Source organism: Bacillus pfraonensis (genome assembly GCF_050768835.1).
GTDB classification, from domain to species: Bacteria; Bacillota; Bacilli; order Bacillales; family Bacillaceae_G; genus Bacillus_A; species Bacillus_A pfraonensis.
Window position 1 is genome coordinate 57,672 of the sequence record NZ_JAHCDO010000007.1, and the last position, 57,671, is coordinate 115,342.

The following is a 57,671-nucleotide window of genomic DNA, read 5'->3' on the forward strand; positions in this document are numbered from 1 at the left end:
ATTACGAAGAGAAGATAGAGAAAAGCCCAAGGAGCAGAGTAGATGCTTCTTGGGCTTTTTTTATGCTACTATAAAGTTATAGAGGAGGGATGATTCATGACTACTTATAAAAGATTTAGTTTCGTGTTATTCCTCGTATTGTTCATGAGTCTGTTTACAAGTACAACAGTAGCTTCAAATGTTGGAACCGGATTTTTAGTGTTAGTAATTATGTATATACCGCTATATCTTCTTTTCTTATATGTTCCTTTTCAATTTCGAGAACAAGTACCTATGTTTCATAAGTATGTGGAGTGGGTGAAGTGTGGTGGGAAATGGGGAAGGGCGTAAGAAAAAGTCCTTATCTTAGAAGATAGGGACTTTTATTTTTGAATCATAATTTAGTGAAGTTCACGTGCTTTTACAATTTCCTTACCTATAAAAAAAATTTGGCCTCCTATAGCAAAAAGCAATACACCAGCTATTATATAGGGTAAAGTAATAGGAGCTATTCCTTTTTCTAAAAACATTCCGTTTGTCACCGTCCCGATAGAACCAGAAAAATAATTAATAGAGCTAAGCAAAGCGATTGAAATGGTAGCGTGATCTGGGCTAATTTCTAAGAGTGTCTTTTGCTGAGTAGCGAGTGCCGCCCACCCCGTACTTCCCCAAAGAATGAAGCAGATAGCTAACAATAATGCAGTTTCATGGAAAATCCCCATACATATAAACGAGAAAAACATGATTCCCATTAAGTACAGTAATATGATTTTTGGCTTCTTATAGAAATCCATTATAAACCCAATTATAAAACTTCCGGCAATACCACCAATTCCCCACATCCAAATAAACATGATAGATTTTTGAAAGCCATATGCAGTAATGATAGTATCTAAGTATGTGTATAAACCTAAACTGCAAAAGCTTAATACCATTGTGATAAGCATGACGAGTGAAATCTTTTTATTTTTAAACATATTTAGCCGCTCTTTTAGCGTTGGTAAAGGTTTAGATTCTATCATAGGAAATTTAGCAAAGAGAGCAAATATCCCGATTGTCCCAATCACAACAATAAACCACATCGCTATACGCCATTCATAAATGGAAGCGATATATATGCCAAATGGAACGCCAATTACGGTGCCAGCACTCATTCCAAGTAAAACAGTACTTAAAGCTCTACCCCTTCTTTTTTCAGAAACTAATGTAACAGCAGCTGACGACGCTAATGGTGAGTAGAGGCCAGCACCTATGCCAGCTAGGCCTCTAGAAATTAAGAGAATCATAAAATGATGAGTTACAGCGGTCAGAAAGTTAGAAAATGTGAAAAGGAATAATGCTGCTAATAATGTATGTTTTGTGTTTGTCTTTTTCATACATGCAGCAAATAAAGGTGCCGCAATCGCATAACAAATTGTAAAGATGCTTACTGTTTGTCCAGCAGTCCCAATTGAAACATGAAAGTCATCGGCGATTTGAGGCAAGATTCCTGCCATTATATAAGCATCTACTCCTAGTGCAAACATCCCAAATGTTAATAAAAAAATTTTATTCAATGTGAGTCCCCCTTTTGATGATTTGTTCTAATCTCATCGTAACGAGTATAATGAAATTAGTGAAATTCATATTTTACATGAAAGGTATGAGTAAGATTCATGACGATAGCTAGATATGAAGTGTTTCAAAAGGTAGTAGAGTTAGGTAATTTTACTAGAGCAGCAGAACAATTGAATATGACGCAATCAGCTGTGAGTCATGCGATTGCTAGTTTAGAAAAAGAATTAGGATATCCTTTGTTGCACCGGAATAAGCAATCTGAGATTAGAATGACTGAGTTTGCAAATCGTATTTTTCCTCATATTCAAAATGTATTGAAGAACGAAGCGGCTATTAAACAAGAAGTATCTATGCAAAATAACCGGTTGGAAGGCACATTGAAAATCGGAGCATTTACAAGTGCAGCAGCTCAAATATTACCTGCCATGTTATTGCATCTTAAACAGAGTTACTCAGGTGTGAAAGTTTTATTATTCGAAGGGACATACGAAGAAGTAGCGGAATGGATTGATAATGGTACAGTTGATATAGGGTTTATATTAGAAACGAATACAAAGAAACAAATAAAATCAATCCTGGTTAGCAAAGATGAAATCGTATTAGGGTTACCGAAAAATCATTCATTGATGAATCAAAAAGTAGCGGATGTTCAGCAAATTGATGGAATGGATTTTATTATGCCAAAAGGTCCGTATCAGTCATTAGTGATAAAAAATTTAGCTGATTATCAAGTACGTCCAAATATTATATTAGAAGTACTAAATTGCGAAACGATTGTGAACATGGTCTCGCAAAATATTGGAATTACAATGGGGCCTGAGCTATTTTTTAAATCACATAAAAATATTGACATGAAAAAATTAAAGCAGAAACAATATCGTCATATTCATTTAGCATTTAAAGAAAGATCACCTATCATTGATGCTTTTCTTGTATGTAATCAATTATCGATTTCTTCGTAGGAGTACATAAGGAGATGAACAAGAATGCGCAGAAGAACATATGGGAGAAAGAATGAAAAAGAAATGCCTCAGCAAAAATTCACATGTAATCATTTGCAATCAGAATTACCAATGTGCTATGGAAGTGATACACCTTTTTACTATGACGTTACTCCTGAGGAAGAAAGAAAAAAGCGTTTTGAATTAAATGATGATCTTTGTATTATGGATGGAGAACATTATTTCATTCGAGGGTGCATTGAAATACCGGTGTTAGATGATAATGAAGTATTCATGTGGGATGTTTGGGTTTCTTTAAGTGAAGCGAATTTTGATAGAACAATGGAGTTATGGGAAACGGAAGGAAGAGAGGGAGAAGAGCCTTATTTTGGTTGGCTTTCTACGTCACTTCCAGGTTATCCAGAAACATTAAACTTGAAGACGAACGTTCATACAAGAGCCGTTGGAGTTAGGCCTTTAATTGAATTAGAACCAACGAACCATCCTTTAGCAGTTGAACAAAGAGAAGGGATTACGTTAGAGAGAGTTAAGGAAATAAAAGAAATTGTGCTTAAGCATAGTTAGAAAGAAAAGTATCCTTACGAAAGGAAAGCTTTTCTAGGCTGTGGAGAAAGTCTTCTCCACAGCTTGTTTTGCGTCTGAAGCTCTTCTATCAACATGGATAAAAATAAGAGAATGAAAATTCACTTTCTAAAGTAAGAAAAAGGGGAATATGAAATAGGGAGAGAATTAATTTCACAATATATTTGATTAACCACGAGTGAATTGGGGGAAAATTCTAAAAAAGCCTTTAAACGGTGGTGTGTAAATCATGTATAATAATCCTAAGTATAATAAAGATTTTCTAAACGGGGAGGAGAAAAATCTGATGACTCCTACAACAATTGAAAAATTACAGGAAACTCAGCTCAATTCTAATGCTGTTTCAGTTAAGGATTTGGTTGATTTGTTAAGTGTTAATTCTTGCATTCCTATTATTAAATGGATTAAAGAGGGAAAAATCCAAACTACAGAAAAATTAAATGGAACTACTGCAATTTTAGAAGAGCCTATTGTCCTAATAGAGTCTGTTAAAAACTTTATAGAACAAGAAGATGTTTCATTTGTAAGTGCAAGAAAAAGAAGAATGGAATTAGAGACAACTGCTTGGTTAAACATTGAAGAAGATGAGATTGAAGGATAATTTCGTATAGAAAAGGGAATCAGGGGATGAAACAAATAATTTCAGCGTTATTTGATACAAATGTCCTATTCGGACATGAATGTCGTAAATTTATCTATGATGCAGCTTATGAAGAGTTATGTGAATGTTATTGGTCACCCCATATTATTGGTGAGTTGTATAGAACGGTGACAATGACAAAGCTGAAGAAATTAGGGTTCGAACATGCTAAAAAACTCTCAGAGAGTAGTAAGAAAATGATGGATATTATGGAACCCTGTTTTTATTGTATAAGTTCATATTCAAATATCGATTTAGAGTTAAGACGTTTTCTCAAGGATAAAGATGATTTTCACCTTTATCAGGCTGCTATTTTTAAGAAAGTTGATTATATGGTAACGAATAATAGCGATGATTTAGAAACTGTTAAGTTTCAGCTAGAAGCAGAAGGTATAAGAATTATAAGTTTTAAGGAATTTGAAGATATCATGAATATTAGAGCGCAAGAAATATAAAAAACATCTAATTTGTAATTAGATGTTTTTTTTGCTGTACAAAAGGATTTGCTTACTTTGAATTAACTAACTAAAAAGCTAATGACAGATAAGAAGACACAGAACCCTAAAATAACGCCTACCACTTTCATATGAAACTTTCGGCTCATTACAACAATTGCAATATATTCCCGAATCATCGCATTTGGCCAGTAATAGAAAGCGGTTTTTGAACCGATTCCTTGGCTGTTGAGCCCAGCTTGTCTTGCGTATAATCCAGCACGGAATAGATGGAAATTATTCGTTGTAAAGATACTTCGGTACTTGTCTTTTAGCGAATCCATAATTTGTTTTGAGAAGAGCATATTTTGATACGTATTGACAGAACGATTTTCTTGCACTGTATGTTCGATAGGAATGCCCTTTTCAACAGCATAATTTTGCATCGCTTCAGCCTCGGGAAGATTTTCATCGGGCCCTTGTCCACCAGAGAAAATGATTGTAGGCGGAGTCGTGACAGCAGCTTGTTTATGGTAAAATTCGATTGCTTTATTAATTCGACTTGCTAAAAGCGGTGGTACTTTATCATTAATTAATCCACTGCCAAGAACGATAATGAAATCTTGATTGCGTCGTGGTCTGTTAAATTGATATAAAAAATAAGCTGTTAAGAAAGTTGATATATGGAAAAAGAAATATACCATGATTAAAGATACTCCTGCAAAAATCGGCTGGAAATGAGGAGAGAAAAATCGAGTTGGATCAACTACTAAGGATATCATAGCAAGTAACATACCCATTCCAGCAATTAGGGTTAAGCAGTTCGATAAACGACGTCCTTCTTTTCTCATTAAGATTCTTGCGTTAAGAAATAGTCCAATCATTAATGCGAATACACCAAAAGTTAGCATTAAGAAGATGATAATAAACGGTATAATTGCAATAATTCTTAATATCTCAGAATTTGAGCTGAAACCTAAATAAAGGAAAAGAATAAGCGATGAGCAAAAAAACAGGTTAAATAAAAATCCGATTATTAAACTTCTAGGATCCCTAAAATAAAAGAATAGAAAAATAAGGAATAAAATAAGCGTAATACTTCCAAAAAACATCAATTTTGTAAACACCTCAATTTTTTTATGAATAATTGCCTCATTTATTATATATTACATTTTGTAAATAACGTAATTGAAAAAAAATTCATGATAAACATTGTTGGAGAATGTATTTTTCTTTTTTGCTGCAAACATGCTATTTTTCTAGGCTCTCTTCATAAAATGAAAATAACATAAGGAAAGTGAGTGATACGATGCCAGCTGTTATTGATGGTGTAATCATACAAAATTGCAATGGAACAATTAATCTAGGGGATAAATACAATGTGCGCCCGATATTTGAAGAAAAATCATATAATGGTTCTGGATCGTCTAATTCAGGTTTTTCTGTGAGAGCCTTTAATGGAATTAGTGCTACAGATGTGTATGATAAAGATGTGAATGACCAAGGAATACAGTTTACACTATGAGCTTGAAGTGAAAAAAGACACTCGTTTTGAGTGCCTTTTTTATTCTAGTGATACCCTTTCGCAGAGTCTTTATGAATTTTTTCTTTAAAGATTGTGTAGCTCCATAATTGATATCCGATAACAATCGGTACCATTACCATTGCGACGAAGAACATAATTTTTAAGTTTAATTCACTGCCTGCTGCTTGGTATAACGTTGTACTATATGCATCGTTAATGCGTGATGGTAACATTCTTGGGAACATACCTGCAAAGCCAGTTGTCATAAACATTGCGATTGTTAGACAAATAAATGTGAATGCAAGACCAATTTTATGTTTGTAGACCATAATAATTGCTAGGACACTCATTAGCATCGCAAGCGCCGGAAGAATGAATAATGCAGGATATTCCGTAAAGTTTTGGAATAAGTTTGTACGGTTTGCAGTTGCCACATAGAAGATGGCTAAAAGACTCGCCGCTGCCATTGAAAATGGTTTTGCGATTTTATAAGCACGTTCTGATACTTCACCAGATGTTTTAATCATCACCCAAAGTGCGCCGGATACGATAAAGATTGCGGTGAAGAAGAGACCACCTAAAATACCGTAATGATTTAATAGGCTGAATAATGTTCCTTCGTAACCATCTTTTCCGATTTGCAGTCCGTAGTATAGGTTTGCAAATGTCACACCGAATAAGAAGGCGATAAGGAAGCTGCCAATTGCAAACGCCCATTTACAAGTACTTTGCCAAACTGGTGAATCGTCTTTGTGCATAAATTCAAGCCCTGCTGCACGAGCAAAAAGAGCAAGTAATACTAAAAATAACGGTGTATATAAGTAGCTAAACATATTTGCATATGTGATTGGGAAGGCAGCGAATGTTGCACCGCCTGCTGTAATTAACCATACTTCGTTACCGCCCCAGAACGGTCCGATTGCTTCTTGCATTTGATTTCGTTCTTTTCGATCTTTCGTAACGAATGGGAAAATCATTCCGTTACCAAGTGCATAGCCATCGAGAATAAAGTAAACTGTCCAAATCACGCCCCATAAACCAAACCAAATGACTGCAAGCATATCATGAGACATGAGCTGCACCTCCCTTAGTAGGTTCTTCTAATGCTGCAGGTCCTTTTTTCGCGAACTTCAGCATTAAATATACATCGGCAATTAAGAGCAATGTGTAGAACAATACTAAACTAATTAATGAGAACCAAATTTGTGGAACGGAAATTGGTGAGACAGCCTCAGCTGTGCGCATCAATTTGTATACCGTCCACGGCTGACGACCTGCTTCAGCAACAATCCATCCAGCGTTAATCGCAACATATGGAAGTAAGACAGACCACATTGTAATTTTTAAGAAACGTTTTGAGTTTTCTAGTTTTCCTTTACGGTTTAAATAGAAACCAAACCAAGTTAATGCCATGAAGAATACGCCAAGTGCAACCATTAAACGGAAGCTATAGTAAACAAGGTTTACATTCGGACGATCTTCTTTCGGAATATCTTTCAAACCGACAATTTCTCCGTCAAATGAGTTTGTATAGAAGAAGCTGCCGAGTTTTGGAATTGTTAATAATTCAAAGTTCTCCTCATTCTTCACATCGGGAATTTGGATGATTGAGAAGCCTTGACCTTTACCAGTTTCCCAAACTGCTTCCATTGCAGCGCCTTTTGCAGGTTGCATTTTCGCAGCGAAAGCACCGGATTGGTGACCGATGAAAGGTATTGCAGTTGCTGCTAATAATCCTAAAACTAACCCAAATTTAAATGACTTTTTAAAGAACTCCACATCGTTTTTACGTAATAGATGGTACGCACTGATTGCCATAACGAAGAAAGCACCAACGATATAACAACCAACAACTGTATGGAAGAAGATGTGCCATGCGTAAGGATTGGTAACAAGTGCCCAGAAATCATTTAATTCAGCGCGGCCGTTACGCACCACGTAGCCAACAGGGTTTTGCATAAATCCATTTGCTGTAATAATCCAAAGCGCAGAAATATTTGTTCCAAGTGCAACCATCCACATACAAAAAGCACGGAACTTTGGTGAGATTTTATCTTTACCGAATAACCAAATTCCCATGAAAGTAGATTCTAAGAAGAAAGCAACAAGTGCTTCGATTGCGAGTGGTGAACCGAAGATATCCCCATGTATTTTGAGTACTCTGACCAGTTTGTCCCAAATTGGAACTCCATCGTAATACCGGTTATAATCCCCATTACGAAGTTGATCGTAAATAGCTTACCCCAGAAATTCGCCATTTTTCGATAAGTGGGATTTAATGTACGTGCATATTGTGTTTCCATACACGCTACTAAAATAACAAGTCCGATTGTCAAAGGTACAAACAAAAAGTGATGAAAAATAGTAATTGCAAATTGAAAACGACTCAGTAACAGAACGTCGGACATAATAAAGATTCACTCCTTTTTAACATTATCTACATTTAGTTTATAGTGGAAATATGAGCAAAGTAGAGAAGAGTTGTTACAGAGGTGTGTGGATATTATGAAAGAATTATGTCGATTATCTGGAAAATTGTATATTTGCAATAAAGTAATATCCTTTTGGGATTTTTTAGATTTTGGTAAACTAAGTATGTAGTGGAAATGAAAGAAAAGAGGTTTTTTACTATGAAGTCATTAGAAGAGATTTTGCAGTACAATGAAAAATTTGTTGCAGAGAAAAAATATGAAGAGTATGAGGCGGGGAAATTTCCAAACAAAAAGATGGTAATCATTTCTTGCATGGATACACGTCTTGTTGAACTATTACCAAAAGCGATGAATATGCGTAACGGTGATGTGAAAATTATTAAAGTAGCGGGCGCTGTTATTTCGCATCCATTTGGAAGTATTGTGCGCAGTGTATTAGTTGCTGTATATGAACTTGGCGCAGATGAAATATGCGTTGTTGGCCATCATGACTGTGGTATGGCAAAAATACAGGCAAGCAGTACAATTGAAAAAATGAAAGAGCGCGGTGTGACAGAAGCCAACTTAGATACACTTCAATATTCTGGAATTGATTTAGATAAATTTTTACAAGGATTCTCTAGTGTGGAAGAAAGTGTAGAGCATAGCGTTTCTGTACTTCGTAACCATCCATTACTTCCAGAAGAAGTACCGGTTCATGGGCTTGTCATTCACCCTGATACAGGAAAATTAGATTTAGTTGTGAACGGCTACGAAGCTTAAGGTTTTACTTTGTCATCCTTTTTATCTGGGACTGGATCAAATCCTCCTGGATGAAAAGGATGACATTTTAATATACGTATTAGTGTGAGCCAGAATCCTTTGAAAGCACCGTGTTTTTGAAACGCCTCTAATCCATAATGAGAGCATGATGGATAAAAGCGACATGTAGGTGGTGTCATCGGAGAAATAAATTTTTGATAAAAGCGTATGATTCCGATAAAAATCTGTTTCATAATGGTCTCCCTTCCAGCATATTCTTCTAGTATTATAGCATGAGGGCTCTATATATAAATCCATTTTGATTTTTCGACATATGAGCTGCGGCTATGAAAGTAAAAATAATTCTCCACTTATTTCCTCTTTTTGTTTTCACACGGCATGGGGCGAAAAAAGGCACTGACCGCTTCTATGCATGACCGGATGCTCTCTCTCATCTGAAAAGAATGGTTTGATGTTCTTCGTTTTTTAACTTGGATTTATATATTACTTTACTAATTCGGATTTCCGTTATATCATATTGGATATAACGGAATTAAAATTAAAGCGGGAGAGATGTTGTATGCCATCAGTAGAAAGCTTTGAATTAGACCATACGATTGTAAAAGCACCTTATGTAAGACATTGTGGTGTTCATAAAGTAGGTAGCGACGGTATTGTGAATAAATTCGATATTCGTTTTTGCCAACCAAATAAACAAGCAATGAAACCAGATGTCATTCATACGTTAGAACATTTATTAGCATTTAATTTACGTAAATATATTGATCGTTATCCGCATTTTGATATTATCGATATTTCACCAATGGGTTGTCAAACAGGATATTATCTTGTGGTAAGCGGGACACCAACTGTTCGTGAAATCATTGATTTATTAGAACTTACATTACAAGATGCGGTTCAAATTACAGAAATTCCAGCTGCAAACGAAACGCAGTGTGGTCAAGCGAAGCTTCATGATTTAGAAGGGGCAAAACGCTTAATGAATTTCTGGTTAAGCCAAGATAAAGAGGATCTTGAAAAAGTATTCGGATAAAAAATGAGGAAGCTGCCTGTGAAAAGGCAGCTTTTTTAGTTCTTGGGTATGTCATATCGAATGGTCGATATATGTGACGAAAAAGTTATTTCTGAAAGAACATCGGAGGTGAGCTTACAAATAAAAACTTAGCCAGCTTTTCTGTATGATTAAACCAATTATGTGGTGTAGCAGATTCCATATGAATGCTGTCGCCAGGATGTAGATCATGCTCCTCGTTTTCTAATAGAATGGTGAGTACACCTTCTAATACAAACACGAATTCTTGCCCGTTGTGAGAATACGGATTCCCTTTTTTTTCACCAGGATGAAGTGTCACTAAAATTGGCTCAAAATGTGGATTTGAAACACTTCCAGAAAGGTTCGTGTAAATAAAATGAGAGTAATTTACATGTTCTTCATTTTGCTGCCTGCGGCGTATGATACTTGTATTTGTTTTTTGCTCAGCTGTAAAAAAATAACTTGGGCTGACATGAAGTGCTTCTGATATTTTTTTCAATGATTCTAGTGTAATAGAAGATTTCGAACGCTCTACTTGAGAGATAAAACTGATAGATAGATCTGTTTTTTCAGAGACTTGTTTTAATGTCATTCTTTTTTCTAAGCGTAGCGCTTTAATTTTGTTTCCGATATTTTCGTCCATATGATAATCCCTCGACTAATATATTAGATAGAATTTTTCTTATGAAAAAAGTGTAAAGGAAAGTTTTGAGTTTTGCAAATTGTCATTAAATAAAAATTCAGAAAATTATATTAATATGTTGTAAATCTATTTCCTCTGCATTATAATGACCGTAAGTGTATAGATGATATGAAATTCGTTTTTTTTACGAAATAAATTGAAGTGCCACTTCAATTTATTTCACGTTTAGTTAAATTTAGTGATGGGAGGAAGAAACATGTATCAAACATTTAAAGGGGCATATCCAGTTATTATTACACCGATGAACCAGAATGAAGAGGTTAATTGGGAAGGCTTAAAGAAAAATATTGAGCATTTTATCAGTGAAGGAGTAGCTGGTTTAGTTGTGAATGGAAGTACAGGAGAGTTCGTTAGTTTAACAAAGGAAGAACGTTTCAAAGTTGTGGAAACAGCGGTGGAACAAATTAACGGACGTATTCCGCTTCTTGTTGGAACGGCGGCTGAAACGACAAAAGAAGCGATTGAATATACAAAGCAAGCAGAAAGAGCTGGAGCAAGCGGTGCATTACTCATTAATTCATACTACGCCCATCCGAAAGAAGAAGAGATTTACGAACACTTTAAAGCAGTAGCGGAATCTGTTCAGTTTCCAATCATGATTTATAATAATCCATTTACATCGGGCGTGGATATTAGTACAGAAACGATTCTACGCGTCGGTCGTGATGTAGAAAATATTACGCATGTAAAAGAATCGAGCGGTGATATTCGTAAAGTGCGTGATATTACGAGAAAAGGAAAAGGGGATATTGAAACATTCTGCGGTGCGGATGATTTAGTATTAGAATCCTTTTTAGTTGGGGCAACAGGCTGGATTTCAGTTGCGGGTAATGCGGTGCCAAAACTTGTAACGGAATTATTTGATGCAGTGCAAAATAAGGAACTAGAGCAAGCGTGGGAGTTATACGATAAAATTTTACCGCTCTGTAGCTTTATTGAAGAGTCTGGGAAATATGTTCAAATCATTAAGAGGGTCATGGATTTAAAAGGGCAAGCTGGTGGTCCATCTCGTAAACCACGCCTGCCATTAACAGAGGAAGAAGATCAAAAGTTACAAGGGATTTTAGAAAGTCTATTAACATTGCAAAAATAAAAAGAAGGGAGAGAGGAGTATGCTAACGGCAAATCAAGATTTAAAATCGAAAGTTCAAGCGTTTCTAGATGAAAAAAAGGAACTATTCATCGATGGAAAGTTTGTTCCGGCAGTGAGTGGAAAAACATTTGACGTTTGGAATCCAGCGACAGAGGAAGTGCTTGCTGTCGTAAGTGAGGCAGGAGAAGAAGATGTAAATCTCGCAGTGAAAGCTGCACGCAAAGCGTTTGAAGAAGGAGATTGGTCAAAAATAAGTGCAGCAGAAAGGGCCCATTTCATTTACAAACTTGCAGATTTAATTGATGAAAATAAAGAAGAGTTAGCGCAACTTGAGGCATTAGACAATGGAAAGCCGTATAAACAGGCGCTTGAAGATGATATTGCAGGTACGGTTGATCATTTCCGTTATTATGCAGGATGGGCGACAAAGATTCTTGGGCAAACAATCCCCATTTCACCGGAATATTTGAACTATACACGCCATGAACCGATTGGCGTTGTTGGGCAAATTATTCCGTGGAACTTTCCATTATTAATGGCTGCATGGAAGTTAGGGGCGGCACTTGCGACAGGGTGCACAATTGTTCTAAAGCCAGCAGAGCAAACACCGCTCTCTCTTCTATATACAGCGCAGTTATTTAAAGAAGCTGGATTCCCAGATGGCGTAGTCAATTTCGTTCCAGGATTTGGCGAAGGTGCTGGTGAAGCAATTGTGAATCATCCGGATATCGATAAAGTTGCTTTCACAGGATCAACTGTGATTGGAAAAGGGATTATGCGTAAAGCGGCTGAAACGACAAAGCACGTCACATTAGAGCTTGGCGGGAAATCACCGAACATTATTTTAGAAGATGCCGATCTTTCTAAAGCAATCCCTGGGGCATTCAACGGCATTATGTATAACCATGGGCAAAACTGTAGTGCAGGTTCGCGTGTATTTGTTCATCGTAAGCATTATGAACAAGTTGTTCAAGAATTAGGGGAAATGGCGAATGAAGTGAAGTTAGGGCACGGATTAGACCCTGAAGTAGAAATGGGACCGCTCGTATCGAAGAAGCAACAAGAACGCGTACTGGCTTACATTAAGAGCGGCATAGAAGAAGGTGCAAAACTGGTAGCGGGCGGCGTGAAGGAATTTGAAAAAGGGTATTTTGTAGCGCCAACTGTATTTGCAGATGTAACCGATAATATGAAAATTGCGCAAGAAGAAATCTTTGGACCAGTTGTTTCTATTTTCCCTTTTGATGAGATAGAAGAAGTCATTGAACGAGCAAATCATACACCGTACGGACTAGCAGCTGGCGTATGGACGGAAAATGTAAAAACAGCACATCAAGTTGCAAACCAATTAAAAGCAGGTACAGTGTGGATTAATAGTTATAACTTAGAAAATGCTGCATCGCCATTTGGAGGATATAAACAATCTGGTATTGGCCGTAAAATGGGTTCGTATGGGCTTGATAATTATACAGAAGTGAAGAGTATTTGGGTGAGTTTGGAGTAGTTTGAGAGAAGGATATGGATACCATATCCTTTTTCTATACAAAAATATATGTCTGTTTTTTGTTCAAAAAGGGAGGCTGAATGATGGAGAGGGGAATAAATCCAAAACTAGATGTGCATCCAGCTGACACAACAAAAAAGTTTAGATGGACTGTTGTTTTTTGGCTTTTGGCAGGTGGGATTATTAATTATTTAGATCGCACGAATTTATCAATTGCTACTCCCGAAATTATGAAAGATTTAGATTTCACAAAAACACAGATTGGCCTATTAGGTACGATATTTGCTTGGGTATATGCAACGATACAACTGCCAGCTGGTTGGCTTATTGATAAATACGGAGCAAAAAGAATTTATTTTATTGCTATTATGTTATGGAGTGTAGCCACTGCTTTAACAGGTATTCTCAATAGTTTTTTCATGTTTATTATCGCGCGTATTTTACTCGGGATAGGAGAAGCACCCTGTTGGCCAACGGGAGCAAAAATTACTTCTGAATGGTTTCCGAAGAAGGAAAGGGGACTGGCGACCGGAATTTGGGATTCAGCTTCAAAATGGGGACCAGCTATCTCACCGCCGATTCTTATTTTTTTCATGGTGACATTTGGCTGGCGCGGCCTCTTTTTTGTAACAGGATTAATTGGGATTATTTTCGGTATTATATTTCTTATGTTTTATCACGAACCGAAGAAAAGTCGTAAACTTTCAAAAGAAGAATTAGATTATATTCAATCTGACAGTATAGAAGAATCAGAGGTAAATCAAAAGGGAAAAATTAAATGGGGGAAACTATTTACGTATCGTACGATGTGGGGGCTTATTCTAGGGTATTTTTGTACCATTTGGAGCTGGAATATCTTTCTCGTATTTTTACCATTATACTTGGTCGAATCCTATCATATTTCTTTAACAGAACTAGGAATTTATGCGAGTATTCCTTACTTTGGAGGGGTGTTTGGAAATATATTTGGTGGCTATCTTACTAAAAAAATGGTGGATAAAGGAATGGCTTCACCTATTAATTCAAAACGTATGTTAATTAGCATTAGTGCAGTTTTAACAGCAATCGTCCTCATCATTCTGCCATTTGTACATGATATTGTATCTACAGTTGCACTCATGACGTTAGCTATCTGCTTTATTTCTTCTATTACAGGTGGGGCTTGGGCACTTGCTGGTGATGTAGCTCCTGCATCTTCCGTAGCCTCTGTGAGTTCGATTCAAAGTTTTGGTGGGTACTTTGGTGGAGCATTCTCTCCTGTTGTTGCTGGAATGATTGTTGATACAACGGGTTCTTACGCATTAGCGTTTATCTCTGGTGGAATCATTGCTGGATGCGGGGCGCTTTGTTATTGGTTTATTGTGAGAAGGCCAATTGAGGTTAGGTGAGTTCCTGCTAACAGATGAAAAAAAACTTATCCCTTCTTTAACATATTTTCCGAAAAGAAGTCCCCTTCCTCAAGGAGCGAGAAGGGCGTGGCCCAGCGAGTAGGTGGGGGATGAAGGAGCAATAAAAGAGAAAGTCTGTTTGAAGCCCCCACTTCAAACAGACTGTAAGGTCGTTAAGTGGTGGGTAGTTCACTCAAATAGAACCCTCCTTTTCTCCATTTTATCATTAAACGAAACTTCGTTTTACATAAATTTGTAATTGTTGAAAACACTAGAAATTAAAAGGGTGAAAGAAGGGTGTTATATGGAGAACAAGAAAACTTATTATATATCAGTAGGAAATGGACAGATTTCGCAAGTGAAAACGGCAGATACATATAGCTTTGAAATTCAGGCAAATGATGAGGAAATTATTCAGCTTCGGGAGTATTTCGATCAAGCATACCGCGAGGACTTGGGCTCTTTTGTACGTTCTCACGTTCCATATGTTGAGTATCATCATGACTCAAATAATGATCGATATGATGCTGAGCTGCAGAAAGCATATCAGATGATTTATGATTTAGGCAATCATGAAACGAAAGAATTAGTCGCGCAAATGGGAATAATCAATGGATTATAGTTGGATAACATTATGCATATGAATGCGAATTGTGCTACAATTTGTGGTAGGAAAAACTTGTAACCATCTATAGGGGAGTAATGGCATGTACAAATTTAAAGATTATTACCACAACACTGTACAATTATCGTTTGAACGTTACCCATTTTCTCCTGAGCCAAAGCATGTTTGGGTTGTATGCCGGTACGGGGATCAATGGTTATTAACGCATCATTTACGTCGCGGTCTTGAATTTCCAGGTGGTAAAGTAGAAATTGGGGAGACACCGGAAGAAGCGGCAGTCAGGGAAGTTCATGAAGAAACCGGCGGCATTGTTTCTGAATTAACTTACTTAGGACAATATAAAGTATCTGGAAAAGACAAAATAATCATTAAAAACATTTATTTCGCAACAATTAGTGCAGTAGAACAACATACGCACTACGAAGAGACAAAAGGGTCTGTTCTATTAAAAAACATTCCTGATAATATTAAAACTGATAGAAAATTTAGCTTTATTATGCGCGATGATGTACTAGCGCGTACGATGAAACATATAGAAGAACTCGGCTGTTTTACGAAGTAAAGGAGCCGAGTTCTTTTTTGTTATTAAAATTATACTTATTTCGGTATATATTCCAGTGAAGTATTTGTAATATAATGCTACCAATGTATATTCGTGGAAAGGATTGTATGAAGTGTTAAATGAGATAGAAACAAAAAACTCAAAAAGGAATATTCATCTTTTTAATTGCATTTAAAATATTGATATTATAGCATTATAATTAAATTGAATTGTGGAAATTAGTTGTATAGTAATACCTAATTATGGTAGATTTTGAGGACTTGACTTATGGCAATCTCTAAACTAAAAGGCCCTATGTAGTCATATCGCACTACATAGGGTCTTAAAATGTTTGAGGGCTGCTTTTTTTATTTACTATTTTTATAGAATAAAAATGTTGAGTCTTTTATTATCTTACTAGAATTAGATTTTTTATTTTTAAATCAATCAAGTAAGGAAAGGTGAACTGCACATGTTGAAAAAGACTGTAGTAGCTGTTTTAACATTAGGCTATGTGTTTAGCCCGATGCAAACTTTGGCAGAAACAGAAAATGAACAGCTACCTTCGGAACAAACAACTAGCACTGAGCAACGAGAACAATCTAAACAGCAAGAACCAAAGGAAGTGCAGACAAGCATAACAAGAAAGTCTGAAGATGAAGGTACAGCGAGTGTAAAAAGTGAACAATCACTAGATACTAGTGAAATAAAAACGAATGAGACGAATGTAAAAAGTGAACAATCGCTAGATGCTGGCGAAATAAAAACGAATGAGACGAATGTAAAAAGTGAACAATCGCTAGATGCTAGCGAAATAAAAATGAATGAGACGAATGTAAAAAATGAACAACCACTAGTTACTAGTGAAATAAACCAGGTGAATGTTAAAACAGTACAAGAAGCACCTAAAACACAAAGAGGTTGGGTAAATATAGATAATAAGTGGTATTATATTCAGCCAGATGGTACAAGGAAAACAGGGTGGCTGCAAGAAGGAACAACATGGTATTATTTGCAAAAAGATGGAGTAATGAAAACAGGTTGGTTGCAAGAAGGAACAACGTGGTATTACCTGCAAAGTAGCGGAGCAATGAAAACAGGTTGGCTACAAGAAGGGACAACGTGGTATTACCTGCAAAGTAGCGGAGCAATGAAAACAGGCTGGCTACAAGAAGGAACAACGTGGTATTACCTGCAAAGTAGCGGAGCAATGAAAACAGGCTGGCTACAAGAAGGAACAACGTGGTATTACCTGCAAAGTAGCGGAGCAATGAAAACAGGCTGGCTACAAGAAGGAACAACATGGTATTATCTGCAAGGTGACGGAGCAATGAAAACAGGCTGGTTGCAAGAAGGAACAACGTGGTATTACCTGCAAAGTAGCGGAGCAATGAAAACAGGCTGGCTGCAGCTTGGAGATAGAAAATATTATTTCGAAAGTAATGGAGCGATGAGAACAGATTGGCTGCAGCTTGGAGATAAAAAATATTACTTCGAAAGCGATGGAGCAATGAAAACAGGCTGGCTGCAGCTCGGGGATAAAAAATATTATTTAGAAGGCGATGGAGCAGCGAAAATAGGCTGGCTACAGCTCGGGGATAAAAAATATTACTTCGAAAGTAATGGAGCAATGAAAACAGGCTGGCTGCAGCTTGGGGATAAAAAATATTACTTCGAAAGCGATGGAGCAATGAAAACAGGCTGGCTGCAGCTTGGGGACAAAAAGTATTATTTAGAAAGCGATGGAGCAGCGAAAACAGGCTGGCTACAGAAAGGAACAACTTGGTACTACTTCGAAAGCGATGGTGAGATGAAAATAGGCTGGTTGCAAGAAGGAGCTGCTTGGTACTATCTAGGAAGTAACGGAGTAATGAAAACAGGGTGGTTGCAGGAAGGCGCAACATGGTATTACCTGCAAGGCAATGGAGCAATGAAAACAGGTTGGCTACAGGAAGGAACAACTTGGTACTATCTGCAAGGCAATGGAGCGATGAAAACAGGTTGGCTACAGGAAGGCGCAACATGGTATTACCTGCAAGGCAATGGGGCAATGAAAATCGGATGGTTAGAAGAGAATGGTAAGGTATACTATTTTGACACAAATGGTGTTTGGATAGAAAACCCAGTCATATTTGGTAAAACAATTATAGTGGATCCAGGTCATGGGGGATATGATTCAGGGACATTATATGAAAGTATATATGAAAAAACGATTGCCCTGCAAGTAGGATTGAAGTTAAAGAGTTTACTAGCTCAAAGTGGTGCAAATGTTGTGATGACGCGAGCAACAGATATTTTTATTCCATTAGAAGATCGTGTTCATATTTCAAATGAAAACAAAGCAGATATTTTTGTTAGTGTACATGTAAACTCAGCTGATACGACTGTGGCAGAAGGAATTGAAACATTATATAATTCGGAACACCCAAAAAGTAAAGAAGTACTTAATTTAGCAAATGCTGTACAGAATGCTTTAATTAAAAATACAGGTGCCAAAGATAGACGCATAAAAGATCGACCAGATCTTCGTGTGTTAAAGGCTGATAATAGTGCACCGCCTATATTGGTAGAAACAGGATTTTTATCAAATGTGAATGAAAGAGTAAAATTGACTTCTGACAAATATCAAAATATATTGGCACAATCAGTGTTTGAGGGAACTTTACAATATTTTTCTAATTAGAGGTAGCGTAACATCACGATTAAGTTAGGAAAAAGAAATACACTATTAAAATAAAAAAACGTCATTTTTTCTCTAGGATTAGGAAAGGATGGCGTTTTTATTATAACTTTAGCTTTGTACTAACATGAAAAGTGAATTTTTAAGGTTGATGACCTATTTATCCCGCACTAACGGGCAGTAATACTCCCACCTTAAAATTCGGTGAAAGCAAAGAAGTTAGGTGGGAGATAAACTGCCCGTAAAAGCCCGATTGGTGAGGGCTAATAATCAGTGGGCGATGAAGAAAACTCCCACTGATTAAAGTTTCACTTTATAGAAAAAAAGTACTTCAAGCAAATCTCTAGCCACACGAGAATGCTCAAACCCCTCCCAAAATGAATCCCTCTTCCAAATAGCGGTAATGCCGGCATTTTCAGCTCCAATTACATCATTTTCAGGATGATCTCCAACATAGATACATTCCTTCGCTGTTACATTTAATTGTTGAAGGGCACGTTCAAAGATAGCTGGATGAGGTTTCTTAATGCCTTCTGCTTCCGAAATAAGAATTGTATTTGTATAAGTATGTAGCTGTAAGGCACAAAGATTGTTCATCTGGAATTCGGTAAAGCCATTTGTGATAATTCCGATTGCGATATTTTGATTTTGCAGTTGTTGTAGCAATTCATGCATATTTGGAAAAGGAATGCAGTGATTTTTGAATTCTGTTATGTAGTCATGCAGGAGTTGATCGGCTGTTAGAGTTGTAATGTTATATTCGTTGAGCAAAGTAGTATATACTTTATCCTTCCAAGTGTAGCCGTTATTATCAAGCTGAATGAAACGAGTGCAATACTCGTTTTTTTCTATCTCAGTAAAATGCCCTGTGTAACGTTCATATTGATCGCTAATCAAACTCTCCAAAGATTGACGTCGATCTAACAATGTTCCATCTAAATCAAATAATGCAGCGCGTATCATCATACATTCCCCCTCAAAAAGTAAAAAACTCCCTAAAAATAATTATCGCATATTTGTCAGAAAATGATTACCCGCTATTTGCGGGCAGTAATACTCCCACCTTAAATTTTAAGTGAAAGCAAGGGAGTTAGTTAGGTGGGAGATAAACTACCCGTAAAAGCCTGATTGGTGAGGGCTAATAATCAGTGGGGGATGAAAAAATTCCCCCACTGATTAAAGTTTCACTGTATCATATCTTTGTAGAATGGAATAATGGAGGTTTATATGAGGAAGGTTTGTGGAAAGCTATTATGTTTTATCTTAGCAATTGGTGTTACAGCAGGGTGCAGTAAAGAGGTAAGAGTTGCGGAAACGAAAGATATATGCAAAACCGAAGATGAATGTACGAAGCTTGGAGATGCTATGGTTCAAAAAGTATATAAAAAAATGGACAGTCTGTCTCAGCTGGAAGAACCAGAGGAAGATGTAAAAGGCTTGGAAGAAAATACAGAAGAGAACGCTGGAAAGAAAGACAACATGAAAGAAGCAGAACAGAAGAAAGATGATGATGAAAACTATTTCTTTTTAGCATCTTACTATATTAATGAGGAAGAAATCGTAGCTCCTTATTTTGAAAAACTAGATAAGAAGCGTTTACAGAAAGTGTTTGCGGATGATATAGAAGCGAAGGAAGAAATAATTGAGCAGCATGAAGATAGAGATTATCATGAAACGCTGTGGGGAATTTATCGTACGTTAATTCCGTCTAAGTATCGAGAGAATATAAAAGAATTTGATATTGTGACAGATGGATACGATGGAATTGTTGCTCATGTAACTCCTAGTATGGAGAATCCGAAAGATTGGGTGTTAAGTTTAGATACGCTTGATTCAGGTGTGAATATAGATGAAGTAATGAAGACATTAATACATGAGACTGCTCATGTATTAACGCTTAGTGATAAACAAATTCCAGTAGATGAAAAGTATGTAAAGGCATTTGAAGCGGAGAAAGATGTTTCTTCCTATCAAAATAAGTGTAAAAATCTTTTCTTGCAAGAAGGGTGCGCGAAAGCAGATTCGTATATTAACAAATTCTATGATTCTTTCTGGAAGCCAATTGAAAGTGAATGGAAAGAAAAGCAAATTGAAACAGATGAAGAGGCGCAAATACAATTTTTTGAAGAAAAGCATGATCAATTCGTTTCTGAGTATGGAACAACAAATATAGCAGAGGATATTGCTGATACATTTACAGCATTCATCTTACAAGATTCAAAGAAAGTGAAGGAGGGACAAGAACTGAAATATAAAAAGATAGCATTCTTCTATCAATATCCGGAGCTTGTCAAAATGAGAGCTGAAGTATTATCTGGATTATATGAGGTTTCACAACAATTAAAAGAATAAAAGTAGCAAAAGCAACCCAAATATAATTAGGTTGCTTTTTTTACGTAGAAGAAGGAACTAGAAATTTCAAATAGAATAGAGTATAAAAGATTAATTGTCACAAAATTGACACAATTAGAATATACATAGTAGAGATGTAATGAATTTATTCTCAAGGAGGTAGAAATCGTATGAAAACCATTCTTGCTATTGCTGGTCTTATTTGGGTCATGTCGCATGGGTTTCCGATTTTCGAGGGAGAGCAAATTCGTACAGCGTTAAATAAACAATTTAATGAGTATCATGTTATAGATCGACAAGATAATATTGTAAAGGTACGTGTGAAAGATTGTTTTCATACGGTCACGATTCAAGGAAGCACTGTAGTTAACGATACAAAAGTATGTGATCAACAATAAATATATGAATTCAATTTACAATAAAAAAGAAGCTGACTCCATCATGATTATTTGGAGTCAGCTTCTTTTTCTTTTCCCTACAAGTAATTTTTCAAATCCTTCAACAAATACATACATCAGAGTAGCTAGGACACATGTCAGTAAGACACTCAGCAGTACAAGTGTAAAATTAAACACTTGGAATCCATAGCTAATTAAATAACCGAGCCCTTGTTTGGAAACGAGAAGTTCTCCGAAAATAACACCAACCCATGATAATCCAACGTTTACTTTTAAAGTTGAAATGATAGCTGGAAAGGAAGAAGGTAAAATAACTTGTTGATAGGTTTGCCATTTATTAGCCCCAAACGTATCCATTACTTTTACATAATTCGAGTCCACTTCTTGAAATGCACTGTAAATAACAAGAATGGTGATGATGATGGAAATAATGACGCCCATTGCGATTGAAGAGGAGATATTTGGGCCGAAAATAACGATAATAATTGGACCAAGTGCTACTTTCGGCATCGCATTTAACACAACAAGGTATGGATCTAATACACGAGCGATAAGAGGTATCCACCAAAGGATGGTTGCGATAATTGTCCCGAGCACTGTCCCGAGAATAAATCCAATACTTGTTTCTAATAATGTCGTCCATATGTGAATCCAAAGTGATCCATCTCCCCATTTGCTTAAAAATAGTTCCCAAATGCTTGAAGGAGAGCTGAAGAGTAAAGGATCAATCCACTCTTGTTTACTAGAAATTTCCCATAATACAAAGAAGAGAATAAGAAGTAGTAATTGTAAAGAGGCAACTATCCAAGTGCGCTGGCGCTCTTTTTTTCGAAACTGTTCATGTAGTTGTTTTATTTTATCCAAGGTTCTCAAGCTCCTTCCATATGGCTTGAAAAAGAGCTGGAAACTCAGGGTGGTGTCTTGCCTCTAATGGTGGTAGAGAGCGAATGCTTTCTGGTACGATAAATATTTTGGCAATTTTGCCAGGGTTTGATCGAAGTAAGTAAATACGATCACTCATTGCGATAGCCTCTTCGATGTCATGGGTGACGAGAAGGGAAGTTTTCTTATACTTGTGTAATAAAGTAAATACGAGATTCTCTAATTTTAATTTCGTTTGATAATCAAGGGCTGAAAATGGTTCGTCAAGCAAAAGAATTTTCGGATTTGTCGCAAGTGTACGAACGAGTGCCGCCCGTTGGCGCATACCACCGGATAATTCTGAAGGATATTGTTTTTCTATGCCTTGCAGGCCTACTTGCTTTAAAAGTTGCAATGTATGTTCTTTCGTTTCTTGTCCGTATGTTTTTGTAATATGCAATCCAAGCATAATATTTTCTTCAATTGTTTTCCAAGGAAACAAATAATCTTGTTGAAGCATATACCCCATTGAATCTGTGGGTTTTATTACTGGTTTATTATCCACAAAGACCCTACCTTCAATTGGCTCTAGTAGTCCTGCGATAATAGAAAGGAGCGTTGTTTTACCACAGCCACTTGGACCGAGAAAGGATATGAATTCTCCTTCGTCTACCTGTAAGTTAATATCTTCAAGGATGAGCCGGGCACTTTTCTTTGAAAAAAAACATTGAGAAACGTGAGATATTTGTAAGAAACCCATTGTATTCGCCTCTATTTCTTAATAACACTTTCGGCAATTTTTGTATTAACGAGCGCCTCATGTGGAATTTCTTTTTGTAGTTCACCAGCTTCTTTCATAATTGTTTGTAGTTGTTTCCATTCTTCCGTATCTAATAATGGGTTTGTGGCATACGAATGTTGCTTTTTATAGCGTTCGATTACTTTTACCGTAATATCTTTTGAAGTATCTTTAAAAAGTGGTGTAACAGTCTCGGCAATTTCTTCTGGACTATGTGTATCTACCCATTGCTGTGCTTTATATAATGCGCGCGTAAATTTTTCGGCTGCTGCTTTGTCTTTCTTTAAAAAGCTTTCTTTTGCCATAAATGTTGTGTAAGGAACGGTTCCAGATTCAGAACCAAAGGAAGCGACGATATAACCCTTTCCTTCCTTTTCAAAAATGCTTGCGGTTGGTTCAAACAGCTGGACAAATTCTCCTGTACCGGATGCGAAGGCATTAGCGATATTCGCAAACTCAACATTTTGAATTAAATTTGTATCTTTGTGCGGATCAATACCATTTTTCTTCAAAACGTATTCTCCAACCATTTGCGGCATACCGCCTTTACGTTGCCCGAGGAAAGTAACGCCCTTCACATCGTTCCAATTAAAGGAGTCTAACTTTTTACGTGAAACTAAAAATGTACCATCCGTTTGTGTGAGTTGTGCAAAGTTAATAATCGGATCTTTTGCTCCTTGTTGGTGAACATAAATGGATGTTTCAGAACCGACAAGTGCAATGTCAATTCCACCAGATAACAGCGCAGTCATCGTTTTATCGCCACCAGCTGTCGTTTGTAAATCAATATCTAACCCTTCATCTTTAAAAAATCCCTTTTCAATTCCAACATAGAGCGGGGCATAGAAGAGGGAATGGGTAACTTCACCGATGCGAATCTTTTGCGTCTGCTTCTTCGTATTGTCTTTTTTACTACACGCCACAAATGTAAAAACAGTGAGTACAAGTATACAAAAAACAGCTATAAATTTTTTCAATAGGTGCCACCTCCTAGAAATGAATCTATTTCCATAATATGTAGAGAAGTGCCTAGATGTGAGTGGACATAGGAGGAATTTTTTGGATGATAAAGAAGTACAAATATAAGGGGTGATAAAAATGAAGTATGAATATGATGATAGCCTGCATTTACATCTTGATTATTTTGGAGAAGAATATGATGTGGAATCGATTGCTTATAAAAGAAAATATGAAGATGTGTGGGATGTATTTTTTAACTTTGCTTTTTATGGGATCCAGCAAGTTGAATTAAAGGAAGACGCATACATGGATGCGTACTCAGGATATCATGTTTTTTCTGTACAGGCCCATGATTTAAGCTGGGAATTTGGAAGTGCCAAGTTTGAAGAATGGATTTTAGAGCATCGGATATTAGAGAAGGTAGTACAAAAATAAGGTGAGTGACTTTCTCGTTTTGTTACTTATATTTGTAGCAGGTTGTATGATATTACAGTTACTTTCTTATCGCTTTGCCAAAAAGAATATCCATAAATATAAGGAAGTAAAACTTATGCATATGTGGCTAGATATGCATGTAAAGAAAGGGCCGAAATTAGATTTTGGTGATTATACATTTATACTAATTGTATGTATCATATGGAAAATTTGGTTGTTTCCTCTCATAAGGTAAAATCTATAAAATCATTCAAACTACTTCTAATCGTATTAGTAGTAAATATTCTATCATTTTCCCCCTTAACAGAAGAACTACATGATGCATGTGAGTAGCTTGTTCATGTTCACTTCAATTTTCAAAAAGACATACGTTTGTAACATAGAAATGCTACAACTTTATGTAAAGCGTATCTTTTGATGAAGATGAATTTAGAGGTGAACATATGAAAACGAACTTAGAACACGCCAAAACAAATAGAATGAACTCGAACGAGGAAGTACCTCCTTTAGAACAAGAGAAAGAAGGTACTTCCTTATTGTGGTTGAGACGAATAGGTATGATTTCCCTCATACTATTCATTCTTCCGATAACAATTTACGTATATGCTTTTCATTTCGAAACAAAGGCATTGTCAGTTACATGGAATGATATTGAAAATCCAAATATCCCGAACGGTTTTCATGGTGTGAAGATCGTCCAGTTCTCAGACACACATTTTGGACCAAATTTTCCTCATAAACAACAACAAATGTTAGTGGATAAAATTAATCAATTGAATCCTGATATTGTAGCATTTACAGGAGATTTAATTGATAAATTTGGAGAATATGCTGCAGAAAGAAAGTACTCACAAACTATTTTGGCACAAATTCATGCTCCCCTTGGAAAATATGCTGTGTTTGGTAATCATGACCGAGGAGGTGGAGGTAGTTACTTATATAAAGAGTATATGGAGAAAGCTGGCTTTACAGTTTTGAATAATGAAACGAAAAAAATTAAAGCTGCGAATGGTGAGTCTATTACTATTTCTGGTCTCGATGATTTTTTACTTGGAAAACCTAAAATTCATCCAACCTTGAAGGATCTTAGAATAGAGGATTTTAACTTGCTACTAGTGCATGAACCTGATGCTGTCGATCAAATATTGGAATATCCAGTAGATCTTCAAATATCCGGCCATAGTCATGGTGGACAAGTCCAGATTCCATTCATAGGTCCTATTATTACTACTTCACTAGCAAATAAATATGTAGAAGGGCTTTATTCATTAGAAGGAAAGCGTAAACCATTACAGTTGTATGTGAATCGTGGTATGGGGACTACTAGAATGCCGGTCCGGTTTTTAAGTAAGCCTGAGCTTTCTGTTTTTGTATTACAGAGAACAGGGAGAATTTGAGTATATGAAATGAATCATTAAATATATGTGCACTAAAAGAAATGCCATCCTTTTTGTATATTTTAAGAAGAAGAATAGCATTTCTCATATTATTTTACTAAAACTGGGAGGTGTATTTAAATAAGCTATTTTTGTTTTAAATATAAATAAAAGCCATAATCCGTCATAACAGAAGAGTAACCTAGTTGTCGTAACATAGCAGTGATATTACCACGATGATATGTTCCGTGATTTACAACATGTGGTACCAATTCAGAGACGCTAGTTTTCATTAGGTCACCAGATGGATGTTCAATTATAAGAGTCTTTGTTATATTTTCTTGTTTATTAAGGAATATCTTATATCGTTCAGCCAACTCAGCGAACATTGCCTCCATTTCCTTGATTCCTTTTGCTTCTGTTTGTTCTTTCAATTGTTCAGCTAATCTCAACGCATGATTCATACTTTTTCCAGAGAAAACATCTAGCCAGCCAAGATCGGACAGGTAAATATGAGCCAATGCGTTAGATATAGAGGGAAAAACACTTTGAATGTTTTTATGATAAATATTCTGTGGAAGTTCATTTAATCGATTGAAAATTTGTTTATTCGCCCATACGTTATAGTCGTATAGCTGTAATGCAAGAGGTGACACTTTGAAATTCCTCCTTTGTATATTGGGTAAAATTATATAAGGGTACAACAAAATCAGGAACATATGTTCTGTGTTTGTTTTTCATTTTAACTCAAGTTCCTATTAATGTAAATCTTTATATGTATTGTTGAAGATGATTTTTTTTGGTATTAAAAAATTGGCTTAATAAGTATAGATATCGAGTATGAGCGCTAGGTCTAAAAAGGATTTGATTAATAAATCTTAATGAAAAATAGCAAGTATAGGAATAGATTTTTATTTGTGGTTAGAGTACAAGATGGACAAATTGATAGATTTCAAAGTGTCGGTTAATAAAAAAGAGGTTATCCTGAAATTAATTTTTTAGGATAACCTCTTTTTTTACATTAAAGTTTATTCATGAAACTATTTTATGTAGTTAGATAACATGATAAAATTTTAGTTACTGTGTATGTAATCATAAAAAAAGAGAGAGTTTATTAAACAGTTTTGTAATATTTTGCTTGGGCTCATATTTTTAGGGATAAATTGATAGAGTTGTATATTGTGAGTATTTACAGAATTTTTAGAGAAACATGGGGGTGATTGCTAGATGCCCAAACCATTAAAGAAAAATGGTCGCTATATGGTTGGATTGGACAGTCTAAGGGGACTAGCTATACTAGGTGTAATTTTATATCACATCAATTTTAATTGGATGCCTGGCGGATTTTTAGGTGTTACTGTATTCTTTGTACTTTCAGGTTATTTAATCACGGATATTCTGGCGATAGAATGGAAGAGAAACAAGAGGATTGACTTGAAGAGGTTTTGGCTCAGCAGAGCAAGACGATTACTTCCTGGAATGCTCGTTATGCTTGTAATTGTGTTAGCGTGGATTACAATTTTCCACAGTTCCTTACTAGGAAAGATGCGAGGGGATTCATTAGCAGCTTTATTGTATTTCAGTAACTGGTGGTATATTTATCACAAATTATCATACTTTGAGAGTTTTAATCAACTTTCACCGCTCAATCATTTTTGGTCATTAGCTGTTGAAGAACAGTTCTATGTAGTGTGGCCATTTATCATTAGCCTTGCATTTTATTACATAAAAAAGAAATCACGTATCATTTTATTCGTCGTTCTAGGGGCAGCCATGTCTGCATTAGCGATGGCAATTTTGTATGAACCTGGAGCTGATCCGAGTAGAATTTATTATGGTACTGATACGAGAGCTTTTTCCTTATTGATTGGAGCGGCACTTGCCTTAATTTGGCCAAGCAGTAGGCTTGCGAATAAAATTATTCCAAAAGCACGTCTCGTTCTTGACATAGTTGGAGGGATTGCTCTTATCATCATTCTCGCTATGTTTTGGAAGACGAATCAATATGATCCGTTTCTATATCGCGGGGGAATGGTTCTTTTATCGCTTGCTACTGCTCTGTTAGTAGCGAACCTTGCTCATCCAGCTAGCCGAATTGCTCAATTTTTACGCTTTAGACCACTGCGCTGGATGGGGGTACGATCGTATGGGATCTATCTTTGGCATTATCCGATTATTACATTAACAACCCCGAAAGTAAATGCTGGAGAGTTTTCGCTTACACGAGCAATTCTTCAATTTCTTCTTATTATAATTGCTGCACAAATTTCGTGGAAGTTTATTGAAGATCCAATCAGGCGAGGGGCATTGAAGAATATTGGCTCGAAGAACTGGAGAATGAGAAACTTAGCATTGGGTGGCAAGTTAGCTTTGGTAGGTGCATTATTTATTTCTACGATAGCTGTTTTTGGGTTATCAACAGCTAGTCAAGCGAAGGATAATCCTCAAAAAGGTAAGGCTGAAGTAGTACAAACGGAACAAAAAGAAAAGCCGAAACACCCAGTGGCAGTTCGGGAAAAACCAGCTGAAGAACCGCCTCAAAATAAAGAACAACAAGAAGCTACTACGCAGAATAAGGAACCTCAAACATTTACAGCTGTAGGCGATTCTATTATGATTGATATCGCTCCGTATTTAAAAAATACATTTCCTAATATTACGATTGACGCAAAGATTGGTCGACAATTGTCTAAAGCAATTCCAGCGGTGGAACAGCTAAAGAATCAAGGGGATTTAGGAAATCATGTCATTATTGGATTAGGTACAAATGGAGCCTTTACAAAGGATCAATTAGTATCATTAGTGCAATTGATTGGAAATGAACGTAAAATTATATTAGTCAATACGAGGGTACCGCGTCCATGGGAATCATTAGTGAATGAGAAATTAAAAGAAGTCGCATCTGCCTACCAAAATGTGACGCTAGTCGATTGGTACTCAGCAAGTGCTGGAAATAAAGCGTACTTTGAACCAGATGGCGTACATTTAACAAAAGCAGGTGCAGAAGCATATGCTGCGCTTGTAGCAAAAGCAGTGAATCCATAATTGATTTGTTTCATAGTATAAAAATATTCTTTATCGTTTAGTAGATTGTTTGGAATAAAAAAGAACTTGTAGATACGCTACAAGTTCTTTTTTCGGTTTATATTGAATAATGGGGGTATAACTTATAACTAGACAAAACAGCTCAAACATAAAGAACGGGAAGTTCTACTTTAACCTGACACATTTAGTATATAGCATATGATAGCGTTTTCGATAATATATTATTGAAAATTATGTGAATTATGATATATATAGATTGAAAAAATGTTATAAAAGCATTTCTTCTATATTTCTACGGTAGTAAATATATTTCATAATTTGGTGGATCAGTTAGCTTTGATTTATTTAACCGCCCCTCATTGACTAATTCCTGCAAGGTTTTCTCAACATCCTCAGGTTTCACATGAAATAAATCAGCAATCTTTACAGTAGAGAGAGCCGTATATTTCGGTTTTTTTGATGAAGAAATAATCATAGCACTTACACGTTGATATAATTTTTCTTTTTCCACTTTTTCAAACCTTCTTCCCAATTCATTTTTCAAGAGATCATTAAGAAATGAGATACATAATTCCTTATAAGATTAACCCGTTATAGGTTGTTTTATGCTCTCTTCCAATACAGAAATTTAATAATTAACTACTAATATTCGTAAAAGAGGGTAAATATAAAGTTAGTTTAGGAGGGAATGGCATGAGAGGCATGTATATTTCCATTGGCTAACTTTTAGTCATCCGAGTAGTGACAGGTTTACCTAAAGAATGGGGAAGTTTTGGAGCCGCTATTTTTTCAGGACATCTTAGTTGGATGGATTCTCGTTCGAATTTTATCCCTGAAACCTTAGTGGAGGAAGGATGTTTGAAGGTGTAGCCTATTGGAAATCCTATAGAGACTACATAAAAATGAAACTTCCATCAGTGAAGAATTCTTTATCCCCTACTGATGGTTATTCCTCACCAATCGGGCTTTTATCGGCTCAAACTCTCTCTCGCGTTTCTCTCTGAATTTTGAGGTTATGTCAGGCGAGAGCACATCCTAAAGATAAAGTCCAAATAAGGAGGTTAAAGCATGAAAGAATCTTCATTTTCGATTCAAATTAACGGGAAGGAATTCGTAGCTTACCCTGGGCAAACAATTTTGGAAATCGCTCAGGCAAATGCATCGTATATCCCAAGTATTTGTTTTCATCCGAATCTTGGAACCATCCAAACTTGCGATACATGCTTTGTGAACGCAGGAGGTAAACTGGTTCGTGCCTGTGCCACAAAGGCAGAGCATGGGATGAATGTCGATACTCTCTCTCAAACTGTGAAAGATGCACAATATGAAGCAATGTCACGGATCTTAAAAAATCACGAACTGTATTGCACAGTCTGTGATAATAATAATGGGAATTGTGTCGTTCATAATACAGCCGAATATCTGGAAATTGAGCACCAAAAATATAAATTTGAAGCAAAGCCATACCCACCAGACATGTCACACCCTTTTTATCGATATGAGCCAGATCAATGTATTTTATGTGGAAGATGTGTAGAAGCCTGTCAAGACTTACAAGTAAACGAAACATTAACGATTGATTGGGACCGTGAAAAACCTCGCGTAATTTGGGACAATGATGTATCTATTGATGAATCGTCTTGTGTGTCATGCGGACATTGTGTAACGGTTTGTCCGTGTAATGCATTGATGGAGAAATCCATGCTAGGTGAAGCAGGTTATTTAACGTCTATCCCTCCGAACGTGTTAGAACCAATGATTGATTTGACAAAGGAAGTAGAACCAGGATACAAAGAGATTTTTGCAATTTCCGAAATGGAAGCAGCTATGAGAAAGGCCAGGGTCAAACGTACGAAAACGGTCTGCACCTATTGCGGGGTTGGATGCAGCTTTGAAGTATGGACAAAAGACCGTCATATTTTAAAAATTGAGCCCCAAGAGCATGCTCCAGTTAATGGGATTTCTACATGTGTAAAAGGGAAATGGGGTTGGGATTATGTTAATAGTGAAGAGCGTTTAACAAAGCCTTTAATTCGTAAAGGAAATGAATTCGTGGAAGCAACTTGGGACGAGGCACTGAAATTAATTGCTTCAAAACTAACAGATATTAAGGAACAACAGGGGCCTGATGCCATTGGTTACATTGCTTCGTCCAAATGTTCAAATGAGGAGAATTTCCTATTCCAAAAGTTTGCTCGCGCTATTATGGGAACAAACAACGTAGATAATTGTTCTAGATATTGTCAATCTCCTGCAACAGCAGGACTTTTACGTACAGTCGGAATCGGAGGAGATGCTGGAACAATAAAAGACATTGAAAAATCAGGGCTGGTCATTGTAATTGGTGCAAATCCAGCTGAATCCCATCCTGTTCTTGCAACTCGTATTAAACGAGCTCATAAGCTTCATGGACAGAAACTCATCGTTGCAGATTTGCGGGAGAACGAATTAGCAGAACGCTCTGATCTATTTATTCATCCTAAGCCTAGTTCGGATCTGATATGGTTGTCAGCTGTAACAAAATACATTTTAGATCAGGGATGGGAAGACAAAGAATTCTTAAAAAAACGGGTAAATGGTCTTGATGAGTATATTCAATCTTTAAATAAATACACACTAGATTATGCCGCAAAAACAACAGGATTAACAAAGGACGAACTCATTAAGGTAGCAATAATGATCCATGAATCCAAGTCAGCTTGTATACTATGGGCTATGGGCGTTACGCAGCATAAAGGAGCAACGGATACTAGTACAGCAATCTCAAATCTTCTTTTAATCACAGGGAATTATGGCCGAGCAGGAGCAGGTGCTTTCCCTCTTAGAGGACATAATAATGTTCAAGGAGCTTGTGATTTCGGGACAATGCCTGCATGGCTTCCTGGATATGAGCCTATTCAAGACGAGCAGGCTAGAAAGCGTTATGAAAAGGCGTGGGGGGTTACTTTGCCAAAAGAGCCTGGAATGGATAATCATCAAATGCTCGATGGTGTTAAGGAAGGAAAGCTAAAGGCTTTGTATTTATTCGGTGAAGACATGGCATTGGTGGATTCCAACATAAATTTTGTAGATTCTATGCTCGAGAGTCTGGAGTTTTTTGTTGTCCAGGATGTGTTCTTCAGTAAAACAGCACAATTTGCTGATGTTATTTTACCTGCGGCCCCGAGCTTGGAGAAAGACGGTACGTTTGTAAATACAGAACGCCGAATTCAAAGGTTTTACCGAGTCCTTGAACCACTTGGAGACTCAAAACCAGATTGGCTTATATTCCAAGAGCTTGCTAATCATCTTGGAGCGAACTGGAATTATCAACATCCGAGCGAAATTATGGATGAAGCAGCGAGTCTTGCTACCTATTTTGCTGGTGTGAGTTATAAAAGACTAGAAGGATTTAATAGTCAGATTTGGCCGGTTGCCAAAGATGGTACAGATACGCCTATCCTTTTCAAAGAAAGGTTCGCTTTTGCAGATGGCAAGGCACGACTCATTCCAGTGGACTGGACGCCTCCTTTTGAAGCAGGAGAGGAATATGATTTACACCTAAATAACGGTCGATTGCTAGAACATTTCCATGAAGGAAATATGACGTACAAATCTGAAGGGCTTACACATAAAGTTCCACACCCTTGGCTTGAAGTTTCACTGGAACTTGCAGAGGAACGAGGAATTGAAGATGGTACGTTAGTGCGTTTAGCGTCTCCTTATGGTCAGGTCAAAGTAAGAGCAATTGTCACGAACCGTGTAACAGGAAAGGAATTGTATTTGACGATGAATACACGGGAAGATGAGGAAGCTGTTAACCGCCTAACAAGTAGCTATCATGATCTAGTTACCCATACACCGAACTATAAAGAAATGAGTGTCAAAATGGAAATTTTAGAAGAAAAAGGTGAATCTCCGTTACCAAAGGTAAATTATCGATTTGGCAATCGTATGCCGCAAATCAGTGTCAGAGTGGAAGAAAAGTGGAAACGGGATGATTTTACTCCAATAACAGAGTTATTCAAAATAGGAGGAGACGAATTTGGCGAAAGCGATCAAGCAAATTAAAAAAGAGATTCCCACTCCTGAGCAGGAACAATCACAAGCGATTACAGATATTATAGCCGCCTTAGCAAATAATCGAGAAGCCATCATGTCAACAATTGGAATTATAAAACATTTCCACGATATGGGCATCTTAGATGCTCTGAATGGGTTGCTTGAAAAACGTACGGATGTAGGAGTAATTGCAATTCAGCAAATTAATCAGCCAAGCATGCATAATACGATCAAAAATGGAATGAATACTTTCAAATTCCTTGGTCAATTGAACCCTGATCAATTACAAATTATTCTAAACGGAGTTAGTCGAGGGTTTGAGAAATTTGGAGAAAAGATTGATAAAAATGAAAAAGCAAGCTTGTGGAAGCTTGGAACCAGTATTCAAAATGAAGAAGTAAGGAAATCACTCGTTACGATGTTAGGGTTTTTAGAGGGAATGGGAGAAGTATTTCAGGGGGATAAGCGAGAGATGCATTAAAAAGGAGAATGTGTAAATTGGAAAAAGGAAGTATTAGGATAGATGGGATACAGAATGAGCAAGATAGTAATAAAATCCTTCAGGCACTGCATACAGTATGGGGGATAAGAGAAGCAGAAGTAAGTTTAGTAAACAAAACGGCTACGTTTAGCTATGATGAGAAAGCTGCCTCACGTGCAGATTTTCTTCAGGCTGTTAAAGATACAGGATTTCACATTCAGGATTAGGCTTTTTTGTAGAAGAAATAAGGAATAAGTTGAGGAGGGGGCAATAGGATGAGAGTATGTGAAGTTTGTGGTTCTGAAGAGAAAAGGGAACGAGAGGGTAATGAACCGACTGGAACAAGAATGCTTCATGTATGTGAAAACTGTAGAACGGATCGCAAGTTCCCGTCTTTGGAGAATGAGGAATTGCTGTAAATAACTGAAAAGGTAACATAAAAGGGATAAAACCTTCTATGCTACCTTTTCAAACATTGTTTCTCATCTGTAGGTTATGTCTTTAGGTAAGTAAAGCTTTCTCGTAAACATCTATTTTTGTGTCACTATTTGCCGAATGGTCGATATCCTTTGTCGAATCGCCGATATATTTGAAATTGCGCTGATATATTGTGAGAAAAGGTTGATATATTCAGAGAATCGCTGATAAAATTTCATTTACCAAGTTATACGATGTGTCATAGCTACAGAAAAGATATTCAATCACATCTAAGTGACTATAATTTCCTATTGAGGTTAATCATTTAAAGTATTATAATGAGTGCATAAGAAATCATTGATATTAGGTAATGGCAAATTGCCTTAATGTCCTGTTTTTTTATGTTTACTATATGTGATAAGAGGAATCGCTAGCAGATAAAACTGCTTAGTAATTAGCTCACCATAAAATAGACTGTGTATCCGTACGTACACATTTTATTTTATGGTGAGCTTTTTTGGTTTGTAAAAAGGAGCGTTATCATGCTGAGAATAGTTCGAGTAAAATGAGCACCACTAAATAGAACAGATTTTTAAAGTCTCTACTACTTGCAATACGCAACATATATCCGTTATTTCATGATACTTGCTGATAATAATTCAATATCAACAGTACCCATATATGTATAGAGAAAATTTAACAAATCTATTTGATCTGTTTTCTGTAGTAATTCATTGACCATAATGAAGATAAAATCATTAACTAAAAAAGGACTGATAGGTATGTTGACCCATGAAAAAATTATGAACGCTCTAAAACATGTTCAAGATCCCGAGCTTCATAAAAGTATTGTGGATTTAAACATGGTACGAAATATTCAGGTTGATGGCACTCATGTTCAATTGGAAGTTGTTTTGACAATTCAAGGTTGTCCATTAAAAGCAAAAATTAAAGAAGATGTTGAAAGCTCGCTTCACAACATTGGTGCTTCTAGTGTTGCGCTAACTTTCGGTTCTATGACAGCAGAAGAGCGTGCTGCATTGACACAAATGTTGAAGAAAAGCTCTACAACAAAGACAGGGATGCCTAGCATGTTGCGACCTGATTCAGGTGTACAATTTATTACTGTGACAAGTGGAAAAGGTGGCGTGGGAAAATCCACGGTTACTGTTAATCTAGCTATTGCTTTGACACGTTTAGGGAAAAAGGTTGGGATTTTAGACGCAGACATATACGGATTTAGTATTCCTGCGATGATGGGAGTGATACAAAAGCCAACTATGATTGATCAGACAGTAATCCCAATTACCAGCCATGGCGTTAAAATCATGTCAATGGGATTTTTTACAGATAATAACAATCCGGTGATGTGGCGAGGACCGATGCTCAATAAATGGATTCAAAACTTTCTTGCAAACACGCATTGGGGAGAACTAGATTATCTTCTTCTTGATTTACCACCTGGCACAGGAGACGTAGCGATTGATGTAGCCGCGATGATTCCTCAAGCGAAGGAAATTATCATCACAACTCCTCATAACGTTGCCTCTTTTGTTGCTTCAAGAGCGGGTGCGATGGCGAAATATACGAAACACGAAATTTTAGGGATCGTCGAAAATATGGCATATTATGAAGAGCAAGACGGCTCAAGAAACTATCTTTTTGGAAAAGGTGGCGGTGATATGCTAGCCGAACAGTTACAATCCGAAGTGATTGCAAGAATTCCTTTTGCCAAACGTGAGGAAAACAAAGATTCAAATATATATGATGAAGATTCGCTTGCTGGGGAGATGTTTACATCTTTAGCTGAAGACCTTATTTATAGAGAATAAAAATAGAATGAGAACAAAGCTTGTTCATTCATTTTAACAGAGAAAAATATAGAACTTTTCATGAAAAACATAATTTAAAGGATGAGGCGCCATATGAAACCGGTAGTAGGAAAAAGAGGGATTCTTAAATTCGCGGATGGCTCCATGAAAGAAGCTGAAGATATAGTTGTTACAGAATTTCCTGTGACAGTAAAAATTAATGGACAAGAATTTGTTACGATGGTTTGTACACCAGAGTACATTGAAGATATGGTTATCGGATACTTAGCATCTGAAGGAGTTATACGGAAATATGAAGATATAAAAGAAATTTGGATTCAGGACAAAGAAGGATATGTGCACGTGAAAATCGATAAATTGAATCCTTATTATCAAAATTTCCAGAATAAGCGTTATGTTACATCATGTTGTGGGATGAGTAGACAAGGGTTTGTTTTCATTAATGATGCATTAACGGCTAAGAAAATGAATGAAATACGAGTCAAAATCTCTCCAGATGAATGCATTCATTTCATGAATCAGTTACAAGGCTCAGCTACTATTTTCAAAGATACTGGAGGAGTTCATAATGCTGCCTTATGTGATGTAAATGGTTTTATGCTAAGTCGGATGGATATAGGAAGACATAATGCTTTGGATAAAATATATGGATATTGTTTGAAAAATAACATCTCGATTGGAAATAAAATCATTGTGTTTAGCGGGCGTATATCTTCAGAAATTTTATTGAAAGTAGCGAAAATTGGGTGTGAGATCGTTCTTTCGAAATCTGCTCCTACTGAATTGGCATTAGAGTTAGCAGAAGACTTAGGGATTACAACAGTAGGGTTTATTCGAAACCAATCTTTCAATATTTACACATGTCCAGAACGAATTCAAAAATACAGTAAAACATAAGATGAATTTAATGGTAGTTGGTCGTTTGCCTTAGAAGGGAGAGAGAAATATGGAAAATGGTATATTAGATAAATTGCAACGCCCCTTGAGAGATCTTCGTTTATCTGTGACAGATCGTTGTAATTTCCGCTGTCGTTATTGTATGCCGGAAGAAATATTTGGGGCGGATTATCCTTTTTTGTCTTCTGATAAAATTTTGCCTTTTGATGAAATGGAACGATTAACCCGTATATTTGTTTCCTTAGGTGTCAAAAAAATACGGATTACTGGAGGAGAGCCCCTATTACGCAAGGATCTTCCGGAACTTATTCATCGCTTGAAATCAATTAACGGAGTAGAGGATATTGCTATAACGACGAATGGATCGCTTCTAAAAAAATTCGCCCCTGCGCTGTTTGATGCAGGGTTAAGACGGGTGACAGTTAGTCTTGATTCTTTAGATGATCAACGTTTCAATCAATTAAATGGCAATAAAAGCAAAGTTACAAGGGTTTTAGAAGGCATTGAATCGGCTTCTCATGCAGGACTAAAAGTAAAAGTGAATATGGTTGTTCAAAAAGGGAAGAACGATCAAGATATTATTGCGATGGCGAAATATTTTAAAGAGCATAAACATACGCTTCGTTTTATTGAGTATATGGATGTAGGGAACTCTAATGGCTGGAGAATGACAGAAGTAATGACGAAACAAGAGATTTTAAAGCAAATTGGAGCAATTATGCCACTTGAACAAATTGAGCCAAATTATGAAGGAGAGGTAGCAACTCGATATCGTTATATAGGTAGTGAGCAAGAAATTGGAATTATTTCATCTGTAACGGATTCTTTTTGTTCAACCTGTTCAAGGGCTCGTGTTTCTGCTGAAGGGAAATTATATACATGTTTATTTGCATCAAAGGGGTATGATCTTCGTCATTTGCTTCGTTCAGGGGAGTCGGATGATGTGATTACTCACATGATTACCGATATTTGGAATCATCGTGGTGACCGCTATTCTGATGAAAGAGCAAATGGTAACCATTCCATAAACCGATCAAAAGTAGAGATGTCTCATATTGGTGGTTAACATGATTACCTTTATGAAGGAGAACGATTCGCTTCCATGGTTGGAATGAATGAAAAAATGAAAATTTGATTAGAAATAAAATATTGGTAGAGAAAAAGTATGAATCTAATTAACACGTAGATTATCAAAGATTACATACATGAATGATATACATGGTTGATGTATGTAATCTTTGAAAGAAAGGAAGAGAGGTCGTTGACTGAGCGTTATTCACGACAGCAGATGTTCAAACAAATAGGTTTTGAAGGGCAAGAAAAAATCAAACATAAGCATGTACTAATCGTAGGGGCTGGAGCATTGGGCAGTGCTGGCGCTGAAGCTTTTGTAAGAGCAGGTATTGGAAAATTAACGATTATTGATCGTGATTATGTTGAATGGAGCAATTTGCAACGTCAACAACTATATACTGAAAAAGATGCGAATGATAAGATCCCAAAAGCAATTGCTGCCAAAAAGCATTTGGAACAAATAAATTCAGAAGTTGAAATTGAAGCACTTGTGATGGATGCGGGGTCTGATAATTTAGAAAGTTTGCTAGATCGTGTTGATATTATTATCGATGGTACAGATAATTTTGATATTCGATTTATTGTAAATGATCTTTCACATAAGTATAACATTCCATGGATTTATGGTTCATGCGTAGGAAGTTATGGAGCCACTTATACAGTTATTCCTGGAAGAATGCCATGTTTGAATTGTATCTTGAAAAGAGTTCCTACTGGAGGTGCAACGTGCGATACAGCAGGAATTATTAGTCCGGCTGTTCAAATTGTTTCTGCTTATCAAGTAACAGAAGCATTCAAAATTCTTGTAGAAGATTTTGCAGCATTAAGGAATACATTTTTGACATTTGATGTATGGAGTAACCAGTACCACTCTATCCATGTAGATAAAATAAAAACAGAAGGTTGTCCATCTTGTGGAACATTTAGAACATATCCATATTTATCGTACGAAAATCAAACAAAGACAGAAGTATTATGTGGGAGAAATACAGTTCAAATTAGACCTACTAAAAGTATCGAATATAGTTTTGATCAAGTAGAGAAATCATTAAAAGCTTACGGTACAGTCACGAAAAATCCGTATTTATTATCTTGTCAGCTTCAAGACTATCGGATGGTTATATTTCGGGATGGACGTGTTTTTATTCATGGAACAAACAACATCCAGCTTGCTAAAAATCTTTATTATCGCCTATTAGGTTAATAAGAGGAGTGAGAATGATGATAACAAAACGAATCCCTATTGCTGTAGGCGAATGTGTTCATAAAGTAATGGAATATGCCAAAAATGGCATGAAGGAAATGATACCGCTTGAATTCGCCTATGGTCGTTTCTTAGCGGAAGACTTAATAGCTGATCACAATGTTCCTTGGTTTGATCGTTCTCCATATGATGGGTTTGCTGTAAGAGCAGAAGATACCGAAAAAGCTTGTTCTGATCAGCCAATAGCATTAAAAGTGGTAGGAGAAATCGGTGCAGGTACAGTTTTTCATGGACAAGTTGGGGCATTTGAAGCGGTTCGTATTATGACGGGTGCTCCAATTCCAAGAGGATGTGATGCGGTTGTCATGCTTGAATTAGTGAAAGAATATACAAAGGGTAATCGAAAGTTTATTGAGATGAAGCGGTCTCTTAATAAAGGTGATAACATCTCCTTTGCAGGTGAAGATGCAAAAAAAGGAACAGTTTTAGTGAAAAAAGGGACTTATATCAATCCGGGTATTTCAGCGCTATTAGCAACATTCGGATACAATCAGGTACCTGTTGCTAAAAAGCCTGTTGTGGGAGTCTTAGCGACTGGAAGTGAACTTCTTGACGTAAGTGAACCACTAGCGCTAGGAAAAATTCGAAATAGCAATTCGTACATGATTCTGGCCCAAATTGAAAGAGCTGGAGGAAATGTTAAATATCTCGGAAAATTAAGTGATGAATTTGATAGCTGTTTTGCTGCTGTCAAAAACTCTTTATCCGAAGTAGATATACTCATTACAACAGGCGGCGTGTCAGTAGGAGACTATGACTATTTACCAGCTATCTATGAAAAGTTAGGAGCATCGGTTCTTTTTAACAAAGTAGCGATGAGGCCGGGCAGTGTAACAACAGTAGCTCAATTGAACGGGAAACTATTATTTGGTTTATCTGGAAATCCGTCTGCTTGTTACGTAGGATGTGAATTATTTGTTCGTCCTGTTATTCGTACGTACTTATTCAATGACAAACCACATCTGAAAAGAGAAAGCGCATATTTAGGAGAGGATTTTGTAAAACCTAATCCATTTACTCGATTTGTAAGAGGAACTCTTTCCTATAATAAGGGCCAGTTAATCGTTTCTCCTTCAGGTTTTAATAAATCTGGCGCTGTTTCCTCTTTAGCTAGAGCAGATGCATTTATTGTTCTACCAGGAGGCTCAAGAGGGTATAAAAAGGGAATGGTTGTTGATGTGTTGCTATTAGAAGATGTACAAGGAAGTGAATGGCCTTGGGAAAACATTGTTCCATCCTATAGATCATAGGGTTTCAAAATAGTGGCAAAACAACATGAATGGAAGAAGTGGTGAAAACAGGTGAAACAAGAGTTATTTAAAATTGTACATGACACGATATCTGTAGAAGAAGTAACAAATCAAGTTTCAAGAAGAGAAGCTGGTGCAATTACAATTTTTGTTGGAACTGTGAGGGAAATTACAAAAGGGAAGAGAACATTATCTCTTGAGTATCAAGCATACGAATCAATGGCAGTAAAAATGCTGAGCCAAATCGGGAAAGAAATTAAGGGGAAATGGCCGGATACACAGGTCGCTATAACGCATAGAATAGGTAAATTAGAAATAACAGATATTGCTGTCGTTATCGCGGTTTCCTCCCCGCATCGTAAAGCGGCGTACCAAGCAAATGAATATGCCATTGAACGAATTAAACAAATTGTGCCTATTTGGAAAAAAGAATTTTGGGAAGACGGAACGATGTGGATTGGAGATCAATTAGAGACCACTAAATATCCAGAAGGACAACCAGGCAAGGAGGAATAAGAAGTGATTACGGTTTTATTTTTTGCAGGAATGCGTGAAGAAATTGGCTTAGATGAATTAAAGGTAGTCGAAGCGGAGAATATGACGATTCATCAACTAAAACAATATCTTCAAAATAAGTATTCTCTTTCATCTTTTAATCAAGTTATGACAGCTATCAACGAAAGCTTTGTAGCAGATGATGAAACGATAAAAAATGAAGATATCATTGCATTTATCCCTCCGGTAAGCGGGGGATAAGACGGGGACTTCTTTATTAGCTATTAGAAGAATTTGTTGTTGAGGTTAAATGTTTAAAGTATTATAATGAAAATATAAACGCAAATATGAAAAAAATCATTGATGTTGGGTAACGACAAATTGCTTTAACATCCTGTTTCTTTTCATTATACGTGGTGAGAAGGATTGCTAGTAGGATCAAACTGCTTAGTTATTAGCCCGCCATAAAATAGAACGTGTATTTCAATTATACACTCTATTTTATGGCGGGCTTTTTTGATTTCTTTAAAAAGGAGAATGAACAATGGGAGGAACAGTACGAGTAAGAATTAATGGGCAGCAACATGAAGTAAAAGAAGGGACTCGAATTCTTGATTATCTTTTAGAACAAGGAGTGGAACATCCACACATCTGTTATTCAGAAGTTTTAGGTCCCGTTCAAACTTGTGATACATGTATGTGTGAAATCGATGGCAAAATTCTGAGAGCGTGTTCGACAGAATTTGAAGAAGGCATGAATATTTTAACTTCCTCAGAAAGAGCCAAAAATGCACAAACAGAAGCAATGGATCGCATTTTAGAGAATCACTTACTATATTGTACCGTTTGTGATAATAACAATGGAAATTGTCGTGTTCATAACACAGCAGAACTGTTAGAAATTGAACATCAAACTCGTCCATTTAGGGAAAAAGGATACGAGGTGGATATGTCGCATCCTTTTTACAGATATGATCCAGATCAATGTATCCTTTGTGGACGTTGCGTAGAAGTATGTCAAGATTTACAAGTAAATGAGACCTTATCGATTGATTGGGAGCGTGAAATTCCACGTGTCGTGTGGGATGATGGTAAGTCTATCAACGAATCGTCTTGTGTATCTTGCGGACAGTGTGCCACAGTTTGTCCATGTAATGCATTAATGGAAAAATCAATGTTAGGTGAAGCGGGGCTTATGACCGCGATTCCAAAGGACTTACTAAACCCTATGGTTGACCTTATTAAAGAAGTCGAACCGGATTATAAAACAATTTTTGCATTATCAGAAGTGGAAGCAGCTGCTCGTGATAAACGTACGAAAAAGACAAAAACAGTTTGTACATTTTGCGGTGTAGGATGTTCGTTTGAAGTATGGACAAAAGGACGCAAGATTTTAAAAGTTGAACCAACTGAAAATAGTCCTGTAAACAGTGTTTCAACATGTGTGAAAGGGAAATTCGGATGGGGCTTTGTGAATAGTGAACAACGTCTTACGACTCCTTTAATTCGAAAAGGAGAAGCATTTGTTCCTGCTACTTGGGAGGAAGCACTTACATTAATCGCGGAAAAAATGGGTTCCATTAAAGAAACGTTTGGAGGAGATGCGATTGGCTTTGTAAGTTCATCGAAGACAACAAACGAAGAATCATACCTGATGCAAAAATTAGCTCGTCAAGTGTTTGGTACAAATAACGTGGATAACTGTTCTCGCTACTGTCAATCTCCTGCAACAGATGGATTACTGGCCACTGTTGGGTATGGAGGAGATTCAGGTACCATTCGAGATATTGAAAAGGCAGGTCTTGTTATCACGGTTGGTGCGAACCCAACTGAAGGGCATCCTGTTTTAGCGACACGGGTGAAGCGTGCGAAGAAACTACGTGGACAAAAATTGATTGTGTCAGATCTTCGTAAGCATGAACTGGCAGAGCGTTCTGATTTATTTTTACATCCGAAACAAGGAACGGATTTCGTTTGGTTAACTGCTATTGCGAAATATATAATTGATCAAGGTTGGCACGATGAAGCATTTATTAAAGCTCGTGTAAATAATTACAAAGAGTATATAAAGCTTCTTAAAAAATATACACTCGACTACGCAGTCGAAGTGACAGGTCTTCCAAAAGAACAACTAATGAAGACAGCTAAAATGATTCATGAAGCAGATGGAACATGTATTTTATGGGGAATGGGTGTGACTCAAAATGTCGCAGGTTCTCATACGTCAGGTGCGATTGCTAATCTTCTACTCGTAACAGGTAATTTCGGTCGTACTGGAGCAGGAGCATTTCCACTTCGTGGTCATAACAATGTGCAAGGTTCATGTGATATGGGGTCTCTGCCACAGTGGCTCGCAGGAAATCAGCGTTTAACAGACAGCGCAGCACGCGCTAAGTTTGAAAAAGCTTATGGCGTAAAAATTTCTGAAAAACCAGGACTTACGAACATTGATATGTTAAAGGCATCAGAAGAAGGAAAACTAAAAGCGATGTATCTTATGGGGGAAGACATGGCATGGGTAGATTCAAACGCCAATCATGTGCATGAAACGCTTAGTAAGTTAGAGTTCTTTGTTGTACAGGATGTGTTCTTAACAAAAACAGCGCAGTTTGCGGATGTTGTGTTACCGGCAGCTCCATCTCTTGAAAAAGATGGAACATTCACCAATACAGAACGACGTATTCAACGTCTATATCAGGCACTTGAGCCACTAGAGGAATCAAAACCAGACTGGTGGATTATTCAACAAATTGCTAAATATATGGGATTGGATTGGGGCTATAAACATCCAAGCGAAATCATGGACGAAATTTCTAATCTTTGTCCGACTTTTGCGGGAGTATCATACGAGAGACTTGAAGGATGGAATAGTTTAATATGGCCGGTACAAAAAGATGGCACAGATGAGCCACTTCTTTATACAGAGCGGTTCAATTTCCCTGATGGAAAGGCGCGTTTTTCTCTTACAGAATATATTCCGCCTATTGAATTTGCGCAAGATTTTGATCTTACATTGAACAATGGACGACTTTTAGAACATTTCCACGTTGGAAATATGACAAATAAATCAAAAGGTCTTCAATATAAATTACCTGAAGTGTTTGTGGAAGTCTCACCTGAACTTGCTAGGGAACGGAAGGTGGAAGATGGATCATTAGTACGCCTTATTTCTCCATATGGTGCGATTAAGCTTCGTGCAGTTGTAACCGATCGAGTTCAGGGTAAAGAATTGTATGTTCCTATGCACTCAGTAAGTCATGAAAATGCGATTAATCTTTTAACTGGAAGTGTTGGAGACGTTCGGACACAGACTCCAGCCTATAAACAGAGCAAAGTAAAAATGGAGGTAGTACCAGCGAAAGGACGCAGACCGCTTCCGATGTATAATCCTCGTTACGCAAAACGTAATCCTCAGCTAGGTGTCCAAGTGGAACGCAAATGGGCACGCAAAGATTACGAAGCAATTGCGGATTTGAATATATCAGGAGGTAAAAAATAATGGCAAAGCCAATTACGAAGATAGATGAGCCAATCCTTACCGAAAAGGAAAAACAAGATCAATCACTGAAAGAGGTTTTACAAGACTTATCCCAAAATGCTGATGGGATTAAAGAGACTATGCAACTTCTCCAAGAACTCCACGAAAGTGGAATTCTTGGGGCAATTAACAATCTCGTTGAAGCAAAAGAACAAGTAGCCAAAATAGCAGTAGGACAAATGTTACGTCCCCCTGTAACAAATGCTATTAATAATGCGATGGCTGCAGGTGGACTATTAACAGAAATGAACCCTGAAACAACAAAAAAATTGGTGGGAGGCCTATCAAAAGGTCTTCAAAAAGCAGAGGAAGGGTTACAGACGAATAAAAAAGTTAGTGTTTTTGATTTAGTAAAATTAATGAGAGATCCTGATGTGAATCGTGTTCTGAAATTTTCTATTGATTTATTAAAAGGCTTAGGTGAAGGACTAAAGGATTAGCCTCAGTAGGGGACTCATAATTAGAAACAACAATTTAGTAGCCAGGATAGAAAGTTCATAATTGGCTCTATACGGCTCTTAGATTGTGATTCAAGAATTTTTCTTCATCTGTTTTCGGTAATTTCTGGATACAGATGAGGGAAAGTTTTAATCTTTGTTTTTAATGATGTATTTTTCTAAAGTTCATATTTATGGACTATATTATTTAGGGTTCTGTGAGTATGTTCTTTCACCGAATCCATTCCATACTTATTCTTTCTAATATTATTCTTTTTATACATGGTGTAAAAAATGGAAATAAAAAATAGATTAAGTTGTCTTTGGGGGAAATTCCATTCAAAGCGAAAGGGGATAATAAAGATGGAGGATACTGATGTTTGGAACGGATAAGCTAAAAAAGGGGAAGTGGCTGATAAAACTATATCAAACGATATTGAATGCAGCATTGATTTTTCTTAGCTTTATGCTTGCTTATTTTCTTTTTAGAGAACTTTATTACATTGTAAAAGATATTTTCTGGGGTAATGGGAATATTCATGAGATTTTTGGTAAAATACTAATATTTTTCTTATATTTCGCTTTTATTTCTATGATTGTACGATATTTCAAAGAAGATTACCATTTTCCATTACGATACCTTCTATACATTGGGATTACAGCTACAATTCGATTTATTATAGTAAATAACGGAGAACCAATTCAAAATTTCTGGTTATCTATAGTAATTTTTGTACTTACAATAAGTTATATAATTTTACCTACTACAGAAGCTAAAAAAGATTAAAGGATTAGATAGGAGAAATGAAATGAAAAAAAATGTGGAACATCAATTCAATATGTTACTTCGTGAAATACGTAAAGAATATGTTGGAAATGGGCCAAAAGAAATTACGACTCGTTTTGTAGGCCCTTGGGCTATTAGTGAGATGAAAGGCAATCTGACGAATGTGGAACATTTTATGATGGGTTCAACGGAAGGAAAACGAGTCGTTCATGAGGCACGAACGAAGTTAGTAAAACAGATTTACAAGAATCCTGTGGTTTTGAAAAAAATTGAGGAAATAACAGAAGCAAAAGTTGTGAATATCTTTACAGATATTGATATAGAAACTGATACAGCAATGACTATTTATGTATTTGACAAAACTATTCATAGAGAATGATTATCTATCATTTTGAATAACAATGGACTTATATCTTAGAATGGAAATGATAAGGCTAGGGTTTACATATGAAACCCTAGCCTTTGAAGACTCTTTAAAGATTATAACAATTAAACAATCATATAAAGATATAAAAAAGAAGGAGGAGCAGTAATGGATATCAAAAAAATGTTAGAGATGATAAAGGTAACAGAGGTTGATACAGAATTACTTATTTCCAAAATACACAGAAATCTCATAAACCTTTATAACAAAAAAGATATCGGAGATTACACTGAAATTTTAAACGATATGTTAGTATTAGCGGTTCATCTTAAATTTGATATGGTTTTAAAATATTTTGGTGCAGCTCCAATTGTTGCTGCGGATGAAAGAATTCAATTTCAGGAAATATTTAAGTGTCTAGGAACAAGAAACAACAATAAAGATTGGTTTTTAAATTTATTTTCTCTATTTTTAGGAATAGCTATTGTTTTTAAATTTGATACAAGTGAAATGGAAAGGAATTTCTGCGAAAAGAGAAGAAGTTGATGTTTTTTCTTTTGTTAAGAATCATGCATTTGCGAATATCCCCGGACTATGACCAAAACAGGAGAATCACCCACCTCAAGCTTGTGTAGAGGTAGGTGGGGATAGTTCAATTGAATAAGTGTATGCACCTGCATGCTATGAAGTAAAACCTTGCGTTTTTGTAACATCTTTCATTCGATAATTCCATTTTCTAGAATTCTTAGAGTGGGTGTTACTTTAACACTTGCTTCTGAGAACGTATTGGGCCATTCATTTTCAATTTCTTTCCATTGTTTATATTGAAAGGCACGTGCATAATCGCCAAACCCGAATGGATCAAGCTTCTGTCTTTGGACCTTATGGATTAAGTCATTGAAATCTTTCTCTAGCTTTTTCGTAATAAGTGCAGTTAGTTTCTCCACATCTTTTTTCATGTCTATATCAAATGTACGCTCTGCGATGGAAGCCTTGAGTTTCATTTTCATATCAAAAACAAAATGATTTCCATTATAGCGAGTTGAAATATCCCTGTTTATATCAAGAACATTTATCGTTACAAAGTCCTTTCCTTTTGTATTCCGAAGAGAACTATGGGTTGCAACTGGTGCAGAAGGTATATGTATTGTAAGGGAAACGGGCGGGATTGCCTCCTTTTGCAGCATAAGAAGCAGGGCGCTTTCAGTACGATTTAAAGACATCTTATAGATTCCTCGGCGAGTTAAAAGCGCAGAACCAGTGACTACGAGTTCCCTCTTTCCTTTTTCTACCTCTGAGATTGCAGGTGTTATCCCCTTATTAAAAGTTTGTCGATGGAATTCATGAAAAGTAGTAAAAACTGTGCGATTATATAGTTTGTTTGTATTAATCAAATCAGTCAAGTATTCAGGAAGTGGCGGCTTATCTTTAAAGACATTATATATAATAGAAGAAATGGGTCCTTTCACAGCAACAAGACGCATATTTCCTGTGTTTTTTGGATCACGATACCATACATCAAGGTAAGGCATAGCTCCTTCCTTTTCTAAAAAATTTTGGCTGAATAAGATGAGTTGTAATTTTTCAGTAGAAACTAAGCCGTTACTTGAGCTATTAAACATTTCTTTCGCTTCCCTTGGTGTATTCACTCGCGATTCATGTACTTCATACTTTTTCTCAACATCTTCATTAAAATTAGGGATTAAATTGTAAACTGTCAATTTTCCTTTTTTATTCGTATCAAACCCGTAAATTAATGATATAGATTGTTTTTCCAAGTCTAGTCGGTCCATGCAGCCTGTCAGAAGGGTTAACAGAAAGCAGGTCAAGATGAACTTCATGAACTGTATCATTTACTTCTCCTCCTTTGCCACCGTTGACAAACTGTTATGTATAAGAGAAAGACAACAGGAAATATAAAAGAAAAGAAATAACTAGTTCTTCCCCATAATTCCCTTAACGCATCTATTTGGTAAGAAGAAGGTGTGTAGAAGAAAAAAATGAAAACACATGCGGATAGTAAGATCCAAATAGGCAACGGTCCCCCTTTTTTATTAAATAATTCATTTATTCCATCCGTAGCAGTAAAAATGTAGGGAATACAAGAATCAAAGATAACAAAGAGATAGAACGACAAAAAAATAATTTCAAATCGTTCGAGAAATGAAAAGTGAAATGGTGTAACAAGAGAAAGTGTTGGCCATAAAAATTTTGTTATCCCATCCGGGCTAAAATAAACGAAACAAACGAGAGTGACTTGAAGATAAATGAACAACGTAATTACATTGGCGATGAAAATGCCTTTTCCTGCAGATTGTTTGTTATTCAGATAAGGATAGAGGACAAATGCAAATTCAAATCCGAGAAAGGCAATTATGGTTGATTTTACCGTATTAAAAATCGGCAGCCACCCTTCCTTTAAAAGCGGGAGAAGATAGATCCAATGGCTATCTTTCAGCGGAATAAATAATAAGAGTGGCATCCAAAGCGTAAAGAAGAAATGAAAGACTGCATAGCGACTTATGATCCGCACTCCTCCGTGAGTTAACATATACATTGGAATAGCTAATAAAAGCATAATTAAATAACCTGGAGTTCTAGGTAAAATCCAAATATGAACCACCAATAAGAGAGAAAAAACCAAGGAAACAGCTGCGAGCAGAGAATATAGAATCCAGAGAATCATCCCTAATTTTCCTAGCCATTTCCCTAAATAACGAGTCAGCACATCAAGTAAAGTATCTCCAGGATGCTTTGCCATGATTTGCACAATACATAGACTCACCAACGTAGTGAGTGCCCATCCGATAATAATTGAAATCCACCCGTCTGTGCTTGCTCCTTGGGCTACCTCTCGCGGGAGCGTCAGTACCCCGAATCCAACTTGAACACCGCTAATCGTTAGAATATACTGTAGTAGAGAAATTTCCCGCTTTACACATTTGTTCACTTATGATCCCCCTTTTCTTTCATGTTTCCTTGCTTGTTTCCTTGTTTAGGTCGGAGAGATAGTGGTCGTTTCTTCAGCAGCCGCTGTGGTAAACGAATAAATGCATCTTTCAAATCGGAAATATGCAAGGGAGAAACGGGACTACCATAAGGAACACCGAGTGATTCTAAAGAAAGTAAATGAATAATGATCACTGTCATCCCGACCATAATCCCAATTATGCCGAACATAGAGGCGATAATCATCATGGGAAAACGAAGGAGACGAATTCCTGATGACATTTCCAAATTGGGAATAATGAAAGATGCAATCGCGGTGATGGCTACGACAATCACCATAACATTACTTACAATCCCAGCCTGAACTGCCGCCTGCCCAATCACAATCCCGCCTACAACGCCTATCGTTTGTCCGATGGGACCAGGAAGCCGAATGGCTGCTTCGCGGAGCATTTCAAGCACCAACTCCATTAATAATGCTTCCAATATAGGGGGAAAAGGAATTTTGGCACGTGATTGCCCAATTGTTAACAGCAATTTGAGCGGAAGAACTTCATAATGAAAGGAAATCATAGCGATATAAAGAGCAGGGGCAAAAATCGCAATAAATAATGCCGTAAGACGAAGCAAACGTATAAATGAAGCGATAGCTGATCTTGCACTGTAATCATCTATGGTTTGAAAAAAGGCTGGAAAAGTCATAGGCCCAATTAATACACCTGGTGAGCGGTCTACAACAATAGCAATTCGACCTTGCAGCAGCTGGTGTGCAGTTGTATCTGGACGCTCAGTTATAGAAAACTGCGGAAATGGGGTGTATGAGTTATCTTCAATAAGACCTTCTAACGTACCAGTACTAAGAATTGTATCAATTTTGATAGATTGGAGACGACATTCCATCTCTTTAAGGGCATCCTCATTTGCAATATCTGCCAGATAAAGCATAGAAACCTTGGCACTTGCTCGTTCTCCAACATTGAAATTTTTGACCTTTAACTCACGATTTGGGATGTAACGACGAATGAGGGCAATATTTTCGCCAGCTATTTCCGTAAAACCTTGGTGTGAGCTTTTCAATGAGGCTTCTGTCGATGGCTCCTGAATATTTCTCTTTGGTCCCCCTTGTGTTTCGAGTTCCAATGCTGTTACCTGACCATCAATAAGTAAAATGCTTTTACCATGTAGAAGAGCCTGTTCAATTTCTGACCATCTCTGAACCTTTTTGATCTGCCCAATGGAAACAGAAGACTTCCAAAAATCTTGCTCATTCCATTCCTGAAATAAGAGGGGGCGAAGAATATCTATATTGATGACAGTTTTATCTACTAATCCCTCCATATACACGAGTGCAGCTCCTTGTCCATTCTTTAATGGAAAGGTTCGCGTAATCAGCTCTGGAATTCCGTCAAATAGCTTGGACAAATGATTTAGATTTATGGAAATAGAAGAAGCAATCATGCTGTTTAATACATTGTCAGCTTGTTTCTGCGTAGAAAAAGATTGTTTCCCTCGTAGCCGTTTATGAAAAGAGTCCATACATTCACCTTTTCCCTTGTTGTGTTTCATATGGTTTATTATGGAGGATTAGGCGAAGACATATACTTTTTTTAGATCATAGAGAAAATGAACGATTGTAAGGAAACTAAATGAAATATTGCAGAAGAGGATGTTCGTGCAAAATGGTAAATGAAATTTTATCGGCGATTTTTCAAATATATCGATCATTTCTCACAATATATCAGCGATTCGACAAAGGATATCGACCATTCGGCAAATAGCGACACAAAAACAAGAATCTGTTGTCTTTTGTTTCACGCATTAATGGGCAGTAAGACTCTCTAAACTAGGTGGGGGATGAAGACCCCCCGCAGATTAAAGTTTCACCTTATTAGAATTGTTCATTACGTGTTCAAGAACTCTAAAAGCACCTTATTAAGATCATCTGCTTGATCAATTGGTGATCCATGGCCACTGTTAGTAAGGGGATATAATTTAGAGCCTCTAATTCGTTGCTGCGTAATCTCAGCGCTTTTGAAAGGAATGAGTTGATCATGAACCCCGTGGAATATCATTGTTGGAACATGAATTTGACTTAAATCTTTTGTTACATCTTCGTTTGCGGCTGCTTGAAGGATTTTAATAAGAGCATAGGAAGCGGATTGCAGTCCGAGGTAGGAAAACCAGTCTAACGTAGCGGAACCTAGATTCCGATTAAAAAACATTAAGGACACATCGCTAAGAAATTTAGGAAGATTCATATACATTTGATGAATAAGGGCATCAGCTTGTTCTTTAGAAACACCGTAAGGGGACTCTTGTTTTTTCACAAAAGAAGGAGAAACAGCATCTATTAGTGCTAATTTTGAAATATGTCTTCCGTTATAGCGAGACATGTATCGAATTGAAAGGGAGCCGCCGACAGAAAAACCAACTAAAGTAGCATTTTCTATTTGAAGGGCGTCTAACACAATCGCAATATCATCAGCTAAACGATCGTAGGAATAACCGGTCCAAGGTTTATCAGATTGTCCATTTCCTCTGATATCCATTGCAATACAACGGAACCCGTGTTGTGGTAATACGTTAAATTGATATTGATACATTTGATGATTTAGTGGCCAACCGTGAACAAAAAAAACAGGCTTGCTGCCAGGGCCAGGGTTAATATCCTGTACAAAAATATGTACATCTTTTTCGACTTTAACAAACATTGCCTCGCCTCCCATTAACTTAATAGTTTCCTATTCTTTAACTCGGTCACCAAATTGTTATTTTGTTATAGCCGTAATAAATTCAGTATAAAATAGTGTAGTTTTTTCTCCAGTTATGACATCAGGTTTTCCTTCGATGTGTAAAGCCCCCGTATTATAAGTATTATATTTCATATTTTTTATGATTACGAAATAACGAGTTAGTCGGATTGCTGTCACAAATGTATAAATGAAGTTAAATTTTCCTACATTATTCGATATTGCTTTGGTTAAACCTAATAGTCGTTTATTATAATAATGTGTGTTAGTAATCATATACTGAAAGTATATGGGGTTGGGGAAGTGTTAAAGTGAAAGAAAACTTTATTTCATTTCAAGAAGAAAAGAAAAATGCCTGCCTCTTTTTATGGGTATTGAGTATTGTATGGGGTATATACGAAATAGTTTATTCTATTATGCTAGGAGATTCTGTACCACTTATAAGATTAGATGTTCAAGTTCCAAAGTTTTTGTATGGGGCTTGCTTAATCGCATGCAGTATGTATCTGATAAAAAGAGAACAGGCATATCGTGTTAAGTACATATGTTTAATAGCTTATATGTTTTCGGAAAGTTTTAATTTGTATTGGTATGCAATTCACAATAAAGTAGCATTTAATGATGGGAATATACTTGAATTTGTTTTTATTTTATTTGTGCCAATTTTTATGAGTAAAAGATATTTACTGTGGCTATTTTTGATTTTAATGGGGAAATATAGTGTATTTTTGGTCCTGGGAAAAAAAGGGGCATTTATGCCGTTGGTTATGTATAGTCTTTTATTATTTGTAACGTATCTCTTATTGAATCGATTTTTACAGTACCTTTCTGCTGTAAACAATGTAATGATAGAAAAACGAGAGTCTGAAAAGCTCGCAGTTATTGGGAGAATGGCTGCGTCTGTTGGACATGAAATTAAAAATCCACTTTCATCATTAAGGGGATTTACACAATTGCAGAAAGAGAAATATATAGAGGATAAAGTGTATGAACAGATGATTGATGAAATTGAGCATATAAACAATATGATCAGTGAACTGATGGTAATGGCAACTTGTAAGCCTTCTACCTACAATAGTTATTTAATAGAAGAAATTGTATCAAATGCGTTGAAAGAAATGAGTGTAGAAATCAAGAGGAAACAGCTGTATCTCACTTATGATGCCGCACCTGATCAAATAAAAATAGATTGTGATCATCGTAAATTAAAAGGAGTATTTCTATACATAATAAAGAACGCAATTGAAGCGATGGAACATGCCGGAACACTTCAGATACATATAAACAAAAGAAATGAAGATGGTGTAATCGTAAGTATTGTAGATAGTGGGTGCGGCGTGCAGGAAGAGAATTTACAGCGTCTAACAGAAGCTTTTTATACGACAAAGAAAAATGGCATAGGTTTAGGGCTGACGGTTGCTTGTAAAATTATCGAAGAACATAATGGGGAAATACATATTACGAGTACAAGAAACGTAGGAACGAAAGTAGATATTATTTTACCTAGAATGCAAGATGAGGTGAAGCATATCTATTGTGAATAGAGGAGTTACTACATGGACAGTGTTTATAAATTAACAAAGGAAGAGATTCGAACGTTAAAGCTGTTTTTAAGTTTATTCTTTACGACTTTTTTTATTTATGATATTGCATATTATTATATTATGCCTAGGCTAGAAGGGGGAGGAGATGGGGCACCAATTCTAGAAAGGGGTTTAGGGATATGGTTGTATATTCTCATGGTTATATTGGTGTTTGTGGGAATATATGTGGCGAAGCGACAGAATCCATATGCTGTGAAATATATTATTTTCATAGGATATAATATATTAGATTTCATTCATAATTTTATCATTTACTATGGAACAGGTTTAGAGTTTGATGCAGGGAATATAGTAGAGGGATTTTTCTTCCTTTTTGCACCACTCTTTGTGAACAAACGCTATTTTTGGTTAGTAACGGGAGGGACAATAGTAAAGTATGCGTTAATGGGATTGGTTGTGAATTCTTTTATTGTTCTTATTCCTATTGTCCTTTGTAGCTTATTTTCCATTATAGGATGGATAATTTTATTGAGGTTCCAATCTTATATACGCACAATTGAAATGATGCATAAGGAATTGCAACAATCGGAGAAGATGACTGTAATTGGAAGAATGGCGACGGTTATCGGGTTTAAAATGCGTAATCCACTAATGCTATTAAAAAGCTTTGTTAGCAAACAACAAGAAAAGTATCCTGAGGACAAAATATATTGTGATATTATGGAGCAAGAAATCGAAAGAATCGATACAATTGCCACCGAACTTGTAGAGCTTGGAATTTCTAAGCCAATGGAATGCGGGAATCATAATATAAAAGACATTCTTTCGTACGTTGTAAGAATTATGGGGCAGCCTGCTTCGGAACGAGGAATTAAAATACATACCATTTATAAAGGTGAGTTACCAAGTATAACATGTAACGAAAAACGTTTAAAACAAGTGTTTTTAAATGTAATAAAAAATGCGATTGAATCAATGCATACGGGTGGGACAATTATAACCCAGGTAGCTGTAAAAGATGCTATGATTATTCGGATTACAGATGAAGGATGCGGCATACCGAAAGACAAAATTCCTAAACTGAGTGAAGCTTTTTATACAACGAAAGATGATGGAACTGGCTTAGGATTAATGGTTACATATAAGATTATTGAAGAACATCAAGGGAAAATACAATTTGAGAGTGAAGTTGGTGTAGGGACTACGGTTGAGATTGTGCTCCCAATTTCGTAATAACAAAAAAAGAGAAAATTCGTCCACTAAACGAATTTTCTCTTTTTTGATGTCATAAGCCTTACATATTATTAGGGTTCTAGTAGTCCTTAAGTTTCCAAGATAGCAATTTGCAAGAAGAAGGATTACTGACAGATTGCTTTAGGATTATATCATATAAAGTATCAAGAAATGATATGCAATATTTCATATTATCGTTTAGAACAACGTAGTCAATTGATAGGTAGATGTTTACGTAGAAAAAAGGAAGCGGTTATCTTTTTAGAAATCGCCAAGTAAGAAAGCTAGCAAAAAGATAGGAGATTCCCATAGCTAAGAAACTATATTTTGCACCCACATACCATGATGAAGATTCATGTAGAATGATGCCCATAATTGCTACCCCAACTAATGCGCCTACTTGCCGATTTACATTTAAAGTAGCCCCCGCTATATTTCCATGTTCACGACCAGCAGCTTGCATAACAGCCGTTGTCATGGCAGGAACAGAGATACCTATTCCAAGGTTGACAATCGCATATATGATTGCTAACAACCAATAAGGTGTGTCTGGTGAAACAAAAATTAAAAAGAATGAGCCTAAGCTTGCAATAAGTAAGGAAATGAGCATCAGTAATTTGGAACCGAAGCGAGGTGCTAGCTTAGCGAATAAGAGATTCCCGATTACAAAGACAGCCATCATTGGTAATAACTCGAGTCCAGCTAGAAAAGGACTAGCGCCTCGCGCATGTTGAAGGAATAAGCCGAACATAAAAATCCCACCAAACAATGCAAAGTTAATTAAAAAACCGACGATATTTGCCGGAGAAAATTGTGAATTACGAAATAATGAAAATGGAATAATTGGTTGCTTTGAATTACGCTCAGCGATGATAAATAAACTAGCAGTTACAATTGTAAAAAGAAACCCTCCCAGTATTTGAGGTGAAGTCCAGCCGTAGGAGGGACCTTCAATTAGACTAAAAGCTAGGATAGCCAAAGTGATCACTCCTAATCCATGGCTGAGAAGATTTAGTTTCATTTGCTGGCGTGGTGAAGCAGAAATAACATAGTAAGCCATGAAGATACCAATGATCCCGATTGGTAGATTGATGATGAAAATACTCCGCCACCCAAAGGAGTTTACGAGTACTCCTCCAATGAAAGGGCCAATTCCTGAAGCGACTGAAACGATAGCAGACCATAGCCCAAACATTTTTGCACGTTGTTTTTCATCAGAATAAGAAGCAGCCAAAAGATTAAGAGAGCTTGGCATAAATAGTGCTGCACCTGCACCTTGAAAAATCCGTGAGATAATAAGAGTATTTCCAGCTGATGCGATAGAGCAGAAAAGTGAAGCAAGAACGAAACAAACGAGTCCAATTATATACATATGTTTCGCACCAAAGCAATTTGCAAGTGACCCACCGATAAGAAGGAAAGATGCAAATGATAAAATGTATCCATCGACAATCCAAGGTGCACTAGAAAGTTCTACATGTAAATGGTCTTGAATGTCAACAATCGCAACATTTACGACAGTCACATCAAGCGTGGCCATAATAAACCCCATTGCGAGCGTAAGTAAAGTGATGATGCTAGAAGGTTTCACTTGTTTTGTTTCTACATGTGCTACTGAGTGTGTACTCATGTCAAAGCCCCCTAATAGATATTTACTAATATTTCCCTAAACACTATAATAAATAAAGTGCTTTATTTATGGAAGTACTGATTTTTTATATAGCTACTTCACTTTTGTATAGTTAAGGGGATGGATACAATGTGCGGAAAAGAAGAGCAAAACATATCAAAGTGTTCCATTGAAAAAACGATGAATGTAATCGGTGGCAAGTGGACGTTTCTCATTTTACGAGACTTATTTTACGGACCGAAGCGATTTGCAGAATTAGAAAAATCACTAATTGGTATTAGTCCAAGAACACTTTCATTACGCTTAAAAGAATTAGAGAATGAAAACATTATAGACCGAACTGTTTATTCAACAATGCCACCTCATGTGGAATATTCTTTATCAGAAAAGGGACAAACACTTCGTTCGATTTTTGATGCGATGAGGGAGTGGGGAGATTTGTGGGGAGTTTTAGATTTAGAACAAGATAAAAAGAAAAGTACATCACTTAGCTAAAAGTGATGTACTTTTCTTTTTATACTGTGGTTAGTTTTGTATCAAGTAAAGGAACAAAATCCTGTATGCTTTCTATAAAATAATCTGGTTGTACAGAGAACTCTGGAGATTGATAGTTTGATAACCATTGGACACCAATTGTGAGTACACCTGCTTGCTTGCCTGCAAGTATATCTGCATCACTATCCCCTATGAATACTGCTTGTTCTTTTGTTATATTCAATGCGTTTAAGACGTGGAAAATTCCTTCAGGATTAGGCTTTGGTTTGATTACATCATCCCCAGTAATAATGTAATCAAATAAGGAATCTAGTTCTAATGCTTCCAAAGAAATATCTAAACTTCTGCGGGCTTTCCCAGTTACGATAGCTAACTGGAATCCCTTTCTCTTTAAATCTAATAAAAGATTGGCTATTTCAATATTTTTATCTACGTACTCATGGTGTTTTTCTTTATACCACTTGTAATATTTTTCAACAGCAGCTTCTTTATTATGTGAAAGTAAGTTGGAATGAATAATCCCAACCTCACTCGGACCAAACATCGAAAGAATATCTGAGTCTGTTAGAATCTTATTGTCAAATTCTTGAAATACATTTTGAAACGAATAATAACATAAAGGCAATGTATCAGCTAATGTTCCATCAAAGTCTAGAATAATTGTACGTAGCATTTTCCCACTCCTTCAAGCATATTTGTTGATGAGTCTTTCTTAATGTTAAGTTAAAATAAGTATAATTGATTGTTTGTTTGTGTGTTATACTTAAAATAACTTAAAAGAACTTAAAAGTAAATAGAATTAGGTGATAAAATGAATCAGGAAGAAAGATTAATAAGAATAACGGAATACTTGAATGGTCATAAAACAATGAGCTTGAAAATGATGTGTGAATTGTTTCGTGTCTCAAGAGATACAGCACGAAGGGATATTGTGAAGCTAACAAATGAAACAGAAATTGTTCGAACGCATGGTGGGGTAGCTTTGCCTTCTTTTCACCACAAAATTTCGGATTACGTAAATCGAGAAGAGAAAGAGGCTGAGTATAAGCAATCTATTGGAAAAACAGCAGCATCTTTCGTGCGAGATAATGAAATTATTTATCTTGATGTTTCCACAACTGTTAATTGTATGGCTTCGTTTTTAGAAGCAAACAATGTGACAGTTGTAACAAATTCCATTGATACAGTAAATCGTTTAGCAGATACTACTAATGTAAATATTCATATTTTAGGTGGACATTTGAATAAGCAATCGCGCCATGTAACAGGGTTTGCAGCTATGGAAAAATTAAAGGATTATCATTTTGATAAAGTATTTATTGGAGCGCCTGGAATTACAGAAGAGGGTGTTTACTATGCATTTGAAGAGGATATATATTTTAAACGTGAGTTAATCAAACAAACGAATCAAGTATTTTTACTCATTGATGCTACAAAGTTTAACCAGCGTCAAAGCTTTAAAGCGTTGCAGTTAGAAGCGATTGACACGATTGTTACAAATGATAACGTTCCAGAGCGTTTAAGTGA

58 protein-coding genes and 1 pseudogene (2 of these 59 cut by a window edge) are annotated in these 57,671 nt (G+C 36.5%); 41 read left to right on the forward strand and 18 right to left on the reverse strand.

What is annotated here, in order from left to right:
* A protein-coding gene (locus KFD70_RS08380) for a DUF4247 domain-containing protein (RefSeq protein ID WP_336450562.1) crosses the window boundary here: on the forward strand, positions 1 to 18 show its 3' portion. It extends 792 nt beyond the left edge of the window; the window shows 18 of its 810 coding nt (coding positions 793–810); the start codon falls outside the window, past its left edge; its stop codon occupies positions 16 to 18.
* A gap of 78 nt (positions 19 to 96) precedes the next feature.
* Complete coding sequence (locus KFD70_RS08385) at positions 97 to 330, forward strand: hypothetical protein (RefSeq protein WP_336450561.1); 234 nt, start codon at positions 97 to 99, stop codon at positions 328 to 330.
* Positions 331 to 380: 50 nt separating this feature from the next.
* On the opposite strand, the gene KFD70_RS08390 is transcribed toward KFD70_RS08385, so the two are convergent.
* Positions 381 to 1,535, reverse strand: a complete 1,155-nt coding sequence (locus KFD70_RS08390; RefSeq protein WP_336450560.1) for an MFS transporter — start codon at positions 1,533 to 1,535, stop codon at positions 381 to 383.
* 99 nt (positions 1,536 to 1,634) lie between these two features.
* Between KFD70_RS08390 and KFD70_RS08395 the strand changes: the two genes are divergently transcribed.
* The 4 genes from KFD70_RS08395 (at position 1,635) to KFD70_RS08410 (ending at position 4,175) form a co-directional block, all read left to right on the forward strand.
* The gene (locus KFD70_RS08395) at positions 1,635 to 2,498 is read left to right on the forward strand and encodes a LysR family transcriptional regulator (RefSeq protein WP_431613118.1); all 864 of its coding nucleotides are present in this window, start codon (positions 1,635 to 1,637) and stop codon (positions 2,496 to 2,498) included.
* A gap of 24 nt (positions 2,499 to 2,522) precedes the next feature.
* Positions 2,523 to 3,062 carry a DUF2199 domain-containing protein gene (locus tag KFD70_RS08400; protein ID WP_336450558.1) on the forward strand — a complete coding sequence of 180 codons (540 nt, stop codon included), beginning with the start codon at positions 2,523 to 2,525 and terminating at the stop codon, positions 3,060 to 3,062.
* Positions 3,063 to 3,366: 304 nt separating this feature from the next.
* Positions 3,367 to 3,681, forward strand: coding sequence for a hypothetical protein (locus KFD70_RS08405; protein WP_336450557.1), 315 nt, complete (start codon positions 3,367 to 3,369; stop codon positions 3,679 to 3,681).
* A 26-nt stretch (positions 3,682 to 3,707) separates the two neighbouring features.
* Complete coding sequence (locus KFD70_RS08410; protein WP_336450556.1) at positions 3,708 to 4,175, forward strand: PIN domain-containing protein; 468 nt, start codon at positions 3,708 to 3,710, stop codon at positions 4,173 to 4,175.
* Between the two features lie 62 nt (positions 4,176 to 4,237).
* Here KFD70_RS08410 and KFD70_RS08415 read toward each other — a convergent pair whose 3' ends face one another.
* Positions 4,238 to 5,266: a YdcF family protein gene (locus KFD70_RS08415; RefSeq protein ID WP_336450637.1), complete on the reverse strand. Its 1,029-nt coding sequence runs from the start codon at positions 5,264 to 5,266 to the stop codon at positions 4,238 to 4,240.
* A 197-nt stretch (positions 5,267 to 5,463) separates the two neighbouring features.
* On the opposite strand from KFD70_RS08415, the gene KFD70_RS08420 reads away from it, so the two are divergent.
* On the forward strand, positions 5,464 to 5,679 hold the full coding sequence (locus tag KFD70_RS08420; RefSeq protein WP_336450555.1) for a spore germination protein: 216 nt from the start codon (positions 5,464 to 5,466) through the stop codon (positions 5,677 to 5,679).
* A 44-nt stretch (positions 5,680 to 5,723) separates the two neighbouring features.
* Here KFD70_RS08420 and cydB read toward each other — a convergent pair whose 3' ends face one another.
* Positions 5,724 to 6,752: a cytochrome d ubiquinol oxidase subunit II gene (gene cydB, locus KFD70_RS08425; RefSeq protein ID WP_336450554.1), complete on the reverse strand. Its 1,029-nt coding sequence runs from the start codon at positions 6,750 to 6,752 to the stop codon at positions 5,724 to 5,726.
* Positions 6,742 to 8,087, reverse strand: a pseudogene (gene cydA / locus KFD70_RS08430) (cytochrome ubiquinol oxidase subunit I). Before cydA ends, cydB begins: the two are co-directional and overlap by 11 nt.
* A gap of 222 nt (positions 8,088 to 8,309) precedes the next feature.
* Between cydA and KFD70_RS08435 the strand changes: the two are divergent.
* Entirely contained in the window at positions 8,310 to 8,873 is a 564-nt protein-coding gene (locus KFD70_RS08435; RefSeq protein WP_336450553.1) for a beta-class carbonic anhydrase, read from the forward strand.
* On the opposite strand, the gene yidD is transcribed toward KFD70_RS08435, so the two are convergent.
* Entirely contained in the window at positions 8,870 to 9,106 is a 237-nt protein-coding gene (gene yidD / locus KFD70_RS08440) for a membrane protein insertion efficiency factor YidD (protein WP_336450552.1), read from the reverse strand. The genes KFD70_RS08435 and yidD overlap by 4 nt on opposite strands.
* A 326-nt stretch (positions 9,107 to 9,432) precedes the next feature.
* Between yidD and luxS the strand changes: the two genes are divergently transcribed.
* The gene (gene luxS / locus KFD70_RS08445; protein ID WP_336450551.1) at positions 9,433 to 9,906 is read left to right on the forward strand and encodes an S-ribosylhomocysteine lyase LuxS; all 474 of its coding nucleotides are present in this window, start codon (positions 9,433 to 9,435) and stop codon (positions 9,904 to 9,906) included.
* 85 nt (positions 9,907 to 9,991) lie between these two features.
* Here luxS and KFD70_RS08450 read toward each other — a convergent pair whose 3' ends face one another.
* A complete protein-coding gene (locus tag KFD70_RS08450) occupies positions 9,992 to 10,549 on the reverse strand; it encodes a helix-turn-helix domain-containing protein (RefSeq protein WP_431613119.1) in 558 nt (185 codons plus the stop codon).
* 256 nt (positions 10,550 to 10,805) lie between these two features.
* Between KFD70_RS08450 and dapA the strand changes: the two genes are divergently transcribed.
* The 6 genes from dapA (at position 10,806) to KFD70_RS08480 (ending at position 18,443) form a co-directional block, all read left to right on the forward strand.
* Complete coding sequence (gene dapA / locus KFD70_RS08455; RefSeq protein ID WP_336450549.1) at positions 10,806 to 11,702, forward strand: 4-hydroxy-tetrahydrodipicolinate synthase; 897 nt, start codon at positions 10,806 to 10,808, stop codon at positions 11,700 to 11,702.
* Between the two features lie 19 nt (positions 11,703 to 11,721).
* Positions 11,722 to 13,206 (forward strand): aldehyde dehydrogenase family protein, encoded by a 1,485-nt coding sequence (locus KFD70_RS08460; protein ID WP_431613120.1) that lies wholly within the window; start codon positions 11,722 to 11,724, stop codon positions 13,204 to 13,206.
* An 83-nt stretch (positions 13,207 to 13,289) separates the two neighbouring features.
* Positions 13,290 to 14,594 carry an MFS transporter gene (locus KFD70_RS08465; protein ID WP_336450547.1) on the forward strand — a complete coding sequence of 435 codons (1,305 nt, stop codon included), beginning with the start codon at positions 13,290 to 13,292 and terminating at the stop codon, positions 14,592 to 14,594.
* Between the two features lie 304 nt (positions 14,595 to 14,898).
* Complete coding sequence (locus KFD70_RS08470; protein WP_174100110.1) at positions 14,899 to 15,216, forward strand: HAD family hydrolase; 318 nt, start codon at positions 14,899 to 14,901, stop codon at positions 15,214 to 15,216.
* A gap of 85 nt (positions 15,217 to 15,301) precedes the next feature.
* Positions 15,302 to 15,781, forward strand: coding sequence for an antimutator 8-oxo-(dGTP/GTP)ase (gene mutTA, locus KFD70_RS08475; protein ID WP_336450546.1), 480 nt, complete (start codon positions 15,302 to 15,304; stop codon positions 15,779 to 15,781).
* A gap of 451 nt (positions 15,782 to 16,232) precedes the next feature.
* Positions 16,233 to 18,443: an N-acetylmuramoyl-L-alanine amidase family protein gene (locus tag KFD70_RS08480; RefSeq protein WP_431613121.1), complete on the forward strand. Its 2,211-nt coding sequence runs from the start codon at positions 16,233 to 16,235 to the stop codon at positions 18,441 to 18,443.
* Between the two features lie 297 nt (positions 18,444 to 18,740).
* On the opposite strand, the gene KFD70_RS08485 is transcribed toward KFD70_RS08480, so the two are convergent.
* Positions 18,741 to 19,403: an HAD family hydrolase gene (locus tag KFD70_RS08485; RefSeq protein WP_431613122.1), complete on the reverse strand. Its 663-nt coding sequence runs from the start codon at positions 19,401 to 19,403 to the stop codon at positions 18,741 to 18,743.
* A 264-nt stretch (positions 19,404 to 19,667) separates the two neighbouring features.
* On the opposite strand from KFD70_RS08485, the gene KFD70_RS08490 reads away from it, so the two are divergent.
* Complete coding sequence (locus KFD70_RS08490) at positions 19,668 to 20,792, forward strand: recombinase family protein (protein ID WP_431613123.1); 1,125 nt, start codon at positions 19,668 to 19,670, stop codon at positions 20,790 to 20,792.
* A gap of 170 nt (positions 20,793 to 20,962) precedes the next feature.
* A complete protein-coding gene (locus KFD70_RS08495; protein WP_431613124.1) occupies positions 20,963 to 21,190 on the forward strand; it encodes a hypothetical protein in 228 nt (75 codons plus the stop codon).
* A 57-nt stretch (positions 21,191 to 21,247) separates the two neighbouring features.
* Here the strand turns inward: KFD70_RS08495 and KFD70_RS08500 are convergent, their stop codons facing one another.
* From KFD70_RS08500 to KFD70_RS08510, 3 genes are read right to left on the reverse strand one after another with little or no spacing between them, the layout of a single operon-like run.
* Positions 21,248 to 22,054 (reverse strand): ABC transporter permease, encoded by an 807-nt coding sequence (locus KFD70_RS08500; protein WP_336450542.1) that lies wholly within the window; start codon positions 22,052 to 22,054, stop codon positions 21,248 to 21,250.
* Positions 22,047 to 22,811, reverse strand: a complete 765-nt coding sequence (locus KFD70_RS08505) for an ABC transporter ATP-binding protein (RefSeq protein WP_336450541.1) — start codon at positions 22,809 to 22,811, stop codon at positions 22,047 to 22,049. Before KFD70_RS08505 ends, KFD70_RS08500 begins: the two co-directional genes overlap by 8 nt.
* Positions 22,812 to 22,822: 11 nt before the next feature.
* A complete protein-coding gene (locus KFD70_RS08510) occupies positions 22,823 to 23,773 on the reverse strand; it encodes an ABC transporter substrate-binding protein (RefSeq protein ID WP_420792325.1) in 951 nt (316 codons plus the stop codon).
* 175 nt (positions 23,774 to 23,948) lie between these two features.
* Between KFD70_RS08510 and KFD70_RS08515 the strand changes: the two genes are divergently transcribed.
* From KFD70_RS08515 to KFD70_RS08525, 3 genes are all read left to right on the forward strand, one after another.
* The gene (locus KFD70_RS08515; protein WP_336450539.1) at positions 23,949 to 24,245 is read left to right on the forward strand and encodes a DUF3986 family protein; all 297 of its coding nucleotides are present in this window, start codon (positions 23,949 to 23,951) and stop codon (positions 24,243 to 24,245) included.
* 1 nt (position 24,246) lies between these two features.
* Positions 24,247 to 24,480 carry a hypothetical protein gene (locus KFD70_RS08520; protein ID WP_431613125.1) on the forward strand — a complete coding sequence of 78 codons (234 nt, stop codon included), beginning with the start codon at positions 24,247 to 24,249 and terminating at the stop codon, positions 24,478 to 24,480.
* Between the two features lie 322 nt (positions 24,481 to 24,802).
* Positions 24,803 to 25,642 (forward strand): metallophosphoesterase, encoded by an 840-nt coding sequence (locus KFD70_RS08525; protein WP_431613132.1) that lies wholly within the window; start codon positions 24,803 to 24,805, stop codon positions 25,640 to 25,642.
* A 125-nt stretch (positions 25,643 to 25,767) separates the two neighbouring features.
* Here the strand turns inward: KFD70_RS08525 and KFD70_RS08530 are convergent, their stop codons facing one another.
* Positions 25,768 to 26,277 carry a DinB family protein gene (locus KFD70_RS08530; RefSeq protein ID WP_336450537.1) on the reverse strand — a complete coding sequence of 170 codons (510 nt, stop codon included), beginning with the start codon at positions 26,275 to 26,277 and terminating at the stop codon, positions 25,768 to 25,770.
* 571 nt (positions 26,278 to 26,848) lie between these two features.
* Here KFD70_RS08530 and KFD70_RS08535 point away from each other — a divergent pair.
* On the forward strand, positions 26,849 to 28,666 hold the full coding sequence (locus KFD70_RS08535) for an acyltransferase family protein (protein ID WP_431613126.1): 1,818 nt from the start codon (positions 26,849 to 26,851) through the stop codon (positions 28,664 to 28,666).
* 292 nt (positions 28,667 to 28,958) lie between these two features.
* Here the strand turns inward: KFD70_RS08535 and KFD70_RS08540 are convergent, their stop codons facing one another.
* Positions 28,959 to 29,177, reverse strand: a complete 219-nt coding sequence (locus KFD70_RS08540; protein WP_336450535.1) for a PCI domain-containing protein — start codon at positions 29,175 to 29,177, stop codon at positions 28,959 to 28,961.
* Positions 29,178 to 29,734: 557 nt separating this feature from the next.
* Here KFD70_RS08540 and fdhF (KFD70_RS08545) point away from each other — a divergent pair.
* From fdhF (KFD70_RS08545) to KFD70_RS08620, 16 genes are all read left to right on the forward strand, one after another.
* Positions 29,735 to 32,716 carry a formate dehydrogenase subunit alpha gene (gene fdhF / locus KFD70_RS08545; protein ID WP_431613127.1) on the forward strand — a complete coding sequence of 994 codons (2,982 nt, stop codon included), beginning with the start codon at positions 29,735 to 29,737 and terminating at the stop codon, positions 32,714 to 32,716.
* Positions 32,691 to 33,188, forward strand: coding sequence for a helical membrane plugin domain-containing protein (locus tag KFD70_RS08550; protein WP_336450533.1), 498 nt, complete (start codon positions 32,691 to 32,693; stop codon positions 33,186 to 33,188). Before fdhF (KFD70_RS08545) ends, KFD70_RS08550 begins: the two co-directional genes overlap by 26 nt.
* A gap of 17 nt (positions 33,189 to 33,205) precedes the next feature.
* A complete protein-coding gene (locus KFD70_RS08555) occupies positions 33,206 to 33,415 on the forward strand; it encodes a heavy-metal-associated domain-containing protein (RefSeq protein WP_336450532.1) in 210 nt (69 codons plus the stop codon).
* A 48-nt stretch (positions 33,416 to 33,463) separates the two neighbouring features.
* The gene (locus tag KFD70_RS08560; protein WP_336450531.1) at positions 33,464 to 33,607 is read left to right on the forward strand and encodes a hypothetical protein; all 144 of its coding nucleotides are present in this window, start codon (positions 33,464 to 33,466) and stop codon (positions 33,605 to 33,607) included.
* Between the two features lie 780 nt (positions 33,608 to 34,387).
* Complete coding sequence (locus tag KFD70_RS08565) at positions 34,388 to 35,437, forward strand: P-loop NTPase (protein ID WP_336450530.1); 1,050 nt, start codon at positions 34,388 to 34,390, stop codon at positions 35,435 to 35,437.
* Positions 35,438 to 35,530: 93 nt separating this feature from the next.
* The gene (fdhD, locus tag KFD70_RS08570) at positions 35,531 to 36,334 is read left to right on the forward strand and encodes a formate dehydrogenase accessory sulfurtransferase FdhD (RefSeq protein WP_336450529.1); all 804 of its coding nucleotides are present in this window, start codon (positions 35,531 to 35,533) and stop codon (positions 36,332 to 36,334) included.
* 49 nt (positions 36,335 to 36,383) lie between these two features.
* Entirely contained in the window at positions 36,384 to 37,400 is a 1,017-nt protein-coding gene (gene moaA, locus KFD70_RS08575; protein WP_336450528.1) for a GTP 3',8-cyclase MoaA, read from the forward strand.
* A gap of 195 nt (positions 37,401 to 37,595) precedes the next feature.
* Positions 37,596 to 38,612 (forward strand): MoeB/ThiF family adenylyltransferase, encoded by a 1,017-nt coding sequence (locus KFD70_RS08580; RefSeq protein WP_336450527.1) that lies wholly within the window; start codon positions 37,596 to 37,598, stop codon positions 38,610 to 38,612.
* A gap of 20 nt (positions 38,613 to 38,632) precedes the next feature.
* Complete coding sequence (locus KFD70_RS08585; protein ID WP_336450634.1) at positions 38,633 to 39,922, forward strand: molybdopterin molybdotransferase MoeA; 1,290 nt, start codon at positions 38,633 to 38,635, stop codon at positions 39,920 to 39,922.
* Between the two features lie 51 nt (positions 39,923 to 39,973).
* The gene (locus KFD70_RS08590; protein ID WP_336450526.1) at positions 39,974 to 40,438 is read left to right on the forward strand and encodes a molybdenum cofactor biosynthesis protein MoaE; all 465 of its coding nucleotides are present in this window, start codon (positions 39,974 to 39,976) and stop codon (positions 40,436 to 40,438) included.
* Positions 40,439 to 40,441: 3 nt separating this feature from the next.
* Positions 40,442 to 40,678 carry a molybdopterin converting factor subunit 1 gene (gene moaD / locus KFD70_RS08595; protein ID WP_336450525.1) on the forward strand — a complete coding sequence of 79 codons (237 nt, stop codon included), beginning with the start codon at positions 40,442 to 40,444 and terminating at the stop codon, positions 40,676 to 40,678.
* Between the two features lie 283 nt (positions 40,679 to 40,961).
* Complete coding sequence (gene fdhF, locus KFD70_RS08600; protein WP_336450524.1) at positions 40,962 to 43,916, forward strand: formate dehydrogenase subunit alpha; 2,955 nt, start codon at positions 40,962 to 40,964, stop codon at positions 43,914 to 43,916.
* Positions 43,916 to 44,395 (forward strand): helical membrane plugin domain-containing protein, encoded by a 480-nt coding sequence (locus KFD70_RS08605; protein WP_431613128.1) that lies wholly within the window; start codon positions 43,916 to 43,918, stop codon positions 44,393 to 44,395. The genes fdhF (KFD70_RS08600) and KFD70_RS08605 overlap by 1 nt, the downstream gene beginning before the upstream one ends.
* A gap of 373 nt (positions 44,396 to 44,768) precedes the next feature.
* On the forward strand, positions 44,769 to 45,179 hold the full coding sequence (locus tag KFD70_RS08610; protein WP_336450522.1) for a phosphate-starvation-inducible protein PsiE: 411 nt from the start codon (positions 44,769 to 44,771) through the stop codon (positions 45,177 to 45,179).
* Between the two features lie 22 nt (positions 45,180 to 45,201).
* Positions 45,202 to 45,558, forward strand: coding sequence for a Na-translocating system protein MpsC family protein (locus KFD70_RS08615; RefSeq protein WP_336450521.1), 357 nt, complete (start codon positions 45,202 to 45,204; stop codon positions 45,556 to 45,558).
* Between the two features lie 153 nt (positions 45,559 to 45,711).
* A complete protein-coding gene (locus KFD70_RS08620; protein WP_431613129.1) occupies positions 45,712 to 46,089 on the forward strand; it encodes a hypothetical protein in 378 nt (125 codons plus the stop codon).
* A 170-nt stretch (positions 46,090 to 46,259) separates the two neighbouring features.
* On the opposite strand, the gene KFD70_RS08625 is transcribed toward KFD70_RS08620, so the two are convergent.
* From KFD70_RS08625 to KFD70_RS08640, 4 genes are all read right to left on the reverse strand, one after another.
* The gene (locus KFD70_RS08625) at positions 46,260 to 47,396 is read right to left on the reverse strand and encodes a Ger(x)C family spore germination protein (protein ID WP_336450519.1); all 1,137 of its coding nucleotides are present in this window, start codon (positions 47,394 to 47,396) and stop codon (positions 46,260 to 46,262) included.
* Complete coding sequence (locus KFD70_RS08630; RefSeq protein WP_431613130.1) at positions 47,393 to 48,493, reverse strand: endospore germination permease; 1,101 nt, start codon at positions 48,491 to 48,493, stop codon at positions 47,393 to 47,395. Before KFD70_RS08630 ends, KFD70_RS08625 begins: the two co-directional genes overlap by 4 nt.
* Complete coding sequence (locus KFD70_RS08635) at positions 48,490 to 50,028, reverse strand: spore germination protein (RefSeq protein ID WP_336450518.1); 1,539 nt, start codon at positions 50,026 to 50,028, stop codon at positions 48,490 to 48,492. The genes KFD70_RS08630 and KFD70_RS08635 overlap by 4 nt, the downstream gene beginning before the upstream one ends.
* Before the next feature lie 365 nt (positions 50,029 to 50,393).
* Complete coding sequence (locus tag KFD70_RS08640) at positions 50,394 to 51,203, reverse strand: alpha/beta fold hydrolase (protein WP_336450517.1); 810 nt, start codon at positions 51,201 to 51,203, stop codon at positions 50,394 to 50,396.
* 350 nt (positions 51,204 to 51,553) lie between these two features.
* Between KFD70_RS08640 and KFD70_RS08645 the strand changes: the two genes are divergently transcribed.
* Together KFD70_RS08645 and KFD70_RS08650 are read left to right on the forward strand one after the other, a co-directional pair.
* On the forward strand, positions 51,554 to 52,786 hold the full coding sequence (locus tag KFD70_RS08645) for an ATP-binding protein (protein ID WP_336450516.1): 1,233 nt from the start codon (positions 51,554 to 51,556) through the stop codon (positions 52,784 to 52,786).
* Positions 52,787 to 52,798: 12 nt separating this feature from the next.
* Positions 52,799 to 54,019 (forward strand): ATP-binding protein, encoded by a 1,221-nt coding sequence (locus KFD70_RS08650; RefSeq protein ID WP_336450515.1) that lies wholly within the window; start codon positions 52,799 to 52,801, stop codon positions 54,017 to 54,019.
* A 253-nt stretch (positions 54,020 to 54,272) separates the two neighbouring features.
* Here the strand turns inward: KFD70_RS08650 and KFD70_RS08655 are convergent, their stop codons facing one another.
* Positions 54,273 to 55,649, reverse strand: coding sequence for an MFS transporter (locus KFD70_RS08655; protein WP_336450514.1), 1,377 nt, complete (start codon positions 55,647 to 55,649; stop codon positions 54,273 to 54,275).
* A 129-nt stretch (positions 55,650 to 55,778) separates the two neighbouring features.
* Between KFD70_RS08655 and KFD70_RS08660 the strand changes: the two genes are divergently transcribed.
* Entirely contained in the window at positions 55,779 to 56,144 is a 366-nt protein-coding gene (locus KFD70_RS08660) for a winged helix-turn-helix transcriptional regulator (protein WP_336450513.1), read from the forward strand.
* Between the two features lie 19 nt (positions 56,145 to 56,163).
* Here KFD70_RS08660 and KFD70_RS08665 read toward each other — a convergent pair whose 3' ends face one another.
* Complete coding sequence (locus KFD70_RS08665; RefSeq protein WP_336450512.1) at positions 56,164 to 56,817, reverse strand: HAD family hydrolase; 654 nt, start codon at positions 56,815 to 56,817, stop codon at positions 56,164 to 56,166.
* Between the two features lie 138 nt (positions 56,818 to 56,955).
* Between KFD70_RS08665 and KFD70_RS08670 the strand changes: the two genes are divergently transcribed.
* On the forward strand, positions 56,956 to 57,671 hold the 5' portion of the coding sequence (locus tag KFD70_RS08670; protein ID WP_336450511.1) for a DeoR/GlpR family DNA-binding transcription regulator. 43 nt of this gene lie beyond the right edge of the window; 716 of the gene's 759 nt are visible here — the first part of the coding sequence; it begins with the start codon at positions 56,956 to 56,958; the stop codon falls past the right edge of the window.

Coding starts and splice junctions, on each gene's coding strand:
- KFD70_RS08385 (WP_336450561.1), top strand. CDS start 97: ATGACTACTTATAAAAGATTTAGTTTCGTGTTATTCCTCGTATTGTTC.
- KFD70_RS08395 (WP_431613118.1), top strand. CDS start 1,635: ATGACGATAGCTAGATATGAAGTGTTTCAAAAGGTAGTAGAGTTAGGT.
- KFD70_RS08400 (WP_336450558.1), top strand. CDS start 2,523: ATGCGCAGAAGAACATATGGGAGAAAGAATGAAAAAGAAATGCCTCAG.
- KFD70_RS08405 (WP_336450557.1), top strand. CDS start 3,367: ATGACTCCTACAACAATTGAAAAATTACAGGAAACTCAGCTCAATTCT.
- KFD70_RS08410 (WP_336450556.1), top strand. CDS start 3,708: ATGAAACAAATAATTTCAGCGTTATTTGATACAAATGTCCTATTCGGA.
- KFD70_RS08415 (WP_336450637.1), bottom strand. CDS start 5,266: ATGTTTTTTGGAAGTATTACGCTTATTTTATTCCTTATTTTTCTATTC.
- KFD70_RS08420 (WP_336450555.1), top strand. CDS start 5,464: ATGCCAGCTGTTATTGATGGTGTAATCATACAAAATTGCAATGGAACA.
- cydB (WP_336450554.1), bottom strand. CDS start 6,752: ATGTCTCATGATATGCTTGCAGTCATTTGGTTTGGTTTATGGGGCGTG.
- KFD70_RS08435 (WP_336450553.1), top strand. CDS start 8,310: ATGAAGTCATTAGAAGAGATTTTGCAGTACAATGAAAAATTTGTTGCA.
- yidD (WP_336450552.1), bottom strand. CDS start 9,106: ATGAAACAGATTTTTATCGGAATCATACGCTTTTATCAAAAATTTATT.
- luxS (WP_336450551.1), top strand. CDS start 9,433: ATGCCATCAGTAGAAAGCTTTGAATTAGACCATACGATTGTAAAAGCA.
- KFD70_RS08450 (WP_431613119.1), bottom strand. CDS start 10,549: ATGGACGAAAATATCGGAAACAAAATTAAAGCGCTACGCTTAGAAAAA.
- dapA (WP_336450549.1), top strand. CDS start 10,806: ATGTATCAAACATTTAAAGGGGCATATCCAGTTATTATTACACCGATG.
- KFD70_RS08460 (WP_431613120.1), top strand. CDS start 11,722: ATGCTAACGGCAAATCAAGATTTAAAATCGAAAGTTCAAGCGTTTCTA.
- KFD70_RS08465 (WP_336450547.1), top strand. CDS start 13,290: ATGGAGAGGGGAATAAATCCAAAACTAGATGTGCATCCAGCTGACACA.
- KFD70_RS08470 (WP_174100110.1), top strand. CDS start 14,899: ATGGAGAACAAGAAAACTTATTATATATCAGTAGGAAATGGACAGATT.
- mutTA (WP_336450546.1), top strand. CDS start 15,302: ATGTACAAATTTAAAGATTATTACCACAACACTGTACAATTATCGTTT.
- KFD70_RS08480 (WP_431613121.1), top strand. CDS start 16,233: ATGTTGAAAAAGACTGTAGTAGCTGTTTTAACATTAGGCTATGTGTTT.
- KFD70_RS08485 (WP_431613122.1), bottom strand. CDS start 19,403: ATGATACGCGCTGCATTATTTGATTTAGATGGAACATTGTTAGATCGA.
- KFD70_RS08490 (WP_431613123.1), top strand. CDS start 19,668: ATGAGGAAGGTTTGTGGAAAGCTATTATGTTTTATCTTAGCAATTGGT.
- KFD70_RS08495 (WP_431613124.1), top strand. CDS start 20,963: ATGAAAACCATTCTTGCTATTGCTGGTCTTATTTGGGTCATGTCGCAT.
- KFD70_RS08505 (WP_336450541.1), bottom strand. CDS start 22,811: ATGGGTTTCTTACAAATATCTCACGTTTCTCAATGTTTTTTTTCAAAG.
- KFD70_RS08515 (WP_336450539.1), top strand. CDS start 23,949: ATGAAGTATGAATATGATGATAGCCTGCATTTACATCTTGATTATTTT.
- KFD70_RS08525 (WP_431613132.1), top strand. CDS start 24,803: ATGATTTCCCTCATACTATTCATTCTTCCGATAACAATTTACGTATAT.
- KFD70_RS08535 (WP_431613126.1), top strand. CDS start 26,849: ATGCCCAAACCATTAAAGAAAAATGGTCGCTATATGGTTGGATTGGAC.
- fdhF (WP_431613127.1), top strand. CDS start 29,735: ATGAAAGAATCTTCATTTTCGATTCAAATTAACGGGAAGGAATTCGTA.
- KFD70_RS08560 (WP_336450531.1), top strand. CDS start 33,464: ATGAGAGTATGTGAAGTTTGTGGTTCTGAAGAGAAAAGGGAACGAGAG.
- KFD70_RS08565 (WP_336450530.1), top strand. CDS start 34,388: ATGTTGACCCATGAAAAAATTATGAACGCTCTAAAACATGTTCAAGAT.
- fdhD (WP_336450529.1), top strand. CDS start 35,531: ATGAAACCGGTAGTAGGAAAAAGAGGGATTCTTAAATTCGCGGATGGC.
- moaA (WP_336450528.1), top strand. CDS start 36,384: ATGGAAAATGGTATATTAGATAAATTGCAACGCCCCTTGAGAGATCTT.
- fdhF (WP_336450524.1), top strand. CDS start 40,962: ATGGGAGGAACAGTACGAGTAAGAATTAATGGGCAGCAACATGAAGTA.
- KFD70_RS08605 (WP_431613128.1), top strand. CDS start 43,916: ATGGCAAAGCCAATTACGAAGATAGATGAGCCAATCCTTACCGAAAAG.
- KFD70_RS08610 (WP_336450522.1), top strand. CDS start 44,769: ATGTTTGGAACGGATAAGCTAAAAAAGGGGAAGTGGCTGATAAAACTA.
- KFD70_RS08615 (WP_336450521.1), top strand. CDS start 45,202: ATGAAAAAAAATGTGGAACATCAATTCAATATGTTACTTCGTGAAATA.
- KFD70_RS08620 (WP_431613129.1), top strand. CDS start 45,712: ATGGATATCAAAAAAATGTTAGAGATGATAAAGGTAACAGAGGTTGAT.
- KFD70_RS08625 (WP_336450519.1), bottom strand. CDS start 47,396: ATGATACAGTTCATGAAGTTCATCTTGACCTGCTTTCTGTTAACCCTT.
- KFD70_RS08635 (WP_336450518.1), bottom strand. CDS start 50,028: ATGGACTCTTTTCATAAACGGCTACGAGGGAAACAATCTTTTTCTACG.
- KFD70_RS08640 (WP_336450517.1), bottom strand. CDS start 51,203: ATGTTTGTTAAAGTCGAAAAAGATGTACATATTTTTGTACAGGATATT.
- KFD70_RS08650 (WP_336450515.1), top strand. CDS start 52,799: ATGGACAGTGTTTATAAATTAACAAAGGAAGAGATTCGAACGTTAAAG.
- KFD70_RS08655 (WP_336450514.1), bottom strand. CDS start 55,649: ATGAGTACACACTCAGTAGCACATGTAGAAACAAAACAAGTGAAACCT.
- KFD70_RS08660 (WP_336450513.1), top strand. CDS start 55,779: ATGTGCGGAAAAGAAGAGCAAAACATATCAAAGTGTTCCATTGAAAAA.
- KFD70_RS08665 (WP_336450512.1), bottom strand. CDS start 56,817: ATGCTACGTACAATTATTCTAGACTTTGATGGAACATTAGCTGATACA.